This is a genomic window from Faecalibacter rhinopitheci, from assembly GCF_015234135.1.
Lineage (GTDB): Bacteria > Bacteroidota > Bacteroidia > Flavobacteriales > Weeksellaceae > Empedobacter > Empedobacter rhinopitheci.
This window is the reverse complement of sequence record NZ_JADGIK010000003.1, coordinates 230,687-288,357: the sequence shown is the minus strand read 5'-3', so window position 1 is coordinate 288,357 and position 57,671 is coordinate 230,687. Positions and strand designations below refer to the sequence as shown.

General features: G+C 32.2%; 51 protein-coding genes (2 of these 51 running past the window's edge). 23 read left to right on the top strand and 28 right to left on the bottom strand.

All coding sequences use genetic code 11. The annotated features are described in order from the left end of the window. Nucleotides 1-262, top strand: partial view of a 4,5-DOPA-extradiol-dioxygenase gene (ygiD, locus tag IM532_RS06320; protein WP_194182652.1) — the 3' portion only. Its footprint begins 572 nt before the window's first position; only the last 262 of its 834 coding nucleotides appear in the window; its start codon lies beyond the left edge, outside the window; the stop codon is at nt 260-262. A 109-nt stretch (nt 263-371) separates the two neighbouring features. Here the strand turns inward: ygiD and ggt are convergent, their stop codons facing one another. The 5 genes from ggt to IM532_RS06295 all read right to left on the bottom strand — a co-directional run bounded on the left by ggt (nt 372) and on the right by IM532_RS06295 (nt 7,623). After that, entirely contained in the window at nt 372-2,039 is a 1,668-nt protein-coding gene (gene ggt, locus IM532_RS06315) for a gamma-glutamyltransferase (RefSeq protein WP_194182607.1), read from the bottom strand. Nucleotides 2,040-2,135: 96 nt separating this feature from the next. Further along, nucleotides 2,136-5,222, bottom strand: coding sequence for a translation initiation factor IF-2 (gene infB, locus IM532_RS06310; protein WP_194182606.1), 3,087 nt, complete (start codon nt 5,220-5,222; stop codon nt 2,136-2,138). Between the two features lie 60 nt (nt 5,223-5,282). Beyond that, nucleotides 5,283-6,518, bottom strand: coding sequence for a transcription termination factor NusA (nusA, locus tag IM532_RS06305; RefSeq protein ID WP_194182605.1), 1,236 nt, complete (start codon nt 6,516-6,518; stop codon nt 5,283-5,285). Between the two features lie 15 nt (nt 6,519-6,533). After that, nucleotides 6,534-6,995, bottom strand: coding sequence for a ribosome assembly cofactor RimP (rimP, locus tag IM532_RS06300; RefSeq protein ID WP_194182604.1), 462 nt, complete (start codon nt 6,993-6,995; stop codon nt 6,534-6,536). Nucleotides 6,996-7,134: 139 nt separating this feature from the next. Then, nucleotides 7,135-7,623 (bottom strand): DUF456 domain-containing protein, encoded by a 489-nt coding sequence (locus IM532_RS06295; protein WP_194182603.1) that lies wholly within the window; start codon nt 7,621-7,623, stop codon nt 7,135-7,137. Nucleotides 7,624-7,707: 84 nt separating this feature from the next. Here IM532_RS06295 and IM532_RS06290 point away from each other — a divergent pair, with 84 nt between their 5' ends. Genes IM532_RS06290 through IM532_RS06280 form a run of 3 tightly spaced genes read left to right on the top strand, consistent with a single transcriptional unit; the run spans nt 7,708 to nt 10,481 of the window. After that, nucleotides 7,708-8,967, top strand: coding sequence for a mechanosensitive ion channel family protein (locus IM532_RS06290; protein ID WP_194182602.1), 1,260 nt, complete (start codon nt 7,708-7,710; stop codon nt 8,965-8,967). A gap of 10 nt (nt 8,968-8,977) precedes the next feature. Beyond that, nucleotides 8,978-9,706 carry a pyridoxine 5'-phosphate synthase gene (locus IM532_RS06285; RefSeq protein WP_194182601.1) on the top strand — a complete coding sequence of 243 codons (729 nt, stop codon included), beginning with the start codon at nt 8,978-8,980 and terminating at the stop codon, nt 9,704-9,706. Nucleotide 9,707: 1 nt separating this feature from the next. After that, nucleotides 9,708-10,481, top strand: coding sequence for an alpha/beta fold hydrolase (locus IM532_RS06280; protein ID WP_194182600.1), 774 nt, complete (start codon nt 9,708-9,710; stop codon nt 10,479-10,481). A gap of 47 nt (nt 10,482-10,528) precedes the next feature. Here IM532_RS06280 and IM532_RS06275 read toward each other — a convergent pair whose 3' ends face one another. Beyond that, entirely contained in the window at nt 10,529-11,515 is a 987-nt protein-coding gene (locus IM532_RS06275) for an ABC transporter ATP-binding protein (protein ID WP_194182599.1), read from the bottom strand. A gap of 139 nt (nt 11,516-11,654) precedes the next feature. On the opposite strand from IM532_RS06275, the gene IM532_RS06270 reads away from it, so the two are divergent. Next, nucleotides 11,655-12,314 carry a YceI family protein gene (locus tag IM532_RS06270; protein ID WP_194182598.1) on the top strand — a complete coding sequence of 220 codons (660 nt, stop codon included), beginning with the start codon at nt 11,655-11,657 and terminating at the stop codon, nt 12,312-12,314. A gap of 175 nt (nt 12,315-12,489) precedes the next feature. After that, on the top strand, nt 12,490-12,990 hold the full coding sequence (locus IM532_RS06265) for a hypothetical protein (protein ID WP_194182597.1): 501 nt from the start codon (nt 12,490-12,492) through the stop codon (nt 12,988-12,990). 85 nt (nt 12,991-13,075) lie between these two features. On the opposite strand, the gene IM532_RS06260 is transcribed toward IM532_RS06265, so the two are convergent. From IM532_RS06260 to gldB, 5 genes are all read right to left on the bottom strand, one after another. Continuing rightward, on the bottom strand, nt 13,076-13,465 hold the full coding sequence (locus IM532_RS06260; RefSeq protein WP_194182596.1) for a DUF423 domain-containing protein: 390 nt from the start codon (nt 13,463-13,465) through the stop codon (nt 13,076-13,078). Between the two features lie 6 nt (nt 13,466-13,471). Next, nucleotides 13,472-14,146, bottom strand: a complete 675-nt coding sequence (tsaB, locus tag IM532_RS06255; RefSeq protein WP_194182595.1) for a tRNA (adenosine(37)-N6)-threonylcarbamoyltransferase complex dimerization subunit type 1 TsaB — start codon at nt 14,144-14,146, stop codon at nt 13,472-13,474. Between the two features lie 50 nt (nt 14,147-14,196). Next, nucleotides 14,197-15,513, bottom strand: coding sequence for a TolC family protein (locus IM532_RS06250; RefSeq protein WP_194182594.1), 1,317 nt, complete (start codon nt 15,511-15,513; stop codon nt 14,197-14,199). Nucleotides 15,514-15,604: 91 nt separating this feature from the next. After that, on the bottom strand, nt 15,605-15,931 hold the full coding sequence (gldC, locus tag IM532_RS06245; protein WP_194182593.1) for a gliding motility protein GldC: 327 nt from the start codon (nt 15,929-15,931) through the stop codon (nt 15,605-15,607). Nucleotides 15,932-15,948: 17 nt separating this feature from the next. Beyond that, nucleotides 15,949-17,001: a gliding motility lipoprotein GldB gene (gene gldB / locus IM532_RS06240; protein ID WP_194182592.1), complete on the bottom strand. Its 1,053-nt coding sequence runs from the start codon at nt 16,999-17,001 to the stop codon at nt 15,949-15,951. A 110-nt stretch (nt 17,002-17,111) separates the two neighbouring features. Between gldB and nadE the strand changes: the two genes are divergently transcribed. Beyond that, nucleotides 17,112-17,906, top strand: a complete 795-nt coding sequence (gene nadE, locus IM532_RS06235) for an NAD(+) synthase (protein WP_194182591.1) — start codon at nt 17,112-17,114, stop codon at nt 17,904-17,906. A 15-nt stretch (nt 17,907-17,921) separates the two neighbouring features. Here nadE and IM532_RS06230 read toward each other — a convergent pair whose 3' ends face one another. The 12 genes from IM532_RS06230 to IM532_RS06175 all read right to left on the bottom strand — a co-directional run bounded on the left by IM532_RS06230 (nt 17,922) and on the right by IM532_RS06175 (nt 35,363). Next, nucleotides 17,922-18,254, bottom strand: a complete 333-nt coding sequence (locus IM532_RS06230) for a VanZ family protein (protein ID WP_194182590.1) — start codon at nt 18,252-18,254, stop codon at nt 17,922-17,924. Nucleotides 18,255-18,285: 31 nt separating this feature from the next. Further along, nucleotides 18,286-18,666 (bottom strand): glycine cleavage system protein GcvH, encoded by a 381-nt coding sequence (gene gcvH, locus IM532_RS06225; RefSeq protein WP_194182589.1) that lies wholly within the window; start codon nt 18,664-18,666, stop codon nt 18,286-18,288. Nucleotides 18,667-18,687: 21 nt separating this feature from the next. Beyond that, nucleotides 18,688-25,890 (bottom strand): T9SS outer membrane translocon Sov/SprA, encoded by a 7,203-nt coding sequence (gene sov / locus IM532_RS06220; protein ID WP_194182588.1) that lies wholly within the window; start codon nt 25,888-25,890, stop codon nt 18,688-18,690. Further along, nucleotides 25,890-26,471, bottom strand: a complete 582-nt coding sequence (gene ruvA, locus IM532_RS06215) for a Holliday junction branch migration protein RuvA (protein WP_194182587.1) — start codon at nt 26,469-26,471, stop codon at nt 25,890-25,892. Before ruvA ends, sov begins: the two co-directional genes overlap by 1 nt. 95 nt (nt 26,472-26,566) lie before the next feature. Next, nucleotides 26,567-27,283, bottom strand: coding sequence for a sulfite exporter TauE/SafE family protein (locus tag IM532_RS06210; RefSeq protein ID WP_194182586.1), 717 nt, complete (start codon nt 27,281-27,283; stop codon nt 26,567-26,569). Then, nucleotides 27,268-27,711, bottom strand: a complete 444-nt coding sequence (locus tag IM532_RS06205; protein ID WP_194182585.1) for a FixH family protein — start codon at nt 27,709-27,711, stop codon at nt 27,268-27,270. Before IM532_RS06205 ends, IM532_RS06210 begins: the two co-directional genes overlap by 16 nt. A 3-nt stretch (nt 27,712-27,714) precedes the next feature. After that, complete coding sequence (gene ccoG, locus IM532_RS06200) at nt 27,715-29,127, bottom strand: cytochrome c oxidase accessory protein CcoG (protein WP_394368347.1); 1,413 nt, start codon at nt 29,125-29,127, stop codon at nt 27,715-27,717. 168 nt (nt 29,128-29,295) lie between these two features. Next, nucleotides 29,296-30,246: a cbb3-type cytochrome c oxidase N-terminal domain-containing protein gene (locus IM532_RS06195; protein WP_194182583.1), complete on the bottom strand. Its 951-nt coding sequence runs from the start codon at nt 30,244-30,246 to the stop codon at nt 29,296-29,298. Beyond that, a complete protein-coding gene (locus tag IM532_RS06190) occupies nt 30,243-30,449 on the bottom strand; it encodes a cbb3-type cytochrome c oxidase subunit 3 (protein ID WP_194182582.1) in 207 nt (68 codons plus the stop codon). Before IM532_RS06190 ends, IM532_RS06195 begins: the two co-directional genes overlap by 4 nt. Continuing rightward, entirely contained in the window at nt 30,449-32,725 is a 2,277-nt protein-coding gene (gene ccoO / locus IM532_RS06185) for a cytochrome-c oxidase, cbb3-type subunit II (RefSeq protein WP_194182581.1), read from the bottom strand. Before ccoO ends, IM532_RS06190 begins: the two co-directional genes overlap by 1 nt. Next, nucleotides 32,725-32,889: a cbb3-type cytochrome oxidase assembly protein CcoS gene (ccoS, locus tag IM532_RS06180; RefSeq protein ID WP_194182580.1), complete on the bottom strand. Its 165-nt coding sequence runs from the start codon at nt 32,887-32,889 to the stop codon at nt 32,725-32,727. Before ccoS ends, ccoO begins: the two co-directional genes overlap by 1 nt. Before the next feature lie 80 nt (nt 32,890-32,969). After that, nucleotides 32,970-35,363, bottom strand: coding sequence for a heavy metal translocating P-type ATPase (locus IM532_RS06175; protein ID WP_194182579.1), 2,394 nt, complete (start codon nt 35,361-35,363; stop codon nt 32,970-32,972). A gap of 75 nt (nt 35,364-35,438) precedes the next feature. Here IM532_RS06175 and IM532_RS06170 point away from each other — a divergent pair, with 75 nt between their 5' ends. Beyond that, nucleotides 35,439-36,146 carry a Crp/Fnr family transcriptional regulator gene (locus tag IM532_RS06170; RefSeq protein ID WP_194182578.1) on the top strand — a complete coding sequence of 236 codons (708 nt, stop codon included), beginning with the start codon at nt 35,439-35,441 and terminating at the stop codon, nt 36,144-36,146. A 114-nt stretch (nt 36,147-36,260) separates the two neighbouring features. Here the strand turns inward: IM532_RS06170 and IM532_RS06165 are convergent, their stop codons facing one another. Beyond that, the gene (locus IM532_RS06165) at nt 36,261-37,658 is read right to left on the bottom strand and encodes a leucyl aminopeptidase family protein (protein ID WP_194182577.1); all 1,398 of its coding nucleotides are present in this window, start codon (nt 37,656-37,658) and stop codon (nt 36,261-36,263) included. Nucleotides 37,659-37,761: 103 nt separating this feature from the next. On the opposite strand from IM532_RS06165, the gene IM532_RS06160 reads away from it, so the two are divergent. Further along, the gene (locus IM532_RS06160) at nt 37,762-38,511 is read left to right on the top strand and encodes an alpha/beta fold hydrolase (RefSeq protein WP_194182576.1); all 750 of its coding nucleotides are present in this window, start codon (nt 37,762-37,764) and stop codon (nt 38,509-38,511) included. A 107-nt stretch (nt 38,512-38,618) separates the two neighbouring features. Here the strand turns inward: IM532_RS06160 and hflX are convergent, their stop codons facing one another. Beyond that, entirely contained in the window at nt 38,619-39,854 is a 1,236-nt protein-coding gene (hflX, locus tag IM532_RS06155) for a GTPase HflX (protein ID WP_194182575.1), read from the bottom strand. A gap of 163 nt (nt 39,855-40,017) precedes the next feature. Here hflX and IM532_RS06150 point away from each other — a divergent pair, with 163 nt between their 5' ends. The 10 genes from IM532_RS06150 (at nt 40,018) to hisIE (ending at nt 49,105) form a co-directional block, all read left to right on the top strand. Then, nucleotides 40,018-40,908, top strand: coding sequence for a T9SS type A sorting domain-containing protein (locus IM532_RS06150; RefSeq protein ID WP_194182574.1), 891 nt, complete (start codon nt 40,018-40,020; stop codon nt 40,906-40,908). 343 nt (nt 40,909-41,251) lie between these two features. Further along, nucleotides 41,252-42,109, top strand: coding sequence for an ATP phosphoribosyltransferase (gene hisG, locus IM532_RS06145; protein ID WP_194182573.1), 858 nt, complete (start codon nt 41,252-41,254; stop codon nt 42,107-42,109). Between the two features lie 33 nt (nt 42,110-42,142). Further along, nucleotides 42,143-43,426, top strand: a complete 1,284-nt coding sequence (gene hisD, locus IM532_RS06140) for a histidinol dehydrogenase (RefSeq protein WP_194182572.1) — start codon at nt 42,143-42,145, stop codon at nt 43,424-43,426. Further along, nucleotides 43,426-44,475, top strand: a complete 1,050-nt coding sequence (gene hisC, locus IM532_RS06135; protein WP_194182571.1) for a histidinol-phosphate transaminase — start codon at nt 43,426-43,428, stop codon at nt 44,473-44,475. The genes hisD and hisC overlap by 1 nt, the downstream gene beginning before the upstream one ends. A gap of 189 nt (nt 44,476-44,664) precedes the next feature. Continuing rightward, nucleotides 44,665-45,021, top strand: coding sequence for a four helix bundle protein (locus IM532_RS06130; protein WP_194182570.1), 357 nt, complete (start codon nt 44,665-44,667; stop codon nt 45,019-45,021). A 40-nt stretch (nt 45,022-45,061) separates the two neighbouring features. Beyond that, nucleotides 45,062-46,195, top strand: coding sequence for a bifunctional histidinol-phosphatase/imidazoleglycerol-phosphate dehydratase HisB (hisB, locus tag IM532_RS06125; RefSeq protein WP_194182569.1), 1,134 nt, complete (start codon nt 45,062-45,064; stop codon nt 46,193-46,195). Further along, nucleotides 46,195-46,773, top strand: coding sequence for an imidazole glycerol phosphate synthase subunit HisH (hisH, locus tag IM532_RS06120; RefSeq protein ID WP_194182568.1), 579 nt, complete (start codon nt 46,195-46,197; stop codon nt 46,771-46,773). The genes hisB and hisH overlap by 1 nt, the downstream gene beginning before the upstream one ends. 104 nt (nt 46,774-46,877) lie before the next feature. Then, the gene (hisA, locus tag IM532_RS06115; RefSeq protein ID WP_194182567.1) at nt 46,878-47,594 is read left to right on the top strand and encodes a 1-(5-phosphoribosyl)-5-[(5-phosphoribosylamino)methylideneamino]imidazole-4-carboxamide isomerase; all 717 of its coding nucleotides are present in this window, start codon (nt 46,878-46,880) and stop codon (nt 47,592-47,594) included. Nucleotides 47,595-47,744: 150 nt separating this feature from the next. Further along, nucleotides 47,745-48,497 (top strand): imidazole glycerol phosphate synthase subunit HisF, encoded by a 753-nt coding sequence (gene hisF / locus IM532_RS06110; RefSeq protein WP_194182566.1) that lies wholly within the window; start codon nt 47,745-47,747, stop codon nt 48,495-48,497. Continuing rightward, a complete protein-coding gene (gene hisIE / locus IM532_RS06105) occupies nt 48,494-49,105 on the top strand; it encodes a bifunctional phosphoribosyl-AMP cyclohydrolase/phosphoribosyl-ATP diphosphatase HisIE (RefSeq protein WP_194182565.1) in 612 nt (203 codons plus the stop codon). Before hisF ends, hisIE begins: the two co-directional genes overlap by 4 nt. A 40-nt stretch (nt 49,106-49,145) precedes the next feature. Here hisIE and IM532_RS06100 read toward each other — a convergent pair whose 3' ends face one another. Next, a complete protein-coding gene (locus IM532_RS06100) occupies nt 49,146-49,922 on the bottom strand; it encodes a DUF2490 domain-containing protein (RefSeq protein WP_194182564.1) in 777 nt (258 codons plus the stop codon). 383 nt (nt 49,923-50,305) lie between these two features. Between IM532_RS06100 and IM532_RS06095 the strand changes: the two genes are divergently transcribed. The 4 genes from IM532_RS06095 (at nt 50,306) to IM532_RS06080 (ending at nt 55,589) form a co-directional block, all read left to right on the top strand. Further along, nucleotides 50,306-51,769, top strand: a complete 1,464-nt coding sequence (locus tag IM532_RS06095) for an ankyrin repeat domain-containing protein (RefSeq protein WP_194182563.1) — start codon at nt 50,306-50,308, stop codon at nt 51,767-51,769. 56 nt (nt 51,770-51,825) lie between these two features. Further along, a complete protein-coding gene (locus tag IM532_RS06090) occupies nt 51,826-52,269 on the top strand; it encodes a DUF2271 domain-containing protein (RefSeq protein WP_394368346.1) in 444 nt (147 codons plus the stop codon). Between the two features lie 2 nt (nt 52,270-52,271). After that, on the top strand, nt 52,272-54,464 hold the full coding sequence (locus tag IM532_RS06085) for a PepSY domain-containing protein (protein ID WP_194182561.1): 2,193 nt from the start codon (nt 52,272-52,274) through the stop codon (nt 54,462-54,464). Nucleotides 54,465-54,584: 120 nt separating this feature from the next. Then, a complete protein-coding gene (locus IM532_RS06080; protein WP_194182560.1) occupies nt 54,585-55,589 on the top strand; it encodes an FAD:protein FMN transferase in 1,005 nt (334 codons plus the stop codon). 12 nt (nt 55,590-55,601) lie between these two features. Here IM532_RS06080 and IM532_RS06075 read toward each other — a convergent pair whose 3' ends face one another. Together IM532_RS06075 and IM532_RS06070 are read right to left on the bottom strand one after the other, a co-directional pair. Beyond that, nucleotides 55,602-56,654, bottom strand: a complete 1,053-nt coding sequence (locus tag IM532_RS06075; protein ID WP_194182559.1) for a DUF6630 family protein — start codon at nt 56,652-56,654, stop codon at nt 55,602-55,604. Further along, a protein-coding gene (locus tag IM532_RS06070) for a S41 family peptidase (protein ID WP_194182558.1) crosses the window boundary here: on the bottom strand, nt 56,654-57,671 show its 3' portion. Its footprint extends 584 nt past the window's final position; the window shows 1,018 of its 1,602 coding nt (coding positions 585-1,602); its start codon lies beyond the right edge, outside the window; it ends in the stop codon at nt 56,654-56,656. Before IM532_RS06070 ends, IM532_RS06075 begins: the two co-directional genes overlap by 1 nt.

The following is a 57,671-nucleotide window of genomic DNA, read 5'->3' as shown; positions in this document are numbered from 1 at the left end:
TGATACCTTTGGATTTGATTGGGCGCTTGAAGCAAACAATGTGGTTAAAACTGCGATTATGGAACGTAATCATCAATTGTTGATGAATCCATTCGAGCAAGGACAAGCATTTCAATTGGCTATTCCAACACCTGAACATTATTTGCCTTTATTATACGCCTTAGCTTTACAAGGAAACAAAGACGAAATCGCATTTTTCAACGACGAGCCAGTTGCTGGTTCATTATCGATGACATCGGTCTATATCGGAAAAAATATATGATTCTTTTAATCCATTAATTGATGTTAACTTAAAAGTCGAATAGCTAAAGCTATTCGACTTTTTTAAATTATTTTTTAAATTTTAAAGTATATATTACCTTATAAACAAGTTAATATCCTTCAGCTTTGTCATCTCCACGTGGATCAGCTCCAGATTGATATGTTCCATCAGCATTAACTAAAATTCCTTCTACACGACCATAAGGTTTACGCTCTTTCAATTCATATCCTTTATTTATCAAAGAAGTTCTAACATCAGTAGAAATAGCATTTGGTTCGATATCGATGCGATCTGGTAACCATTGGTGATGGAATCTTGGTGCAGCAACTGCTTCTTGCATGGTCATTCCAAATTCTATCACATTTAAGATAGTTTGAAAAACAGATGTAATAATCGTTGAACCTCCAGGCGTCCCGACTACCATGTATAATTCTCCATCTTTTTCTAAAATTGATGGCGACATTGAACTTAACATACGTTTAGAAGGTGCAATCGCATTCGCTTTTCCTCCTACTAATCCATATAAATTTGGCGTTCCTGGTTTTACAGAGAAATCATCCATTTCGTTATTCAATAAGAATCCAGCACCATCAACTACAACCAATGATCCATAAGAACCGTTCAATGTGGTTGTCACTGAAACAGCATTTCCTTCTTTATCCACAATTGAATAATGCGTAGTTTCCATTGATTCTTTTCCAATCATTTCACCAGCTTTAATTTCGGAACTTTTAGATGCACGATCAAATGAGAAATCATTCATTCGATTTACATTATAGGCTTTATTCAATAATTGCGTTTGAGGCACTTTGATAAAATCAGGATCACCTAGATGCTCGGCACGATCGGCATAAACACGACGCTCTGCTTCTACCATCACCTGAATAGACTTCTCTGATTGAAATCCCCATTCTTTTAATGGATATTTTTCTACCGATTGAAATAATGAAACTAACGCAATTCCTCCACTTGATGGTGGTGGCATTGAAATCACTTTAAATCCTTTGTATGTTCCTGAAACTGGCGTTCTCCACGCTGATTGATATTCTTTTAAATCTTTTTTAGAAATAATACCATTACCTCGTTTCATTTCTTTCACAATCAAATCTGCTACTTTTCCTTCATAAAAACCTTTTCGTCCTTTTTGTTGAACTAATTTTAGGGTATTGGCTAAATCTTTTTGAACAAACAAATCGCCATTTACCCAAATATTTTTAGTTGTAAAAGGGTTCTTAGATTGATTATACTTTTTAAATTCTGAAAATTTCTCATTCAATTCATCCGCTTGCATTTGGGTAATTGGAAAACCTTTTTCAGCTAAATCAATTGCTGGTTGAATTAATTCATTCCAACTTAATTTCCCATATTTCTGATAGGCTTTTACCATCCCATCTACTGTACCTGGAACTCCAGCTGCTAATTGACCATATAAACTAAGCTCAGTAATAGCATTTCCATCTGATCCCCAATACATATCTTCCTTGGCAGCTAAAGGTGCTTTTTCACGATAATCTAATGCGTCTACATTTCCTTTCGCATCGCGATAGACTAAAAATCCACCTCCACCAATGTTTCCTGCATTAGGATAAACTACGGCTAAGGCAAATTGTACGGCAACAGAAGCATCAATTGCATTTCCTCCTTTTTTAAGAATATCCACACCAACCTTTGATGCTTCGGGGTGAGCAGATACCACCACTCCGTTTTTAAAATTTTGTTGTGCAATACTTTGGATTGCTGTCAGAATAAATAATAGTAGAAAGTTTACTCTTTTCATTTCATGTGTATTTATCACAAATGTAAACTATTCCAATTTTTAAACATAAAAAAAGGCGATTCTAAATGAATCGCCTTTTAAATTATTATGTTGAAATTATTTTAATTTCTTTTTAACCTCTACAGTTTCGTAAGCTTCGATAATATCGTTTACTTGAATATCGTTGTAGTTTTTAATATTTAAACCACACTCATATCCTTTAGCAACTTCTTTTACATCGTCTTTGAAACGTTTTAATGAAGCTAATTCACCTTCGTGAACAACAACACCATCACGGATAATACGGATTTTAGAAGTTCTGAAAACTTTACCATCGATTACCATACAACCTGCAATTGTACCAACTTTAGATACTTTGAAAGTTTCACGAATCTCAATGTTACCAGTTACTTGCTCTTTCAACTCTGGAGATAACATACCTTCCATTGCTTCTTTGATGTCATTAATTGCATCATAGATGATAGAGTAAGCACGGATTTCGATTTCTTCTTTTACTGCTAAATCACGAGCGTTTGTACCAGGACGAACGTTGAATCCTAAGATAACCGCATCAGAAGCAGAAGCTAATAATACGTCAGATTCTGTAATTTGTCCAACACCTTTATGTAAGATATTAACGATGATTTCGTCAGTTGATAATTTTTGTAATGAATCTGTTAAAGCTTCTACAGAACCATCCACATCTCCTTTTAAGATAATATTTAACTCTTTGAAGTCTCCTAAAGCTAAACGACGACCAATCTCGTCTAATGTAATGTGTTTCTGCGTACGAATAGTTTGCTCACGTTGTAATTGTTCTCTACGAGATGCAATTTGTTTTGCTTCACGCTCGTCTTCGTAAACTTTGAATTTATCCCCTGCTGTTGGAGCACCGTCTAAACCTAATACTGTAACTGGAGTAGATGGACCTGCTTTCTTCACTGGCTTACCACGTTCGTCTAACATTGCACGAACTTTACCATGGTGAGATCCTGCTAAGATATAATCTCCAATTTCTAAAGTACCATTCTGAACTAAAACTGTAGAAACATATCCACGTCCTTTATCTAAAGCAGCTTCAACAACTGTACCTACAGATTTACGATTTGGATTAGCTTTTAAGTCTAATACTTCAGCTTCTAATAATACTTTTTCTAATAATAAGTCAACATTTAACCCAGATTTAGCTGCAATTTCTTGAGATTGATAAGTACCACCCCAGTCTTCAACTAAGATATTCATTTGAGCTAATTGCTCTTTTACTTTTTCTGGATTAGCACCTGGCTTATCAATTTTATTAATTGCAAAGATCATTTTTACATCAGCCGCTTGTGCGTGAGAAATTGCTTCACGAGTTTGTGGCATGATTTGGTCATCCGCTGCAATTACGATAATAGCTATATCAGTTACCTGAGCACCACGAGCACGCATTGCTGTAAAGGCTTCGTGACCAGGAGTATCTAAGAATGCTACACGTTTACCATTAGCTAACGTTACATTGTATGCACCGATATGTTGAGTAATTCCTCCAGATTCACCTGCAATTACGTTTGCTTTACGGATATAATCTAATAACGAAGTTTTACCGTGATCCACGTGTCCCATTACTGTTACAATTGGAGCTCTTTCTAATAAATCTTCTTCGCTATCAACTTCTTCAATTTCTGTAGATTCATCTTCAGCTGAAGAGAATTGTACTTCATATCCAAAATCATCTGCTACTAATTGAATTGTATCTGCTTCTAAACGTTGGTTCATTGTTACCATGATACCTAACGACATACAAGCTGAAATAACTTCTGTTACAGAAACATCCATTAATGACGCTAACTCATTTACTGTAACGAATTCCGTTACTTGTAAAGTTTTGTCTTGATCCATAGCCTCTTGTTCCATTTCGGCTTGGTATCTACGCTCATTACGTTTGTCTTTTCTGTGTTTCGCAGATTTTTTATTTTGACCTTTAGAAGTTAATTTATCTAAAGTATCTTTAATTTGTTTCTTAACGTCATCGTCGCTTAATTCAGCTTGAGGAACTCTCGGTCCACGATTATTGTTATTTCCAAAACGATTACCGCCTTGTCCACCTGGACGATATTGACCTGGACCTCCTGGACGGTTTTGTCCTCCTTGTCCACCTGGACGGTTTTGACCACCTTGTCCTCCTGGACGATTTTGTCCTCCAGTTCCTGTTGGACGGTTTTGACCACCTGTTCCTGTTGGACGGTTTTGACCACCTGTTCCTGTTGGACGGTTATTATTCGAGTTATTCGAATTATTGTCACCTGGTTTTACGTCTTCAGGTTTTACCCCTTTATGAATACGTTTACGTTTTTTCTTATCTGCTGGATTGTTTGATCCTTTCTTGTCGTCCGCTTTTTTAGGTGCTTTAGCAAATTTCGATAAATCGATTTTTGCACCTGTAAAATTTGGTCCATCCAATTTTGTATAAACAGTCTCAATTTTCTGAGGAGCTGCTGCTACTTCTTTTTCTTCTTTCTTCACTTCAGGCTTCGCTTCCGATTTTATTTCAGGTTTACTAACCACTGCTTCTTGTTTCGGCTCATCTTTGGTCACTACAGCCTTAGGTGCTTTGGCAGCAGGCTGCTCTTTAACCACATTTTCTTTTTTGGGTTTAGGAGCTTCCTCTTTCTTAGTTTTACCTGTATTATTTAATTTATCTAGATCGATTTTACCAATTACTCTTGGATGAGATTGTTCATCCTTCACTGGAGCTTCAACTTCTTTTTTAGGTTCTTCCTTCACAGGTTGAACTTTAGGAGCTTCTACCTCGATTACTTTTTCTTCTTGTTTTTCAACAACTTTTTCTTCCTTCTTTGCTGGCTTCAACGTATCTAAATCTATCTTACCTGATATTTTAGGACCTTGTAACTCAACTCTAGTCGTAGTGACAACTTCGGGTTTTTCCACAACTGGTTTAGCTGTAGCAGCTTTTGCTTCAGCTTCTTTTTTCTCAGCAGCTTTAATTCCTGATAATTTGTTAATGACTATTTCTCCGGAAGCTTGCTTTTGTTTAGCATCTGAACGGAACTCATTAACTAAAATATCATAAGTAGGCATATCAATTTTAGCGTTAGGGTTCTTGTCTACTGCAGTACCCTTATTTTCTAAAAAATCAACAGCACGATCTATAGATATGTTTAACTCCTTTAATACTTTACTTAATCTAATTGTTTCCGGCATATATGCTAATCGTTTATATTATTTTTGCAAATTTACAAATTGTTTATGATTTAAAGACTATTAATCTTCAAACTCTGACTTTAAGATGTTAATTACGTCTTGAATCGTTTCCTCTTCAAGATCCGTTCTCTTCACTAAATCATCCATATCTTGCTCTAAAATACTTTTTGCAGTATCTAGTCCAATTGCTTTGAATGCTTCAATAACCCAGTCATCAATTTCGTCTGTAAATTCAGTTAACTCAACATCTTCGTCTTGTACTCCTTCTCTGAAAATATCAATTTCCATTCCAACTAATTTAGAAGCTAAACGAACGTTATATCCTCCTTTACCAATTGCTTTAGAAACTTCTTCAGCGGCTACATAAACTAGTGCTTTATTTTTTTCTTCGTCAATTTCAATATTTGAAATTTTCGCTGGATTTAAAGCTCTTGTAATTAATAAACTCATGTTGTTTGTGTAGTTAATTACATCAATATTTTCATTGCGTAATTCGCGTACAATTGAATGGATACGAGATCCTTTCATTCCTACACAAGCTCCTACAGGATCGATACGATCATCGTAAGACTCTACTGTTACTTTTGCTTTGTCTCCTGGCATACGTACAACGTTTTTAATCGTAATTAAACCGTCATAAATTTCAGGAATTTCTTGTTCAAATAATTTCTCTAAGAACTTTGGAGAAGTACGAGATAAAATAATTTGAGGTTTAGAACCTCTTAATTTTACGTCTTCTACAATTGCACGTAATGTGTCTCCCTTACGGAAGAAATCAGCTGGAATTTGATTTTCTTTTGGTAAAATCATTTCATTTTGCTCATCATCCATGATAATTACATGTTTGTGACGTACATGGTGAATTTCACCTGAAACAATATCTCCAATAATTCCTTTGAATTTCTCGTATAAGTTAGAGTTATCGTGCTCCATTACTTTAGCCAATAAAGTTTGACGTAAAGTTAGAATTGCACGACGTCCTAATGCTTCGATTGGAATTTTCTCAGATACTTCTTCTCCAATTTCAAAATCAGGCTCAATTTTACGAGCTTCTGCTAATTCAATTTCTAAGGCATCGTCTTCAGAAAATCCATCAGCAACAACGATACGGTTGTGCCAAATTTCTAAATCTCCTTTATCAGGATTTACGATAATGTCGAAATTATCATCTGATCCGTATTTTTTTCTCAATACACTTTGAAGAGTTTCTTCCAAAATCTTCATTAGCGTAATACGGTCAATATTTTTATCTTCTTTAAAATCTCCGAAAGATTCAATTAATGCAAGATTGTCCATTTTACATTTATTTTTTTAAAAGGTAATTTTGATGATCGCTTTTTTGATCTCAGTGTAATTTACTTTTTCTTCTTTTTCTACAGTAACTTTCCCTTTACCTAGTTGTTTTGGTTCTCTAGTTTCCCACCATAAGGTAACACCTTCGTCATCAGCTTCTACAATTTCACCCTCTAAGACAGTGTTATCTAATGTAACTTCTAATATTCTTCCGATATTTTTCTTATATTGACGTGGCATAACTAATGGAATTCCAACTCCAGGAGAAGAGACCTCTAATGCAAAATCACATTCCTCACGATCGAGGTTATGTTCTACATATCGACTGATACGAACAATTTCTTCTACTGATAAACCTTCATCTCCATCTGCTAGGATTGAAATTTTGTCATCTGATGAAATTTTCCAGTCTACAAGAAACAATGCTGGATTTGCAGCGATCGCTTCTTCTACTATTTGTTTTACTTTATCTGAATCCATATACAACGAAAAAGAGAGCTATGACCAGCCCTCCCCCATTTAGATATTCTAAAATTCTATGCAAATTTAATCATTATTTTTTAAAAACACTATAAGAAATGTATTTATCTGAACAAAAGATTTTAATTTATGTAATTATTTAACTGATAAATACATCGTAGATTAATATTCCTGCGAAGATTAAACATAATATAAAATCATATCCTGTGGTTAACAAAAAACCAACGAACGAACCGAAGGCCGATTTAATTGCTGATTTTACATCTTTAGAAGCAAATATTAATTCTGCTAAGAAAGCTCCGATAAATGGTCCTATAATAAATCCAAAAGGTGGAATAAAAAGCCCTATGATTAGTCCTACGATTGATCCCCAGATTCCGTATTTAGATCCTCCAAATTTTTTGGTTAATGCCACTGGAAGTAAATAATCTAAAATGGAGCCTATGATAACAAAAATTCCTCCAATAATGATAACCTCCCACCCAAATCCTGCATCTCCACTAAAAAGTTTAAAAACTAATAGTCCTGCTAATGCCAATGGAGCGCCAGGAATTGCAGGCAATACAGTTCCTATTATCCCTACAAATATTAATATAGCTGCAATTATATTGATGATAAAATCTTCCATATTTATAATTTATTTATCTTTAAGCTAAACTACAAAATGTACCTTTGTGCTACGGTTATAAAATCTCAATAAACAAAGTTTACAATGCAAGATAAATCATTTTACCAAGAATTTGCTGACGGCGTAAAAATATTTTTTAATGAACAGTTAAAAATTGATATCTCTGGAAATCTTTTTACAGCTTTGGAAGTTATTTCCTGGATTTCTATTCTTTTTATAATTGATTTTGTAATCCGAAAAGTGTTGATTTCAATAATCAGAAAAATTGTAAACCGAACAAATATTATTTGGTTAAAGAGTTTTTATAGAAATGATGCTTTTGTAGCCATTATACATATACTGCCACTAAGTTTTGCTTCAAAAATGAATCCTATCCTTTTTAAAGGTGAAGGACCTATCTATTACTTAATTCAACGTTCAACGGAATTAGCTTTGTTAATTGTATTGACACAATTGGTCTTTCGGATCATTAATACAATTATAGATGTTTACAATGAAGAGAATAGTTACACGACTGTTGGAGTAAGAACCTTTGGACAAATGATGAAATTTGTAATAACATTTTTTGCTATATTGTCTGGAGTAATGATTTTGTTCACTGTAAATCCTGCTACAATTATTACGGTTTTAGGAGCCATGACAGCTGCTGTTTTATTAATATTTAGAGATGCTATTTTTGGATTTGTATCAGGATTACAAATTGCCTATTCTAAGGTTATTAAAATAGGAGATTGGGTAACTTTATCAAAGGGAAATGTTGAAGGAATTGTAAGGGAAATTAACATCAATTTAGTGCGAATAGAAAAGTTTGATAAAACTATTGCAACAATCCCTACAGTAGATGTTGTTACTTCACAAGTAACGAATCATATGCCTATGATGGCTAGTGGAACCCGACAAATAAAAAGAGCAATATCATTTAATGTAAATTCTTTTCAATTCTGTTCTGAAGAAATGCTGAATAAATATGAAAATTATAATTTAATCCAAAATTATATTATCAATAAAAGGAAACAAATAAATGATTACAATAAAAATATTGCACATGCTGATATTGATATAAATGGACAACAATTAACAAATATTGGTGTTTTTAGAATTTATGTAGAAAGTTATTTAAAGAAGATTTCTACTATATCAACATACGATCCTATTATTGTAAAACAGCTTCCTGTTACAATGGAAGGTATGCCAATCGAAATTAACTGTTTTGCAAAATCAAGTAATAATTCAGAATTTGAACGTATTCAATCGGATATATTTGACCATTTACTGACTGCTAGTCGTAAATTTGATTTACAAATTATGCAGTCCATTACTATAACAGATTTAAAAGAAAAATAATATTATAAAGATGACTAAATTAAGTGTTAATATAAATAAAATTGCAACTATTCGTAATGCACGTGGAGGAAACACTCCAAACCTTGTAGAAGCTGCAATTAAAATTGAACAATTTGGAGCGCAAGGAATTACTATTCACCCACGTCCAGACGAACGTCATATACGCTACCAAGATGTATACGATTTAAAGCCTGTAGTTAAAACAGAATTTAACATCGAGGGGAAACCTGTAGAGAGCTTTATGGAATTAGTGCTTGCTAATAAACCGGAGCAAGTGACATTAGTACCGGATGCTGAAAATGCAATTACATCTAATGCAGGTTGGGATACGGTAAAGCATTTTGATTATTTAACAGACGTAATTAAAATCTTTAAAGAAGCTGGAATTAGAACTTCTATTTTTTTAGATCCAAATCCTGCTTTAGTAGAAGCTGCAGCAAAGACTGGTGCTGATCGTATTGAATTATATACTGAAGAATTTGCTACCCAATACGGATTAGGGAATTTAGCTGCCATTAAACCTTATAAAGAAACAGCATTATTAGCCATAGAAAATGGATTAGGAGTAAATGCTGGACACGATCTAAGCTTAGATAATATCCAATATTTTATTGAAGAAATTCCTCAAATTGCAGAAGTTTCGATTGGTCACGCTTTAATTTCTGAAGCATTGTACATGGGATTAGAAAATACAATTCAATCTTATTTAAGAAAAATTGAAGTTGCTAATCTAAAATAATATGGAACAAGATATTATACATAGTAAAATTATTGGATCGGGAACAGAACATCTGATTATTTTACATGGACTTTTCGGGCAGCTAGATAATTGGAATACACATGCACGCCAATTTGGAGAAATTTATACTACTCATATTGTAGATTTAAGAAATCATGGGCGCAGTTTCCATTCGGATTTTTCTACAATTAGAGTAATGGCAGAAGATGTACTAAATTATATGAATTTTCATCAAATTGATAAAGCGCATTTAATTGGACACTCATTAGGCGGGCGAATTGTAATGGATTTCGCCATGTTATATCCAGATAAATTAAATCATTTGGTCGTAGCCGATATGGCGCCAAAAGCATATGAACCTCATCATAATGCAATATTCAAAGCTTTATCTTCTGTTGATTTTTCCCAAGTAACTTCACGTAAAGATGTGGAAGAAATTTTAGCACAATACATCCCTGAAATTGGTGTACGCCAGTTTTTATTAAAAAATGTATACCATGCCGAGGACGGACAATATGCTTTCCGATTTAATTTACCCGTTTTACATCAAAGTTATTCTGATTTGGTGGGACAAAATTTATTAGATGGCATATTTAATGGCCCTACGCTTTTCCTAAAAGGTGAAAAATCTAATTACATTATGCCAGAAGATGAATTCATAATAAAGAAACGTTTTCCAAATTCTGCAATAAAAACAATTGCAAATGCTGGACATTGGCTACATGCAGAAAATCCAAAAGATTTTATAAGTACTATTCTAACATTTCTTATTTAATAAATCATAAAAAAATCCGAACGTACAGTTCGGATTTTTTTATGATTTTATGATTTTATAATTCTATTATTAGGAATAGAGAATTTAATTTGGAGTCCTTTTTTCAACTTGTATGGATAGTAGGTAAAAAGCTCAAAATCCAGATATTTTAATTTAATTAAATAATCTCTTCCTTGAAAACTAGAATTTATTATTTCGCCTATAAACTCCCCATCATCATTCAACCAAAGTTCCTCTGGATAAACTAATTGATAATAGTTATAATGATCTATATCGCTTAATTTCATTTTATTAAACACTCCTACTTCTACTAAATTGATATAGCCAAATAATTTTGCTACATAACTATTTGTAGGGCTTTCTCTTACTCTTTCTACATCTCCATACTGAAGTATTTCACCTTTTTGTAATACCAGAATTCGATCAGAGGTATAGAATGCATCATTTAAATCGTGCGTTGTGAAGATTACTGTAATCTGGTTTTCTTTGCACCAATCTATAATTTTTTCTCGGATAGATAATTTAAGCGATTGATCTAAATTAGAAAATGGTTCATCTAACAATAGTATTTCTGGCTTTTGTGCCAAAGCTCGTGCAATTGCAACACGTTGCCTTTGACCTCCACTTAGCTTATTAGGAAAATAATCTTTTAAATCTAAAAGATCAACAATTTTCAAAGCTTCATCAATTTGTTTTTGCTTTGTTTTAAGGTCAAAGTTGCTTAAGAATTTACCTACATTTTCTCCAACAGTCACAAAGTCTAATAAATCATAATCTTGCGCTACATATTTCATCATTTTGTGACCTGGAATAATATTAAACGATGGACCTTTTAATTTTTTATTATTCCATTCAATTTCACCCTCATCGTAATCTTCTAAACCATATAATAAACGGAGTAATGTCGATTTACCACTTCCACTTTCGCCTATCACACTTATTACCTCCCCTTTTTTTACTTGGAACGAAATATTTTGAAGAGCAAAGGCATTTGCTGGTTCATATTTAAAATTAAGATTGGCTATTTGTAACATTGGTCTAATTTAGATTATAAATTTGATGATTTAATTTAGAATTATTAAATTTAACAGCAAATTTATAATCAATATTGATATATATCAATGTAAATTATAAATGAATCCAATAATTTCGTAAAAATTTAAATCAATCAACATGAAAAAATTATTATTAAGCTTAACATTAGTTTCAGCTGTTGCATTAACTTCTTGTGGAGGAAATACAGATACTGTTGCAACTTCGGATGCTCAAGAGACAGCAAATTCTACTGAAGGTGCAGTGTCTTATGTAGCAGACTCTACAGCTGTAATAAACTGGAAAGGAGGAAAAACTTTTGATGATATCACTAAGCCAGAGGAAGGACACTGGGGAGTAGTAAAGTTAAAAGAAGGTAATGTTACTGCTAATAATGGAGTGTTAGAGTCAGGGAAATTTGTAGCTGATTTTGCAACTTTTGAATCTAAAGATTTAGACGCAGATCCTGAAACAAAAGCAAAATTAGATGGTCATTTAAAATCTGCTGATTTTTTAGACGTTGAAAAATTCTCAACAGCTAGTTTTGAAATTACAGGAGTTAAAGCATTAGAAGGCGGTGATTACAATACAGAAATCTCTGGAAACTTCGATTTCCGTGGTGTTCCTAAAAATATCACTTTTAAAGCTAATGTAGCTGTAGCAGATGATGTTATTACTATTAAATCTGAAGAATTCGGAATTAATCGTAAAGATTTCGGAATCACTTTCACAGGTGGTGGTGGATCTATCATTAAAGATGAAGTATTATTACAAGTAGATTTTTCTGCAAAAGCGAACTAATCTATTTTTAAAATAATTAAAACAAAAAAAAGAGCTTCTTATTAAATTAAGTAGCTCTTTTTTTATAATTATCTGAACATCAAATATAAGCTAAAAAAAAATACCTAAAGATGAATTATTTGTGTTTGATAATTAATATCTTCGTACCATAAATTTTATTTCAGAAATATTAACAATGAAAACGATTAAATTCTTCCATCAAGAAGAAACATTTAATTATCACATCGAAAAAAGCCTTTGTAAGGTTGTTTATCAAGGAGACAAACAAGTTCTTTTAATTGAGATCCACTCTAATGACGATCTTGAACATGTTGAAGTAGACTCACTTCAAAATGAATTTCCTCAGTTATCTTTATTTATTGATGATTTTCCTATTGATGTTACCTCTGCTAAAGAGTTGCATGGTAAAACTGTTTCTATACCTCATGGATTTGTAGAAATTGAAGATGAAGATGGTGACTTACATGAAGTGTACTACACCTCTCTTACTACAGCTAATGAGGATTATGAAACAGTAGATAATACGCTTAATTTTTCTATGACAGATGCAGGTGTTCTTTCTTTAACTTGGCAAGGAAAAGTACAAGATTTTACAGAAGAATCATCTGATGATCTACCTTTTGAAATAAAATGTACTTTCGAAGAGTTTGAATTTACCGATGATGATTTCGAATAATTAATTGAGAAGGATTTAATTCTCCACATATAAAAAAAGGTCTTGTGTAGCACAAGACCTTTTTTTATATAATTATAATATTATTTTAACTGAATTTTGTTTTCATAAAGTACACCATTAATACTCCCCAACCGGCTAGCATTAATAAACCTCCTAGCGGTGTAATAGGACCTAAGAATTTAAGATTTACTCCCCAATAATCAGCAAAAGAGAGTAAATAAATACTTACAGAAAATACAAGTGTTCCTGCCATTAATAACCATGCGGCAGAACGTTCCATCCCATTAGAGAACTGAAAGAACATCCCAATTACTAACAAAGCAAGTGCATGATACATTTGGTAACGAACTCCAACTTCAAAGCTTGATAACTTTTCTACTGCCAAAATCTTTTTAAAGGCATGCGCTCCGAAAGCTCCTAAAATTACAGCTGTCATACCATAAAAAGCAGCAACTGTTAATACAATATTTTTCATTTTGACTTATTTTTCAGTTTTGTTTTTCCCTGCAATAAAATCTTTTAAATAAAAGGGTTCAAAATATGCAACATCTTCAAATTGTAATGTACTAAATTTTTCATTAGATATATGAATCATATCTTTTGAAGATGGAAAAATTTGAATAAAATCAGCATCTAAAAAAGATAAAATTTCTGCACATTTTTCTGCACCATCCCCTACGAAAACAATTTTTTTACCTTTTAATTCTTCAAATGAAGTTTCATCAATTACCTTAGCTTCAGTTTCAGTTAATTTATTTCCAGCACCATCATATAAAGCTGTATATACTTCCATACGACGCGCATCTATCATTGGAATTATTAAATCGTATCCTTTATTTAACTGAGTTTGGACTAAAATTTCTAATGAGTTAATAGATAATAATTTTTTATCTAATCCGTAAGCCAACCCTTTGGCAGATGAAACACCAATTCGTAAACCTGTATAAGATCCTGGGCCTTTGGATACACATATTGCATCTACATTAGCTAACTGGATTCCTGCTCCTTCTACACACCAATCAATAAATTGATGCAGTTTTTCACCATGTTCAAACCCTTCATTTGCTTCTTCTACTACGCATAAAAGCTTACCGTCTTTAGCAATGGAAACTGAACAATTTTTTGTCGAAGTTTCTAAATTTAAAATTGTTGCCATAGTGCAAAGATAAAATAAAGATTGTTAGATCTTAAAGATCTTATCTATGATTATTGTAAGATTATTGGAATACCAGCGTAGAAATCTAAAACTTTCGTTTTAAATATAAAATTATATTTTGCTTGCAACATTTGAGATCTTGCAATCAATAAATCATTTCTAGATCTGTTAAAGTCATATAAATTAATAATACCTGCATTATATGATTTTTGTGCAAAATCAAATGAAATCTCCGCATAACGAACTGCTTCTCTCGCCGACTCGAAAGATGCAAAAGATGAGTTTACTTCGAAATATGCAGACTGTACATTTTGTAAAACTTGTTGCTTTTGAATAGAGAAATTATTAAGGGCTATATCTTCATTAATTAATGATTTTTGGATATTGATTCTGTTAGAATATTGATTCCAAATCGGAAATGAGATAGAAACACCAATTACGTTGACAATATTTTCTCTCCATTGGCTTAACCAAGCAACTTGATTTAGCCCTTTATTAAAATAATCCATGTAATTTGTTCCTAAACTATAGTTCCCAGTAACCCTTGGTTTGAGATATGTTTCAGAAATTTTAGTAGCTTTTTTGGCTGATTCTATATTTACTTCTGCTAATTTTATGACAGGTTGTGTAGCATATGCATTATTTAAGATATCCTCTAAGTTGTACAAATCTTTCTCTATGGTATCTGGTAAACTTACATTTTTAATATTAAAATCACGGTAATCTTGCAATTGTAATAACATTGCTAAATTAAATAAAGAGCGATCTATTTCAATCTGTGCATCGGTAATGTTTTTTATATTAGATGCTACTTCTGCTTCTGCTTGAACTAATTCGGCTCTCGCTATAGTCCCAGCATTAAATTTTTTCCGAGCTTGGTCTAACAATTGTTTTGCAATATCTAAATTTCCTTCCGCTACACTTTTTAGTTCTCTATTAAGAAGAATAGCCAAATAGTAATTAGCTACTTGTAGAGAGATATCATTTAGAGTTGTTAGCGTTTCTATTTTTGAAGCTTCTAAATCTAAAGTCGATTTTTCTTTTTGTAATTTTACGATTCCTCCACTATATAAGTTGACTTGGGATTGCACACCAAAGGAATTAGAAAATTGATAATAACCTTTCTCTATAACGGGATGATATGAACCTATATTAATATTATTATCAAAATATCCCGAAACTGTAGGTAACCAATTATTATTAGCTTGTTCAAGATTCTTTTCAGCTAATTTTACATTTAACTCATTTTGTTGAATGGTTAGATTATTCTTTGCAGCATACTCAATACACTCCATAATACTCCAACTTTGTTGAGCTGATAAAAATGAACTAAATCCTATGGTAATTGCAAGAATAATTTTCTTCATATTTCTGATTATAATTTAAATGTAAAAAATAAGTCGAACTTCTAACACATTTGTTACGAAATTCGACTTTATTTTTGAAAAAGATTATTTCTTATCCTTTAATTTTAGCTGCATATGCAAATTCTTCTGCAAAAGCTGCAATTTTTTGTGCAACTTCTTCTTCGTCTGTTGCTCTTTGATAAGAAGATGACATTGAAATAAAGATTTGGTGAAAGAAACGTTTCATATCATCCTGCGTCATATCTTTTGTCCATAAATCAATTCTTAAGGCTTCTTTCGCTTTATCATCCCATACAGAAAGTAACATTGCCTTAGTTTCCTCATTATTAACACCTCCATCTGGAGCATTCCAATTCATTTTTTCTGGAACGTGATTTTCGTCTAATTCAATCTCGATTGCAATATTTGTTTTTCTCATAATTATTTGTATCTATATTATTCTGCGTAGTGATACAACTCATCTACACCTTCTTTTTTCTTTTTCTGATATTTTGTTGTAGAATTTCCATTAACTTCCGGCTTGTATTTAGAAGCTTGCAAAATTTTCTGACTATCCATATCTAATAGTAAGTCTTGTAACTTAACATCAGGATTTTCTTGTATATATTTTCGTATTATTTGCCATCCAATCCAAGCACCAATTTTACCTGGTGATTGTTGTTCTACTTCATTATTAAATTTTGAGAAAGGAGCAACTATTAAGAAGCGTTTTTCTAACGTGCGATCGTCACTAAAAACGTAATTTTGTTCTACAAAAAAGTTCCAAATATTTCCTTCATTTTCAACACACCATGCCATTTGTTCTGGTGTATAGCCAATCTTATATTCATCTGGTGTATCAGTTAACAAAGCATCTTGCAAAATTAGCTTTTTCCCTTCGTATAAAACTAAATCTAAGAATTTTTGTTGTCTTGGTGAATAAGTTACAATATTTTCAGCAATTGCGCTAACCACTTGAGCAGGAACTCTTTCTACATACATATTTCTACGTAAATAATTCTCTACACGCATACTATCATAAAATTTATTCTTTTCCCCTAAAAAAGCATCCATCGCAATAAACATCAATTTATCTTGTGCGCTGTATATTACTGGATAATCTAAACTCTGCAAACCAGAAGAGTATAAGAACACTGTAGGCGTTTCATGTTCAGGAAAATAATATTTATATTTTTGAAAAATAGGAATCAATTCATTATCTAATTTCTTAAAATCTCCAAATTGCTTTAGCGATTCATTATAAATCAATTTTTCTTTAGGATCTAAGCGTTGTGCGTCCCATATACTATCAGAAGAGTTGTCAAAAAAGAAAGGATAATCAGTCTTTAGTTTACTTAATGGAATACTATCATTAAAGAAATTTTTACTAATATCATGTATTACTAAATTAACATCAATCCCTGAAGAATCAACATCCCATGTATGCTCTTTTTTGCAAGAACTTAGCATCAATATAAAAATAATTGCAATGCTATAAAATATCCTCATTGTGTTTCTTGTTTAGCTAACAAAAATAATAATTAATACTGAAATGAAATCTTAATTCTATAAGATTACACACTTTCATTTCTTATATTTGATTATTAAACTATTTTGAAATGCAAACTGAAAAAATAATTCAACATATTGTTTCATGGCTTAAAGACTATATTGAAACTTCTCATCAAAAAGGTTTTGTCATTGGGATTTCTGGAGGGATTGATTCTGCGGTAACTTCTACTCTATGTGCAATGACTGGTTATCCTTTATTAAATCTTGAGATGCCCATTCATCAGGAAGCAAACCAAGCTGACCGTGCTAAAAAGCATATTGAGTGGTTAAAGGATAATTTTAATTCACCTATAGATTCAATTGAAGTGGATTTAACCTCAACTTTTGATGATTTAGTAAGTGCTTTGCCAACAATCGAAAAAACAGATAAAGTTAACTTAGCTTTAGCAAATACGCGTGCAAGATTACGAATGACTACTTTATACTATTTTGCTGGATTAAACAATTATTTGGTTGCTGGTACAGGAAATAAAGTAGAAGATTTTGGAGTAGGGTTTTATACAAAATATGGTGATGGTGGGGTAGATTTAAGTCCTATTGCCGATTTAATGAAATCAGAAGTATATACTATTGCTAAATACTTAGGTATAAATACAGCTATACAAAAAGCTAAACCTACAGATGGTTTATTTGGTGATGATCGTTCAGACGAAGATCAATTAGGCGCATCGTATGATGAACTTGAATGGGCTATGCAAATGAAAGAAGAAGGTCATGATTTAGACGAATTTGAAGGAAGACAAAAAGTAGTTTTTGAAATTTATAGTCGACTGAATCGAATCAACCAGCATAAGATGATTCCTATTCCCCTGTGTAAAATTCCTGAAGAATATAAAGATTAAAAAAAAAGCGAAGAGTTAACTCTTCGCTTTTTTTATGGATTGTACCAATCCAGTTGCCAGTAAAATTCCAAAAGTATTAGCGAGCAAATCGTACCAATCAAATGTTCTTCCATAAGGCATAATTCCTTGTAAAATCTCAATCATAAAACTGATCAAAAATGGAATTAAAATGTATTTCTTAATTGATAATTTAAATGTGGATTGAATTAGAAAAGCTAATCCAAAAAACATACAAGCATGTACTACTTTATCTGAATTATCAAACTTAAGCAAATTACTAAAACCAATATGATCCATTGATTTTAGATTGCTACCAGGCATCAGTGTTGCATATAAAACTGATGCCAAATAGCTATAAAAAATTATTTTTTTAAAAGTATTATGCACCGATTAAATCTGCATATACTGAAGAATCTAATAAAGAATCTAATTCAGCAATGTTTTCAATCTTCACTTTAATAATCCATCCTGCTCCATAAGGATCAGTATTGATTAATTCTGGTTGAGATTCTAATTCTGCATTGAATTCTGTGATTTCACCTGAAATTGGCATGAATAAGTCAGAAACTGTTTTTACAGCTTCCACAGTTCCAAAAACCTCTTCTTGTCCAAGAGTTTCTCCTTCTGTTTCTACATCAACATAAACGATGTCTCCTAATTCTCCTTGCGCAAAAGCAGTAATCCCGATCGTTGCAACATCTCCTTCTACTGAAATCCACTCGTGATCTTTGCTGTACTTTAAATTGTTTGGAATGCTCATAATTGTCTGTTTATTGTTTTATTAATTTCCGAATGTAAATGTAGCACTAAATCCGGCACGAATTTGAGAAATTGGGAATGCTGTAGAAATTTTATATTCACTCATCATTTGATCCCAATAAAATCTTAAATTCAGACTTTGGCTAATATTATAATCTGCTGATAATTTGAATGACATTATTCTTTGTCCTCCAGTAATTTGTGAATAATCCTCTGTAATATTAGGATCTATTGTACTAGAAGCGAACATCTCACCATATCTTCTGATTCTTGTTTCATTATCACGAACAGATAAATCTCCACGAATATTTAAATCTCCTTTTACCGTTTTTTGTTGACCTTGGTAACGTAATTTCACTTTAAAATCTTTGAAAATATACCCAAATCCTACAATAAACTCAGACCCATAATCTTCTGATAAAGTATAGTTACTTAAGCTTAAAGACAACATACGGTCTCTGTTGTATTGTGCACGAACTTGCATACTATTACGGAACGTAACATCTACTCCTACTAATGGAGAAAATGACTCAATCATTGCTACAGTACCAAATAGGTTTTGAGAATAATAATTTCCTGTAATATCTTTCCCTATTACGTTAGGATTATCTCTAAAATAATAATTAGGGTTTGATTGTATATTACTTACTGTATAACTAGAATTATAAGCATGCGAAACTTCAATCTGGTCTACATATTTATTAATAATAGGTATACTTTTTAGTCCATTATACGCCACTCGCCAGTTTGGTAAAGGAATTTTCTTATTGTATCCTAAGTTTGCACCACTTGCATCTTTTCCTTCAACCGCAGAGACAAAAGCTGGTAATGCTACATCTGGGTTGGTAATGCTATATCCATCTACAAAGTCACCTTGACTTGCTAATTGACCACCTAGTCGTTGTGAAATTACTTTCGCATTTGTTAAGAATTGAGAAAATATTTGATCACGATCAGAAAAAGCCGTTGCAATATTAATGTTAGAAACATTTAAGTTTCCTAATTGATCTATGTATGGATTTGGACGATAATTTCCTCTTACAGATTCTCCTGTAATTGGATCCTCAATCCACTCAAAAGTATTAAATCCGGTATGATATAATCTATTATCTTTTGTACGTTTTGCATTTAAATCAATTCTCAAATTTGGAATTGGTTCAATTAATGCATTTGCATTAAAGTTACTTCCTTTATTAATTTGATATGGATCTGTCATTAAATCACTATCCGAAACTAATCCTCTTTCTACTAAACGAGCTTTGATATCGAACTGTGATCCATAAATGAATCCTAATGTTGGCGCACCTTTACTATTTGTTCCGAAGAATCCTGGCTCCGAAAATAATCCTGGAATTACAGCTCCGTTCGTCTGGTTATAGTTAAAGTTAATTCGTTTGATAGAAGACAACACCATCCATCCGTAATCTTTTCCTCTAAATTTATTTTTGAATTTATAATCGTTTTTAGACTTACGTTTATTTTTCTTCAAAGCAAATTCAGAGTATACAGTATTTAAAGAATCTATTTCTGCACGACGCCCTTTTAAGATTGAATCAAACTTTTTATATCCTTTAAATTCTGGATAAAAACGCGAGAAATCCATATCTCCAATTAAACTAATTGAATTAGAATTCTGAGCAAATCCATCTCCTAAATTATGCGTTCTAATAATAGTTCCATTGTTATCATATTCTTTATAACTACGAGTTGCTAATGAATTTGCTTGCCAGTTATAATTAGCTGTATAAGCAAGTTCCATATTTACCCAATTAAGATATGGAAAGAACTTTAATGGTAATTTATAATTTAATTGTACTTGCTGATCATAATTTACTGGACGACCAACTTTTAATAAATTTTGCCAAATTAAAGATTGATCTGCTTTATAAAACATTTCTCCATCATTTAGCGTAGTTGTAGATGCTGTTAAATCTAAACGTAATGATTTCGTTAAATCAAATCCTAAATTATATTGCCACGAAAACAAGAAATTATTACTGAAATATGGCGCCATATATGCACTAGACCCTCCTAAATATTGATTAAGATCGCGGTATTGTCTTTCGCTATATGTACGCGCAACTTCTGTTCTGAAAGAAAATCTTGTCGGAATCGGATTTATATTAAATTCTTTAGCGAATTGTAAATATTTTCCAGACGGTTCTGACTGTTGAGCTGCTTTCCATTTTTTGAAAGGCTCAAAAGGTTTATTTTTAAATTGATAATTATAGTTAAGTGATGCGCGCAATTGCTGATCTACCATATATTCTGTATATATATCACGGTAGTAATTGTTGGCATACATCATAGACAATGAGAAATTAGACACATCATAAAAACGAGGTGTTTTCTTTGATGCTCTTATCTTACGAATATTATTAAAGGCAAAACTTTTATATTGCGTGTATGTTCTAACAATTTCTTTTAATTCTTCTTTGTTAGGAGCTTCATCAAACTCAATATCGTTGTCCAACGGATTGTATTTTGGATCTACAAAACGTTCTTGCATTGTGAAATTAAATGGAATTTCTACTCCCCATTTTTTTGGTAAAAATTTATCTAATTTAACTTCCGCATTCAGTGCATATTCTGTTGTCTCATCTTGGTTACGGTTTGCTGGCCCTTGATCTATTGCACCAAAACCTACCGAACTTGTGCTACCAGATAATTGTACGTTTGCAAAATCACCTAAGTTAAATTGTAAACTTGCAGCACCAGCATATCCACCTTCATTATCAATTTCACTTAAGCGTAATTCATTTACCCAAAGTAAAACTTCTTTATCTGATGATCCACCTGTGTTACGAATACCGATCATTAAAGAAGAAACATTCCCTAACGTTGGACGACCTTTTACATATACAGACTTCAACGGGTTTGCTTCATCAATAGGAAATGCAAAACGATTTCTTGTACTGAAATTTTCTGAATCTCTTAGCTTTTTCGCATCCGTGAATAAATCTGTGTTTAATTCTATTTTATTTTCTTGTGGCCAAATATCATTTTCACTCATTGCTGAGATTGCTGTATATTTTAATGGCATTTCATATTCATAGTAATTATCTGTATAATCACTACCTACACGAATAAATAACTTTGTATCTGGGTCTAAATTTGCATTTGCACGATTAATTAAATCTTGTGCAGAGACAAACATTTCTAATTTTTTATAACGGCGTAAATCTAAATTAACATTTTTGAAAATTGCTTTAGATGTACTTCCTCCTTTAAATTTTGCCTTTAATGTTAAAGATGACTCATTCTGACTTTGGTAACCTGTTGCTCCTTGTGTTTGCTCACGGTAAACTCCAGGAGGAATTTTGTAAGGAGGTCTATTTGTTGAATTTTGTTCAATATTAACTTCTCCAATTTCTAAATCTCCAATGTTACGATCTTCTTGCGCCCCTTCTTCATTATTAATAATATAAGGGAAAATATTTTTTGGATAACGTCTCCATTCTGATCGAACTAAGTCGAACGAACCTAAACGTATCGTAGTTTGCTCGTCGAATCCACGCATTACCATACGCATAAAACGTGCAGATGATAATACACTTTCTGCCTGAGCAATAGATTGTTCATTGTTTAATTCTTCTACTCCATCTCCATCAATATCTAAATCATAACCATCTACTGGGATACGTACTTGGTACCATTTTACAGTTGACTTTTGTCCATTTGCAAATTCTACAGGAGATTCTTTTCTCGCAACTATAAATTTGTTTTCGGTATTTTCTAAATCTTGACGAGTAATTTTTAAGGAATATTGATTATAATTTTCAGTTTGGTCTAAATTATAATCTCCATTTATATCCTCAACATCAGGAATTAAACTTGATGCTGCTAATGGGTCTTCAGTTGAACTATTTCCTTGTGGATTTCTAAAAAATCTATATCTATCAGGGATGTTATCTCCTAAAGGATGTGAGTTGTAACGTTGATCCAGATAAAAAAGATAATTATCATTAGCAGGGTCTAAATCTCCTGTAATAGTATTATTAGAAGTAAATCCATATTTAACGGCCTCTTCTTCATCATTTATACCATTAAATCCTAAATCTTGTTGTTTTCTATTTTCACCTTCAGTTCCAAAAGCATATAAAACAGGATTAATAGCGGGTTGTTTCCCCCAATTAGTTTCTGTTGTTTGTGTTTCGCTTCCTGCATATGGCAATCCATTCTCGTAAGACATTTCACCATCCTTTAGGATATCTTCAGATACGTTACCTAAATGGATTAATAATTCACCTTCACCACCATTTCCATCAGCATAAGGATCCATCATCCAAAATTCAATATATTCCACATTAGAATCACGGAAGTTAGAAACATTAATTGGTCGCATCATAGCTGCCCATGATTTTGTATCATTGGCATTTGGATTTACGTTATAAGCACCTCTTTCTTCTGGATAAAATGTAATATCCATTGTATTAATATAAGAGTTGGTACCTGCCATAACATCACGCTGATCAAAAAGTTCACGTAATAATACTCGACGAGATTTATGGTTAGAAATTGCAGCATCAGAAACTGGAGAACTTCCTCCTAATCCATAGAATCTAGGATCTATCGAATACCACGACATCATTTTACGTCCATTATTGTACGTTAAACTATTGTCTGCAGTTCCGTTCGGGAAATAAGGGTGGAAACTTTGCTGGTTATAACCTGCAGGACGTCCTGGAGTAGAACCAAATTTCCATGAGGCTACATCTAATAAATTGATTCGAGATTGTGCATCTTCAAAATCATCTATGTAAGAAAATCCACTTGTTGTTTTATTAATTCCTGGTAATAAATAAGCCCCTTCTGCTTGGAAATTGATATTCGAAACTTCGTCTGTTTTAATTCCAGGAATTTTATTTGTAATACGAGTTAAGAATTCTGATTGTGAATTATATTGCGTATTAACACCAAAAACTGTATTGTTTACAGGCTCAGAGCCAAATTGAGTTTTTTGAGTAATCGGTCTTTCTTGGTAATTAATTATTGTACCACCAACCATAAATTTATCAGAAAATCTATGTTCCACATTAACTCCCATGAAACGTTTTTTCTGAAGATTAAATGTAGATTGATTTTCTAGGCTTATATTAATTGGTGTTCCAGAATTTTTTAATTGTTCATTTAATATTTTTACACGTCCTAATTGATAATCTACCGTATAGTCTGCTCCTTCAACTAATGTGACCCCATTTGCAGTAACCTTTACCGAACCTTGTGGAACATTAAATGCGCCTAGTGAAATTCCATCTCCTACAGTACCTTTGTAACGACCTTCTAAATGGTAACGATTAGCTAACTTCTCTGCAGTTAATACATTCGGAAGCTTACGGTAAATTTCATTAAATACATATTCTGGATTTTGACCTTGTAATTTTCTGTTCAAATAAGAACCAAAAGGTTCTACTGACGTGAAAATAATTGATCCTCGCTGAGTGTCAATTGTAATACCAGGCACAAAATCGAAAATACCATCTCCTGTATTTCCATTTGGATCCTCACTTGGTTGACCATTCTGATTTAATCTATCCATATTCAGAACCTGAATTAATGGACGATTATCTGTTGGTGTATTAGGTAAATAGTTTATAGTTCCTGAAGAATTTTCTGAATTATCCTTGAAGGTTACATTCATTGTAAAATCTTGTGGATCTACTCCATAAGCTTCTAATGAATAAATATTCTTCATCATCAAATCCCACATTGGAGACGCTAAATTTACCGCTGAATTTGGCTTTACTAATTTTGTAATTAATGTCTTATCATATTCATCCGACATTTCCCCAACTTTATACACCTTAGTTGGATTATCACTTAAAGTATACTGAAAAGATACAGCTAGTAAATCTTCCCCATCTACTAAGGGAGAATTTAATGTAATATATCCCAATTGAGCATCAAATGAAAATTCAGAAGGATCTAATTTTCTAACATTTTCATTAACTAAATAATGCTCTCCATCTCTGAAAGTTTCATTACCACTAGCATATCCATTTAATACAGTTCTAGCTGTACTAAGATTACGAATATTCCCGATACTATTAATCGAGTTATATAATTGATCATTATCACGATCTGGGTAGGTATTTCCATTTTCACCAACGTCACGAATGGCAATAATAGAACGTCTATTTTCCTGATTTCCTCCTGATCTATCCACTTTCCAAACCTCCATTCTAGTAATATTAATTTTACTATTTATGGTTGGATAGTTGGCTAATGCACGATCATATTGGTCACGAAAATAATGACCTACAAAAAAGTGTCGATTGTATTCATATTTTTCTGCAGGAATCTTAAAATTGGACATCACTCCTCCTCCTTGCACACTAATATTTCTCGCTTCAGAACGTTGTTCAGAAAATACAGTTGTTACATTTGTACGCCCAAAACGCATGTCTGCACGCACTCCAAAAAGAGATTGTGCTCCACTAATTAATGAAGTACTTAGGGGCATACTTATATTACCAACTTCGATGTTTTGAAGAATATCATCTTCTCCACCGAATGGATCTAACTTATTCCCTAGTGCTTTTCTCCACTGTAATTTCATTTGGTTTTCAAAACCAAAACCAGCTTGAGTATCGTAGTTAACTTTTAATTGTAAATTTTCCCCGACTTTACCCAAAACACTCATTTGCATACGCTGTTGCAAATCCATAGTTAGGGTTTGTCTATTTTGGGGTAATAATAATGGGTTGTCGATCTTTTGAAGATAAACGCCTAAATCTAAATTTGCATATCCTTGAGGAATTAATTTTATTTCTGACCCACCAAATATTGTTTCAAAAGCTTTTGATTTTACTTTGAAACTAGGTAAAATACTACCTTCTTTGTCTTTTACTTTATCTCCGAATTGTTGTTCTCGATAATATTGATCATTCGTTCTTGACTTTGTACGATAATATGAATTCATATCCTCGTTCTGAACCAATTCTAAATATTCTTTTCGAGACAAAATAATTGGATCACCAGCTAATGTATTTCCAATTTTAGGTACAATACTGTATTGCATAAAAATAGGATCATACGTTATCTCATAAGTAATTTGGTTGTCTAAAAATAATCCTCCGGTTTGGTTGCGAATAGGAAATTTGATGGTATCAGTAGCGTCTTGTGCAATTGCAGTTGTAGATGCCCCTATCGCAAATAATAGGCACAACGATGCAATCGTAGATTTACGATACTGATTAGACTTTTTCTTTCGATCTAACTTCATTAAATTTTCTTCAAGGTTTCTTTAACTAAAAATTCCACATCAGCATCTGGAAAAGTAGAAAGAATCTTATCCATTACTTTTTCTGCTGATTTTTTAGGAATTCCTAAAACTTCTAAAGCAGATAACGCTTCATTTTTAGATTTATTTTTGTCTGGCCCTGAATTAACATTAAGAATTAAAGTTGGATCTAATTTATCTTTCAAATCAATGATGATTCTTTGTGCAGTTTTAGCTCCAATACCTTTTACACTTTGTAGTACTCCAACTTGATCATTTGCAATTGCATTTGCAATTTCTTGCGCAGATAATGTTGATATCATCATCATACCAGAAGCTGGACCAACGCCATTAACGCTGATTAATTTTAAGAAAATTTCGCGTTCAGATTTTGTAGCAAAACCATAAAGTATATGCGCATCTTCTCTAACAATTAACTGTGTGTAAAGTGTGATTAATTCTTCTAACTCTAAGGCTGAATATGTATTTAAAGAAATATTAACCCAATATCCAACTCCATTACAATCTATTACAGCATTAGTAGGATTAACTTCTACTAACTTTCCTCTTAATTGTGTTATCATTTCTATGTATTATATTCTTATTAAGTTTTTTACAACAAAGTCAAAAATACAATTTATTTAAACATATTAACTTTTTTTTAGTTAATGTTTAAGATTTACATAGAGTGATCTTCCATCCCGTTTAATTGAAGAGCTTCGGATGATGGTGATATAAATGGAATATTCAATTCAAGACCTCTTAGAATAAATAAGACGCCTAATATTAGAGTAATAATTGGTAAAATTTTAAGGATATTTTGTCTCTGTTTGGCAGATAAGAAGTTACCAAACAATAGTGTTGCAAACATTAATGGTAATGTCCCCAACCCGAAGAAAAACATAAATGTTGCACTTTTAAATATAGATCCCATAGCTACAGCAGCAGTTAATGTTGCATAAACAGCTCCACATGGTAAAAGTCCATTTAAGATTCCTATTATGTAAAGAGACGAAGAATCTTTTTTTATAAGGTGTTTTCCTAACATCATTTTTACTCTTATCATAATAAAATTGATAGGCTTTAATGAAGTTGCACCATTTTCGTAGAATTTAGGAATCATGACCATAACAATCATTAAAATTCCGATTCCTATACTCAAAAAGTTTTGTAAACCAGCGAATGAAAATGATTCGCCTATAATTCCTAAAAACGCCCCGAGTATTGTATAAGTCGTTACACGACCTAGTTGATAGGTAAGATTACGTATTGAAAACTTAAGTCTATTTTCAGCATTCAAACCTAATGATAAAGCAATAGGACCACACATCCCTACACAGTGTAGAGATGAAGTAAGTCCTATTGTTAAAGCTAATATTATTATTGTGAAATCCATTTAATGGATTTTTTAATCAGATAATCTTGATCTTGATTTTTAAATTTTAGAAACAATTCATACTCTCCTTCTACTAACTTAGCAGATGAGATAAGCATTCTTCCTTTACTATCAATTTTTAGCGGTAAACGAACATCTTGTAATTCATTATTATTTCGCATCAAATATACTTCACCTTTAGAATCCTTTAAGGCCTCTGGAAAAGTTAAAACAAAACCATTAGCTTGTATATTAATTTCAGGCTTTTCAGCTAACGCATTGGCATTTTTTTCAGAATTAATTTCATCTTGAAAGTATAGTTCCTTTTCGTAATAATCTTCTGTTACCATTGCATGACCAGAATCTCCTGAAGAAAACAACAGTGATAAGATAAAAATCATAAAACATCCTAATGCTATGGCAATATAATGCCCCCAATTTAATTTCATAATTTAATATTTATATGGTGAAGAGAAACTTGTTTTATATTTATCAATTACTTTTCCTTTTTCGTTTACTAACCCTACAACAATTAATTCTTTGTAAGATTTCACTTCATTTTTAGGAATTTTGATATAGAATTTTCCTTGAATAATTTCACCTTTATTTAACGCTAAATTATTATCCCCAGCAAACATTTCAATTTTAGTATTCTTATGAGATAATAATTTGATTTTCACGAATTGATCTTCTGTCGTTTTATTATACAATGTATATTCAAACTGATTAACATAGTATTCTCCTTGTGTTGTAAATCCAGACCCTGGTACTTTTAAAAATTTAGATTCAACATCTGATCGATTAAACATAAAGGCTGACATTACACCAATAAGAGCAACTAAAGCAAAAGTAAAAAAGCCAAGACGCTTAGTGAATTTAAATTTCTCACCATTTTTAATATTATCTTCAGAAGCATAGCGTATAAGTCCTGTAGGTAAACCAACTTTTAGCATTACTTCATCACAAGCATCTATACAAGCAGTACAGTTCACACATTCTAGTTGTATACCATTTCTAATATCAATACCTGTAGGACATACTGCAACACATTGTCCACACTCTATACAATCTCCTTTACCTACGGCTTTACGATCTTCATTCTTCTTGAAAGGAGCACGACCAGCAGTTCTTTCTCCTCTTTTATAATCATAACTTACACTTATGGTTTGTGAATCTATTAATACCCCTTGCATTCTACCGTAAGGACATACCAATGTACATGCTTGTTCACGAAACCAAGCAAATATAAAATAGAAGACAAGTGTAAATAAAATAAGTGTAAAAAATGTACTGAAATTTTCGATTGGCCCATTTTTCACTAATTCGATCAAAGTTTCTTTACCAACTATATAAGCTAAAAAAACGTTTGAAATAAAAAATGATATAAGTGCAAAAATTGACCATTTAAGTAATTTCTTTCTTATTTTTTCTTCATCCCATTCTTGTCTATCTAAACGCATCTGTTTAGCTCTATCACCTTCAATAGCATATTCTATCCTTCTAAATACCATTTCTAAGAAAATAGTTTGCGGACATACCCATCCACAAAATAACCTTCCGTAGGCCATTGTAAAAAGAATAATAAATATAAATGTTGCTATACCTCCTATGGCTAGTAAGAAAAAATCTGATGTGAAAAAGGGATAACCTAGAATAATAAATTCTCTACTTAAAACATCAAACTTTAAAATTGGATTACCATTTGGTAAAGTAATAAAGGGTGTGATAAATAAAATAGCTAATAAAATATAACTAACATACGTTCGTTTTGTAGTATAATTTCCTTTTGGCTTTCTAGGATAAATCCATTTTCTTTTTCCGGATTTCTCCATTGTTCCAATAGAATTACGTACATCTTCAGTCATCAAATCTTGAGGATCGGAATATACGTCTAATTGAATTTCATCTTTATTATCTTGTTCTGATGTACTCATTTTTCAAACTATTGTGTTTATAACAAATTTACGATAAAAAAACAAAGAGAGCTTATAATAAGCTCTCTTTGTTAATGATATTTATTTGTTTAGCAACATCTATTTTTGTTTCCATTTTTCAACTAAGTCTCCTTGAGGAGCAGCAGCTCCATCTGCCTCAGTTAAAGATTTCTCAACTTGATTGATGTGATATACGTAAGATGCAACTTTCTCAATCGCTAATCCAGATAATTCTTTACGTTGTCCAAAAGGTCTCATCTGAGGATTGTGAGGAGCACCATTGTAAACGATATCATAGATATTCAAGAATAAGCTATCGTTTTGCTCATGATTGATCCAGTAATCATCTGTTAAGTTTGGTCCAATACCACCACGTCCACCTTCTAAGTGACATTGTACACAATTTTGTTTGAAGATTTTTCCACCTTCTTCCACAATTGCAGGATCGTTAGACTTATTAACAGCACCTTCGATAGTAATATCGTTAGCTTCTGCCCACTTCATATCTCTTTCATCTAAGTAAGCCATTTCAGCTTCAAATTCAGAAACTGGATGAGCGAAATCTGTAAATGCATAAGATAATACGTAAGTGATACAAAAAACTACACCAAAGTAGAATAATGATAACCACCATTGTGGTAAAGCGTTATCTAACTCTTTAATTCCATCGAATCCGTGATCAATAATAATAGCTTCTTCTTCTTCAGCAGTTTGCTTTTTAGAAGCACTACTAAATAGACGATTAAAAAATCCAATTTTAGAATCTTCTAAATATTGTTGTTTTTCTTCTTCACTTAATTGTTTGAACTTTTGTGCTTCTACTACTCTGTTTAATGCATTAATGATTAATAACATTACTAAAGCAATAGCAATAACAGCCCAAACTATTCCTTGTTGAATTACATGTGACAGATGAGTAATTAAGTTGTTAACCATTCCATTGAATCCTGGTTCAGCAACTACATCAACTGGCGTTACCATTGTGAACGCTAAAATAACAGCGATCATTGTTAATGGGATAAATATATAAGCCGGGGTACGTTGTCTCATTTTATAGTATTTTTTTCATTTTCCTCCTCTTCTACGTCAATGTCTAGAGCAGCACTTTCCTGCTCTTTATAATACCCTTTTGGTTTCTTCCATACAATGTAGAATAATGCTACAAAAAATATGATGAAAGCCAAAAGGATTAAAGTTTGTATTAAACTTGCATTTTCATAATTAGAGAAAAAATCTTTGTAATATTTTAACATTAATTACTTGCTGTTTCTACTTGATCTGCTTTGATATCCGTTCCTAAGCGCTGTAAATAAGCAATTAGGGCTGTAATTTCACGTTTACGTAAAGGCGCAAATTCTTTACCTTCAGCTTTTGCCTCTGCTTCTTTAGCAGTCCAGAATTCTTTTAAATCTGGTGCATCTTTAAAGATACTAGTTTCAATTGCTAAGGCTTGACGATCCATAGAAACTCTCATACTATCAAAATCTTCTTGTTCGTAAGGAACACCTAAAGAAACCATAGCTTTCATTTTATCCTTTGTTAGCTCATCTTTTAATGTGTTTTCTGCTAACCAAGGGTAACGTGGCATGATAGATCCATCTGATGTTTCACGTGGATTCCACATATGTTTATAATGCCAAGCATCTGGGTTTTTACCTCCTTCACGGTGTAAATCTGGACCTGTACGTTTAGATCCCCATAAGAATGGGTGATCATATACAAATTCTCCAGCTTTAGAGTATTCACCGTAACGTTTTACTTCATCACGGAATGGACGAACCATTTGCGTGTGACAAGCATTACATCCTTCACGGATATATAAGTCACGTCCTTCTAATTCTAAAGGAGTGTAAGGTTTTACACTAGAAATAGTAGGGATATTTGATTTTACAGTTAATGTAGGTACAATTTCTACTAAACCACCAATTGCTAATGTTAAGAAAGCTCCAATTGTTAATACGATTGGCATACGCTCAATCCAAGTATGAACAGTTTCACCTTCAGCACGAGCAGATGTTTTAGGTGCTAATGCAGGCGCAGATACTTCTTCGTTTGCAATAAAATAACCTTGTTTAACTGTTTTAATTACGTTAATAATCATTAAGATAGCTCCTATTAAATAGAAAGTTCCTCCTAATGCACGTAATGGGTATAAGTATTGTTTTAAAATTGTAACTGTTTGTAAGAAGTTACCATATGCTAAAGTTCCGTCTTCTGCAAATTGTTTCCACATTAAACCTTGTGTCCAACCAGCAACGTACATTGGAATTACCCAAAATAAAATACCAAATGTACCAATCCAGAAGTGTGCATTTGCAAGCTTGTTAGATGCTAATTTTGTATTAAATAATTTAGGTACTAAATAATAAACAACACCAAACGCCATAAATCCGTTCCATCCTAACGTACCAACGTGTACGTGAGCAGGAACCCAGTCAGTAAAGTGACCAATTTTATTTAATGTTTTTGTTGCTAATAAAGGCCCTTCGAAAGTTGCCATACCGTAACATGTTAATGCTACAACGAAGAATTTTAATACTGGATTTTCTCTAACTTTATCCCATGATCCACGTAATGTTAATAAACCATTTAACATACCTCCCCAAGATGGAGCGATCAACATAATTGAGAAACCTGTCCCTACAGCTTGCGCCCAACCTGGTAACGCTGTGTATAGTAAGTGGTGAGGTCCTGCCCAAATATAAATAAAGATTAAAGACCAAAAGTGGATAATTGATAACTTGTATGAGAATACAGGTCTATTAGCAGCTTTAGGTACGTAGTAATACATTAAACCTAGAATTGGTGTTGTTAAGAAGAATGCTACTGCATTGTGTCCATACCACCATTGTACTAAGGCATCTTGTACTCCTGAATAAACTGAATAAGATTTTGGCGATGATAAGCTGAATGTTACAGGTAACTCTAAGTTATTAAAGATGTGTAACATTGTGATACCAGCCCAAGTACCAATAAAAAACCAAATCGCTACGTATAAGTGACGTACACGACGGTTTGCAATAGTTAAGAACATCTGTGTTCCAAATAGAACCCAAACTACTGCGATTAGTATGTCAATTGGCCATTCATGTTCAGCATACTCTTTAGAAGTATTAAAACCTAAAATGAATGTTACAAATGACGATACAATAAATAATTGCCATCCCCAGAAAATTGTCCAGCTTAAAACATCGCTGTACATTCTAGTTTTTAACAATCTTTGAATTGAATAGTACGCTCCCATGAAGAAACTATTACCAACGAATGCGAAAATCGCAAAAGTGGTATGTATCATACGTAGCCTACCATAACCTAGCACCCCTTGAGAATTAACAAGACCTTGAATTCCTGCTCCTGATCCACCTACTGTTGCATCATCACTACCAAAAATCATCTCTGGTAATGTTGGAAAGAAAAGCAATGTCGCCACTAAAACTCCAAAGAAAAATGCCATAACTGCCCAAAATAATGTGGCATAAACGAAATACTTTACGATCTTATTGTCGTAACTAAAAGTCTGCATTTGCATTATGAGTCGATTTTATCCTTAGTTTTTTTATCTTCTTTTAACATTCTTACTGCTGGTGATTCATCATCATCAAATTGTCCTTTCTTATACCCTACAAAAAAGAATATAAGAAACATTATACCTAGCGATACACTAACCATAATCATTAATAATAATATCCCCATATCATTTACAAAATTACGAAGCCTCAACTTCTTATCACAATGATTTTGGTCAGAGGCCAATGTAGTTACTTAATTTAAACTCATTCTAAATTCCATTTATGTATATAATCTGATATTCGAGTTGTAGCCGTAGCAAATAACAACACAGATACCGAACTTATTGGCATCAAAATAGCCGCTACTACAGGTTCTAAATATCCTGTCACTGCAAAAGCTAATCCAATAATATTATATCCAAAACTAATGATAAATGCCATGATTATTAGACGCATAGATGTTTTTGATAAACTTAAAAAATCTGGAATTAATTTAAAATTCCTTGCATCTAAAATCCCATCGCATGAGGGTGAAAAACTATTCATATCATCCGAAATAGAAATTCCGACTGTACTTTGTTTTAAAGCTCCTGCATCATTTAAACCATCACCTAACATCAAAACTTTTTTGCCATCAGCCTCCATATTCTTAATATAATCTAGTTTATCTGCCGGAGATTGATTAAATTTTAGCGTGGCATTCTCTGGAAATATAGATAAAAGGAAATCACGTTCTGAATCATTATCTCCAGATAAAATATGTAATTTATAATTTGATAACTGATTGATCAATTCATTCAGGCCTTTTCTATATCTATTTTTGTATACGTATTTTCCGTACACTACATTATCAATTGAAATATAAACTTCAGTCTGATTAATAGAACTTTTTCCTTCCGCATTTACAAAACTTCGTGACCCAACTTTTACAAGTTTACCTTCCACAAATCCTTGCTGACCTTTACCTATAATTTCTTTATAATCATCCACATGTAATTGGTCATTCACATTTAATTTTCTATGTAATGTCCTACTCAACGGATGGTTCGAATTACGTAATAAACTTCTTACAACAACTTGATTTTCTGAAGATAATACTTTTCCTTCATATGATATGTTTGAATCATCACTTTCTGTAATAGTTCCTGTTTTATCAAAAACAACATCTGTTATTTTTGCCAAATTTTCAATTGTAGAAGTATTTTTGATGTAAAATCTCTTATTTCCAAAAACACGCATAATATTTCCTAAAATAAAAGGTGAGGATAACCCTAAGGCACAAGGACAAGCAATAATTAATATGGAAGTTACTACTTTAAGAATTAATGATGGGTCAATTATCCACCAAGTAATTGCAGAAATTAAAGTTATCCCTAAAATAATAATTGTAAAATAATGACTAATGTGATTAGTTAAAGCATTCAATTCAGACTCTTGTTTACTAAATGCATCATTATTCCATAATTGCGTTAAATAACTTTGATTTACTTCAGAAATAATCTCTAGTTCAATAGCATGGCCAGATTGTTTCCCTCCTGCAAAAATCTTATCACCTGATTTCTTTGGAATTAAGCGAGATTCACCCGTTACAAATGAATTATCTATCATAGCTTCACCTTTGATTAAAATCGCGTCAGCTGGGATAATTTCTTCGTTACGAACCAAAATACGATCTCCTTTTTTTAACTCTGAAAGTAATATTGGAGTTTCAATTTCCTTTTCCAGACGAGCAACTGCAACAGGATAAAAAGATTTATAATCTCTATCAAACGCTAAAGATTTAACTGTCTGTTGCTGAAACCATTTTCCTGTTAACATAAGAAATAATAAAGCAGCTAACGTATCGAAATAACCTGGTGAAATATCTAAAATAATATCATAGGTAGATTTAAAGAAAATCACAATAATTCCTAAGGCAATAGGTATATCAAGATTAATGTATTTATTTTTTAAACCTTGCCACGCAGATTGGAAGTAATCTGTGGAAGAGTAGAAAAATACTGGCAATGATAGGAAAAACATTGCCCATCGAAAGAACCCTTTATTCTCCTCAAGCCATTGTTCTTTAACTTCTCCAAAAACTTCTACGTATTCTGGAAAAGATAAAAGCATGATATTTCCGAAACAAAATCCTGCAATTACAAGTTTACTAACTAATGCACGATCTGCTTTTGGTTTCTCTTTTTTATCAATAGATTTAAGACTAATTGCTGGCTTATAACCAAGATTAGTCATTAATCTAGCTACATCTCCTAATGTAATTTCTTCATCACGAAATGTAATTTGAACCGTTTTTTTAGTGAAATTTACATTTGAAGAAATAACAGATTGATTAATCGTTTCTAAACTTTCTAATAACCAGATACACGATGTACAATGTATAACTGGCACCTCAAATGTAACCACAGTAATCCCATCATCAGAGAAATCCACTACTTTATCGAAGATTTCTTTGGTGTTAAGAAAATCAAATTGATGATCTCCTCTCGCATCTGGACGTACGCCAGCATTATGATTTAAGTTATAATATTCACTTAAATTATTAACGTTTAAGACTTCATAGACAGTCTTACAACCTTGGCAACAAAATTCTTTTTGATCGAATTGAATTCTCTCTTCTTCAATTTCTTGCCCACAATGAAAACAATTATCTGCCATATTCTTTTGCAAAATTACTTTCCTTTTATCAGAATTAACCTTAACTTTGTATGAGATAAGTCATAACGAATAGCAATGTCAGAATTTAATGAAAACGTAGAAACTATCAAAAGATTATTTGATAACCCAAGTAGTTTTGATAATTTTACTAAAGAGGAATTAATAGAGTTTGAACAAGAAAAAAAAGTTCTAACATTGAAAAAGGGTGACGAGATCATCCAAGAAGGGGCCACACCAAAAGGGATTTACTGTTTAGTTAAAGGTACAGCTAAATTATTTAAAATTGGATTTAATGGAAAAGAGCAAATTTTAAGATTTGCAAATGCTGGAGATATTATCGGGTATAGATCAATTTTGAGTCAAGAAGTTTTTGGAGCTTCTTCAACTGCAATGACTCCTATTGAGATTTATTACATTCCAGAAAAATTCTTTTTAAGATTACTTGAACATAATCCTAAATTAGCATTTGATATTTTACAACGTATTGCTAAGGATTTAGGAGAATACGCACGTACAATTACTTATTTGGCTCAAAAAACAGTTCGTGAGCGTCTTGCAGAAGTATTATTACTTTTAGAAGGTAAATTAGGAACTGACAAGGATGATTTCATTAATATCTCTTTAACGAGAGAAGAAATGGCAAATTTAATCGGAACTGCAACAGAATCAGCTATCCGATTAATATCAGAATTTAAGACCGATGGATTAATTGAAGTGGAAGGACGTAAAATCAAAATTTTAGATCACCATAAATTAACAAAATTAGGCCACGTGATTTTATAACTATAAAATTCATAATATTCTAAATAGCCTCTTAATTGTGAGGCTATTTCTTTTTATAAAAAAAACGCCTTGGTAAATCCAAGGCGTTTTTATTTTATGTTTTTTTTTACCGAATTATGCTTTATAATTTTTAAAAAATTGATTTAGTAATCGGATTCCAACTCCAGTTCCTCCTAATCCTTTGTAATTTTCTACTGCTGTCGTAAAGGCTGGTCCCGCAATATCTAAGTGAACAAAAGGATAAGTTGTAAAATGTTCTAAGAATTTACCTGCTGTAATTGTACCTGCATAACTTCCCCCTATATTTTTTAAATCTGCGATAGATGACTTAATTTGCTCTTTATAATCATCCCACAAAGGCAACTCAACTAAACGTTCATACACTTCATTACCTGCATTTTTTAGTTGGTTATTAACTTCTTCTCCCGCATTACTCATCATACAAGAAGCTCTTACCCCTGCTGCTACTAAAGCTGCACCTGTTAAAGTAGCTGCATCAATGATTAATGATGGTTCGTACTGATTTGCATACGCTATTGCATCTGCCAAAATCATTCTACCTTCTGCATCTGTATTTAAAACTTCTACTGTAGTACCATCATACATAGTAACTACATCACCTGGTGCATAAGCATCACCTCCCGGACGATTATCAGTTGCAGGAATTAAGGTTATAATATGTAAATCTAATTTATTTAATGCCGCAGCATAAATTGTTCCTGCCATACAAGCCGCACCTCCCATGTCAGATTTCATAAGATCCATTGAGTTTGGAGTTGGTTTTAAACTTAGACCTCCCGTATCGTATACAACTCCTTTACCTACTAAAACAATAGGTTTTTGGTTACGCGCGTTATCTGGTTTATATTCTAAAATAGTAAATGTAGGTGGCTGAACAGATCCTTTGTTTACAGCTAATAAACCTCCCATCTTTAATTCTTCAATTTCATTTTTATGAAAAACTTTTACCTTTAAAGATGATTCTAAACCTATTTGTTGTAATTCTGTAGCTAATTGAGAAGCTGTAAGAAAAGAATTTGGCTCATTTACAATGTCTCTCCCCCAACAAACTGCTTTGTTTATATTATTTAATTGTTCAATGTCTTTTATAAGCACATTTCCTAAGATTACAATCGTTTTTAATGCATTTTGTTTATCCTTAGAATCTTTAAAATATTTTAAAAATTGATAATTAGAAAGTTCTAATCCTTCTGCTAAAGCTAAAACTTTGTCGCCACTACCTATTAATGTAATTGCTTCAGCATTTTTATTTAGTTGCTGACGAACATTGAACCCATTTACACGTAATGATTCTAAATCTTGATTATCGTCCACTAAAGCAATAATTTGCTTTCCTAATTTAATATAATCAAATTTTAAATCTCCTTGCTTAAATTCTTCAATTAAGTTTTGAATTAATTCATTATTCTCTATTTTAAAATCAGATTTTTTATCTAACAAAAAGACAACATTATCTTGATTTAAATTATAGGATTGTATTGTAGTAATCATTTTTTTCTAAAATTTATGATTTCAAAAATACAAAAATTGAAGAGGTGAAATTGAAGTTTCCTTTTAAGTTTTTTGAATGTATTTTTATCTCAAACTTTCAAGTATGTTATATCATCAAGTTATAGGACAAGGAAAAGCAATTGTTTTACTCCATGGATTTATGGAAAATAGTAGAATTTGGAATGATTTTGTTTTACATTTTTCGAAGACACATCAACTTATTATGATTGATTTGCCTGGACATGGAAAAAGTAGACAAATTGATGAAATTAACTATATGGAAAGTTTAGCTGATAATATAGTTGGAATACTTCGTTTTCTAGAGATAAAAAAAGCTTCTTTCATTGGACATTCTATGGGTGGTTATGTAAGTTTAGCTATTGGAGAAATATATCCTCAGTTAGTAGAAAAAATAATTTTAGTAAACTCAACTTCCTTACCAGATTCTTATGAAAAGAGAGAACAACGCCTAAAAGTTATTCCTACTGTGCAACGTAATTTTCCTTTGTTTGTAAGGTTAAGTATACCGATGCTTTTTAATGATGAAGAAAAAAGCAATTTGCAAGAGGAAATGAATTATTTAAAGGAAATAGCTCTAGAAACTTCTATTGAAGGAATTGAAGCTTCACTAAAAGGAATGCGCGATCGCCCAGATCGGACTTTTGTTTTGTATGATTTAGACATTCCAATTCTTGTAATTAATGGAACTAAAGATAGAACGATTAACGTGGATTTATTTGAAACTGTGATTCCAGAAAAAGCCAATATAAAAATAGTACGTTTAGATTGTGGTCATGTTGCATTTCTAGAAAAGAAAAAACAATTTATAGATACTGTCGCAATGTTTATCTAGTCATGAGAAAATAATCTTTTATATAAAAGATTATCTATATTTAATGATAATCATTAAATATAGATCCAAAAAAAAGAGTTCATAAAATGAACTCTTTTTTTTAATTATTAATCTTCAGATTCTTCAGATTCATTTATTTCTTCCTCTTCATAATATTGAAACAAGAAATTATTGTACGGAAAACGTTCCATATGAATCGATTTTACTGTTTCATAAATCGTTTTTCTTAATTCTTCTAAATTATCTTTTTCTGTAGCAGAAATAAATAAAGTCTGATTTTCATTTTTTGACATCCATGTACGTTTCCAATCATCTAAAGAATAATTTTCAAAAGTCATTTCAGTTAAATCATCTTCATCCTTTTTGACATAAGAAAAATTATCGATTTTGTTGAAAACCATAATTGTTGGTTTATCCTTAGATCCTATATCAGACAAAATTTCATTCACAGAGTTTACGTGATCTTCAAAACTTGAATGAGAAATATCTACCACATGAACCAATAAATCAGCCTCTCTAACTTCGTCTAAAGTAGATTTGAATGACTCAATTAATTGGGTCGGTAACTTACGAATAAACCCAACTGTATCAGTTAATAAAAATGGTAAATTACTAATTACAACTTTACGTACAGTTGTATCTAATGTTGCAAACAATTTATCTTCTGCAAAAACATCTGATTTTGATAAAACATTCATCAACGTAGACTTACCAACATTGGTGTAACCCACTAACGCAACACGAACTAATTGTCCACGATTTTTACGTTGAGTTGCCATTTGTCTGTCAACTGTTTTCAGTTTTTCTCTTAATAAAGTAATTCGGTCACGTATAATACGTCTATCCGTTTCAATTTCAGTTTCACCAGGACCTCTCATTCCGATTCCACCTCGCTGACGCTCTAAGTGAGTCCACATACGAGTTAATCGTGGTAATAAATAAACATATTGTGCCAATTCTACCTGAGTGCGAGCGTAAGAGGATTGCGCTCTTTGTGCAAAAATATCTAAGATTAATTGTGTACGATCAATAACCTTTCTTTCTACAACTTTCTCTATATTTTTTAATTGTGATGGTGTTAATTCATCATCAAAGATTAATGTATCGATGTTATTTTCAACAACATAATCTAAGATTTCATTTAATTTTCCACTTCCCACAAATGTTTTAGGATCTGGTTTATCGACCTTTTGAGTGAATCGAGCAGAAACTTCAGCACCTGCTGTAAAAGTTAAAAACTCTAATTCATCCATATATTCAGTTAGCTTCTCTTCAGATTGCTTTTGTGTAACCAACCCAATCAAAACTACTTTTTCGTAATTTATTTCTTTTTTCTCTAACATTAAAAATTATAGATTTCTAAATTTTTATACAAAGTAAAAGTATTCTACTTAAATAACATAATCTTACCAATTATTATACCCTAAATAAAAAAAATACATAAAATGTGTATTAAATAAAATTAGCGTTATAGATTTATAGCAATAATACTATGAATTAACATTGATGAGAAAAAAATTATTTACATTATCCCTATTTGCATTAATTTTCAATCAAGTAAGTGCACAAGAAAAAAATATTTCTTTTGAAGAAACAGAAGGATATTCAACAGGATATTTAGTTGGTCAGAATACATGGGAAAGTTATGGATACATAACGGAAGGTTATGCAAATGTTTCAAATAATAAATATTCTGATGGAAATTTATCTGCCCAGCTTATTGCAGACCCAGCAAATGAAGGGAATTGGGGCGGAATTGTATATAAATTACCTGAAGCAAAAAAGTTTATTATTTCTGCAGATGTTAATATGGAAGAATTGTATGGATCAGATCATGATTTATTAAGCATTTATGACAACACAAATGGAGAATATGAATACATTAGTGGTTTCTACTTCGATTTTTTAGGTGATATAATCATTGGAGATGAAACAACATCTCAATCATCTGGGAACTGGGAACCAAACACTTGGTATAATCTAAAAGCTGATTATGACTTTAATACACGAAAAATTGATTTATATTTAAACAATAATCACATTCGTACAGTTGCTATTCCTTCTCAAATTCAAAAAGTAACCGAAGTTGATTTTGAGTTTGATAATTATTCAGGTTTTAATGTAGATAATATAAAAATTGTCAATTTAGATCATTTATCAAACAATGAAGTTTCTATTAATACTATATCTATTTACCCAAATCCTACATCAGATTGGTTAAAAGTAAATTCTATAACAAATATTAAATCTCTAGAAATTATTGATTTTAATGGAAACAGCATTTTAAGAAAAGAAAATACAACAGAAATGAATGTTAAAGAATTATCTAATGGAATCTATTTTATAAAAGTACACACTGATAAAGATAGTAACACTTATAAGTTTATAAAAAGATAACTTTACAAGGATAATATACTATTCATGATTTGAATAACCGAATAAAATTCTATAGAATAGATTTAATCTTTATTATTTACATATTTTATAAAATAATTTATCCGAAACAATAATTTCTGATATATCCTTTATAACTTTGCACAAGCAAAAAAAAGAAAATGTTTTTCAATCAAACACATCATATCCATCATCATCATAGCTCCCATCAGGCGGCCTGATATGTTGTATTCTGTATTGAACTAAAATATAATATAAAACCGTCTGAGTAAATCAGTCGGTTTTTTTGTTTAATAACTTTTCACTTTCCGCTTTTTACTCAGACTTCATTAATAAAAAATATAAAATGAGTAAATTAAAAATTGCCATTCAGAAAAGCGGAAGATTAAGTGAAAAATCCTTAGAACTATTAAAGGATTGCGGGATTAAAATTTCTGCTAGTGGTAGAAAATTAAGAACCGAATCATCTAACTTTCCAATCGAAGTATTATTCTTACGCGATGACGATATCCCACAATATGTAGAACAAGGTGTAGCTGATATCGGAATCTTAGGTGAAAATGAAGTTTGGGAAAAAAATAAAGACATCAATATTGTTCGTCAATTAGGTTTTGCAGGATGTAAATTATGTTTAGCTATTCCTAAAGATGAAGTTTATACTGATTTATCATTCTTCAAAAACAAAAAAATTGCCACTTCTTATCCTCGTATTTTAGGCAACTTCTTCCAAGAAAAAGGTATTAACGTAAAAATCGAAGAAATCGGTGGAAGTGTAGAAATTGCACCAAGCATTGGTTTGGCTAATGCTATTTTTGATATTGTTTCTACAGGTTCTACATTATTAACAAACGGTTTAAAACAAGTGGAAACAGTTGTAGAATCTCAAGCTGTTTTAATTGCAAATAAAAACTTAGAAGCTGAAAAGCAAGCAATCGTAGACCGTTTATTATTCAGAATCGAAGCCGTAAAACAATCTTCAGAAAACAAATACATCTTATTAAACGCTCCAAATGAAAAGTTAGAAGAAATCATTGCTTTATTGCCAGGAATGAAATCTCCTACAATATTACCATTAGCGCAAGAAGGTTGGTCATCTATTCATACAGTAATTAAAGAAGATACTTTTTGGGATATCATCGAGCAATTAAAAGCTTTTGGTGCCGAAGGAATTTTAGTATTAGAAATTGAAAAAATGATTTTGTAAGACGTAAGTCTTAGAATTTAAAACTAACAATAGATGCAAACCTATATAAACCCACAACTTTCAGATTGGTCAGATTTAACTTCTCGTCCAACCAAAGAAGCGCAAGATTTACAAAAAATTGTTTTAGATGTTTTTGGTAAAATCCAAACGGAGAAAGATCAAGCTTTAATCAACTTTACAGAACAATTTGATAAAGTTCGATTAACTTCTTTAGAAGTTTCTGCGGAAGAAATTGAAGAAGCAAAAGCATTAATCTTTGAAGATTTAAAACAAGCGATCAAATTAGCAGCTTCTAATATTGAAAAATTCCACGCGGTACAACGTGAGGAAGTAAAAGTCATTGAAACAACAAAAGGTGTGAATTGTTGGAGAGAATCGCGCGGAATTGAAAATGTCGGAATCTATATTCCTGGCGGAACTGCACCTTTATTTTCAACAACATTAATGTTAGGAATTCCTGCAAAATTAGCCGGATGTCAAAATATTATTTTATGTACACCTCCAAATAAAGAAGGAAAAATTCACCCAGCAATTTTATATACAGCAAACTTAATCGGAATCGAAAAAATCTACAAAGTTGGAGGAATCCAAGCGATCGGCGCTTTAACGTTTGGAACAGAAACGATTCAGAAAGTCGATAAAATTTTTGGCCCAGGAAACCAATATGTAACGGCTGCAAAACAAGTAGCTCAAAATTTTGGAGTGGCGATTGATATGCCTGCTGGTCCTAGTGAAGTTTTAGTGATTGCAGATGAAACTTCCGTTCCGAAATATGTAGCTGCCGACTTATTGTCACAAGCAGAACACGGAATTGATTCTCAAGTGATTTTATTAACAACGAACAAGCAAACGTTAAACGAAACAATTGCCGAAATCAACGCGCAATTAGAAGTTTTACCACGAAAAGAATTAGCAGCTAAAGCATTAGAAAATTCGAGAGGAATTGTTTTAAATTCGATTGAAGAATGTGTTGCTTTCTCTAATATTTATGCGCCAGAGCATTTAATTTTCGCTTGCGAAACTGCGGAAGATTTTATTCCAAAAATCATTAATGCAGGTTCTGTTTTCTTAGGAAACTATTCGTGTGAATCGGCTGGAGATTATGCTTCAGGTACAAATCATACCTTACCTACAAACGGATATGCAAAAAATTATTCGGGCGTTTCTTTAGATAGTTTTATCAAGAAAATTACCTTCCAAAAATTATCAGCAGAAGGAATTCAAAACATCGGTCCTGCTATCGAATTTATGGCAGAAGCTGAAGAATTATTTGCGCACAAAAATGCGGTTACTTTACGCTTAAACGATTTAAAATAATGAACAATTTCAACTTAGATACAATCATTCGTCCAAACGTAAAAGCAATGAAAGCGTATTCATCTGCTCGCGACGAATTTCAAGATATCAATAACGATTTCGTTTTCTTAGATGCCAACGAAAATCCGTTTAACAATGGATTAAATCGTTATCCAGATCCTTTACAACGAAATGTAAAATCGATTTTAAGCGAAATTAAGAACTTCCCTGCCAATCAGATTTTATTAGGAAACGGAAGTGATGAAGTTTTGGATTTAATTTTCCGTGCGTTTTGCGAACCAAATAAAGATAATGTCATCGCCATTTCGCCATCTTACGGAATGTACGGTGTTTTAGCTAATTTAAATGCTGTTGAATACCGTAAATCATTATTAAACGAATCCTATTTTCAACCCAACATCGAAGATATTTTCTCGAAAGTGGATGAAAACACGAAAATGATTTTCTTATGTTCGCCTAACAATCCGACGGGAGAAATCATCAAAAGAGAAGCGATTTTAGAAATTGTCAATCGTTTCAACGGATTAGTAATTATCGACGAAGCCTATATTGATTTCGCAACTGAACCATCTTGGATCGAAGAAATTAACAATTATCCAAATGTAATCGTTACCCAAACGTTATCAAAAGCTGTTGGTTTAGCCGGCATTCGTTTAGGAATTTTATATGCTTCACAAGAAATTGTAGCTGTTTTAAATAAAATTAAACCGCCTTATAACATCAATCAATTAACACAGTTAAAAGCAATTGAAATTTTAAGCGATTACGAAAAAGTGGTAGCTGCAACAAATACGATTATTCAACAAAAAGAAGTTTTAGAAAATGCCTTAACTGAAGTTTCTTTTGTAGAAAAAATCTATTCAAGCGATGCGAATTTTATCTTAATCAAAGTGGATAATGCCAACGAGCGTTATAACCAATTAGTTGAAAAAGGAATCGTAATTCGTAACCGTAACAACGATGATTTATGTGAAAATTGTTTACGTATTACAGTTGGAACGGAAGAGGAAAATGGGAAGTTGATGGAAATGCTTAAGGGGTTAAGTTAGTAAGTTAGTAAGTGATTAAGTTTTTATGTGGTTAAGTGTTTAAGTGTCTAAGTGATTAAGTTTTTAAGTTTATGATATTTCACTTGATTAAATTTTTCAACTTATAAACTGAACAACATACTAACATAAAAACTGTCCAACTTAAACATTTTTCATAACTTAATATACTAACCTTTAAACCAAATTATTATGGGCCTAGTTTATGATTTAAATTTATGGAAAGAAGCGCATCAACTTGTTTTGGAAGTGTATAAAACGGTAGATAAATTTCCTAAATCAGAAATATTTGCATTATCGAGTCAAATGAAACGATGTGCAGTTTCTGTTCCTGCCAATATTGTTGAAGAATATAAGAAGCAAACGAAAGCTCATCAAATCCATTTTTATAACATTTCAGATACATCTTTAGAAGAACTGAAGTATTACTTTTTACTTTCTAAGGATTTGAATTATATAACAGAAAAAGAACACAAAATATTGATGAGTAAAAGTGAAGAAGTAGGAAAAATGATTGCCGGTTTTATAAAACATATAGGCGCGAAATAACTTAAAAACTTCATCACCTAATCACTTACAAACATACAAGATGAAAAAAATACTTTTTATAGATAGAGATGGAACAATGATTTTAGAGCCGACTGACTATCAAGTAGACAGCTTTTCTAAATTAGAATTCTATCCAGAAGCATTTACTTATTTAGGTAAAATTGCAAAAGAATTGGATTATGAATTAGCGATGGTAACGAACCAAGACGGTTTAGGAACGCCTGCTAATCCAGATGAATTATTCTGGCCAATTCAAAATTTCGTAGTGAAAGCATTCGAAAATGAAGGAGTTAAATTTGAAGATATCTTCATCGATAAAACGTTTGCACACGAAAATGCTCTAACTCGTAAACCTGGAACGGCGATGTTAACCAAATACATCAACAATCCGGAATATGATTTAGCGAATTCTTTTGTAATTGGAGATCGTATTACCGATGTTAAATTAGCGCAGAATTTAGGGGCAAAAGGAATTTTCATTGCCAATGATGAAGCCTTAGGAGCAGACGAAATCCAAGATAACGAAGGCTTAAATGATGCTATTGCATTAAAAACAACTTCGTGGAAACAAATTTACGAGTTCTTAAAATTACAGAATCGTACAGCTTCAATTGTTCGTAATACCAACGAAACAAAAATCAAAATCGATTTAAATTTAGACGGAACAGGAAAATCAGATATTTCTACGGGTATCCACTTTTTCGATCACATGTTAGATCAAATTGCGCGTCACGGGCAAATGGATTTAGTGATTAAAGTGGACGGCGATTTAGAAGTAGACGAACACCACACGATTGAAGATACTGCAATTGCTTTAGGAGAAGTTTTCGCTCAAGCGTTAGGAAATAAATTAGGCATCGAACGTTACGGTTTCACTTTACCAATGGACGATTGTTTAGCGCAAGCAGCGATTGATTTTGGTGGAAGAAACTGGTTAGTTTGGGAAGCAGATTTTAAACGTGAAATGATTGGTCAAATGCCAACAGAAATGTTTTATCACTTCTTTAAATCGTTTACAGACGGAGCAAAAGCCAACTTGAATATCAAAGCGGAAGGAACAAATGAGCATCACAAAATCGAAGCGATTTTTAAAGCGTTTGCAAAAGCAATTAAAGTAGCGGTAAAACGCGATCCAGAAAAAATGATTTTACCTTCAACAAAAGGAATGCTATAATGATTGCGATTGTAAAATATAACGCAGGAAATGTAAAATCGGTTTACAATGCCGTAACTCGTTTAGGTTACGAAGCGGTAATTACAGACGATTTTGAAACTTTGCAAAATGCAGATAAAGTAATTTTTCCAGGTGTGGGAGAGGCGAGTTCTGCAATGACTTATCTCAAAGAAAAAGGTTTAGATGAAGTCATCAAAAACTTAAAACAACCAACCTTAGGAATTTGTTTAGGTCAGCAATTGATGTGTGCTTTTTCGGAAGAAGGAAACACGGATTGTTTAGGAATTTTTCCAATTCAAGTAAAGTTATTTCCATCAACGGAGATTGTTCCACATATGGGGTGGAATACCATTTACGATTTAAAAACCACTTTATATAAAGGAATTGAAGAAAACTCGGACATTTATTATGTACACAGTTTTTACTGCGAACTTTCAGAATATACGATTGCGAAAACCAATTATATTCTAGAATATTCAGCTTCTTTAAATAAAGATAATTTTTATGCAACTCAATTTCACCCAGAGAAATCAGCTGGAATTGGAGAGCAGATATTGAAGAACTTTTTATCGCTATAAGTGATTAAGTTGTGAAGTTTTTATGTGCTAAAGTTAAACTAGACGAACTTAAACACTTACAAACCTAATAACTTAAAAACTTGAACACTTAAAAACTAAAAAATATGAGAATCATCCCAGCAATAGATCTAATCGACGGAAAATGCGTTCGTTTATCTCAAGGCGATTACGATACAAAAAAAATATACAACGAAAATCCATTAGAAGTTGCGAAAGAATTCGAAGATTACGGAATCGAATTTTTACACTTAGTGGATTTAGATGGTGCGAAATCAAAGCAAATCATCAATTATAAAACATTAGAATTAATCGCATCGAAAACCAATTTAAAAGTGGATTTCGGTGGTGGAATTAAGGCAAATGATGATATTCGAATTGCTTTTGAATGTGGTGCGAATCAAATTACAGGTGGAAGTATTGCTGTTCAAAATCCTACTTTATTTCAAGAATGGATTTCTCAATACGGAAGCGAAAAAATCATTTTAGGAGCAGATGCTAAATACCGTAAAATTGCAACACACGGTTGGTTAGAAACTTCTGAATTAGATGTGATTGATTTTATCCAAGAATACAAAGCCAAAGGGATTGATTATGTGATTTGTACTGATATCGCGAAAGATGGAATGTTACAAGGAACATCGAACGAATTGTATGCAGAAATTTTAGCTTCTGCAGACGTAAAATTAATTGCTTCTGGAGGAGTTGCTTCTATCGACGATTTAATTAAAGTTAAAGAATTAGGTTGCGAAGGTGCTATTTTAGGAAAGGCGATTTACGAGGGACGTATTCAGTTGAAGGATTTAGTAGAGTTTATCAGTTAGTAAGTGGTAAAGTGTTTCAGTTGGTAAGTTGTACAGTGTTTCACTTCTAAAACTGGATTATGTCTAAATTATAAGATTTAAAAACAACAACAACTTAAACACATTAAAACATACTCACAGAACAACGTCAACACATAAAAACTTTAGAAGGTGTTAAAAAAAAGAATCATTCCCTGTCTCGACATCAAAGATGGAAGAACAGTAAAAGGAGTTAATTTTGTTGGATTACGCGATGCCGGAGATCCAGTGGAATTAGCAAAGAAATATGTAGAAGAAGGCGCTGATGAATTGGTGTTTTTAGATATTACAGCGACGATTGAAAAACGTAAAACCTTAGCTGAAATGGTCGAAAAAATTGCGGCGGCAATTAATATTCCATTTACAGTGGGTGGCGGAATCAATTCGGTAGAAGATGCTTCGGTTGTAATTCAAGCAGGTGCGGATAAAGTCTCTGTAAATTCATCTGCAGTAAAAAATCCTCAATTGGTGGCTGATTTAGCAGCTCGTTTTGGATCTCAATGTGTGGTTGTTGCTGTGGATACACGCGATGTAAACGGTACACAAAAAGTTTTTGTCAGTGGTGGAAAAATTGAAACCGAATGGGAAACGCTAGATTGGGTAAAGAAAGTGGAAGAATTAGGAGCTGGAGAAATTCTATTAACATCGATGGATGGAGATGGAACAAAAGCTGGCTTTAAAATTGATATTACGAAATCCGTAGCAGAAGCTGTAAATATTCCGGTAATTGCGTCTGGTGGCGCAGGAAAAATGGAACATTTTACCGAAGTGTTTACCCAAACAAAAGCAAGTGGAGGTTTAGCGGCAAGTATTTTTCACTTTGGTGAAATTCCGATTCCGACACTTAAAAATTATTTAAAAGAACAAAACATTCCGATACGATGAAAATCGATTTCACAAAAAGTAACGACGGATTAGTTCCTGTCATTATTCAGAATTACCTAAATAATCAAGTATTGATGTTAGGCTATATGAACGAAGAAGCATTTGCTAAAACTGAAGAGTTAGGAAAAGTAACTTTCTATTCTCGTTCAAAAAATAGATTATGGACAAAAGGGGAAGAATCAGGAAACTTTTTAGAAGTAAAATCAATTGCAATTGATTGTGATAACGATACAATTTTAATCAAGGCAAAACCATTTGGACCAACGTGTCATACAGGTTCTACAACTTGTTTCAACGAAGTATCAAATCGTGGATTTGTTTACGAATTGGAGCAAACCATTAACGACCGTATCGACTTAGCAGAAGATAAAGATTCATACACGTATAAGTTATACAATAAAGGAATCAATAAAATTGCACAGAAAGTTGGTGAAGAAGCGGTTGAAATTGTCATCGAAGCAAAAGATAACAATGATGATTTATTCTTAGGTGAAGCAGCAGATTTGATGTATCACTATTTGATTTTACTTAAAGCAAAAGGATTTAAATTAGAAGACGTAGAAAACGTTTTAAAATCGAGAGAAAATGGTCCAAGACGACCGGAATAATATAACAAAAACCTCATCCTAAGGATGAGGTTTTTGTTTATTAAAAAATATGGAAAGGATTTTCCCAAGTGATATCTACCGAAGCATAATGTGCACTATGCGTAGAATTCTTTTCGATTAAATTATTCATATAACCTACGCTTATTGCAATTGGAGTTTCTTGAGGTCGATAGGTATAAAACATAGTAAAACGCGCTTCTTGGTACTTAAAATCGCTCCATTCTTTTGTAATATTATCTTTACTTGTAGAAAATAACACTTCTGCTCCAGCTGTTAAACTATGTTTATCATTCTCATCTAAAGAAATTGAAGCTTGAGATTTTAAACGTGATCGTAATTGCAATGGTTCATCAGTATTTTTCCAATCTTGATCCATAAATTTTCTTACTTCCTGACGAGCAGTTTGAGTCAATTTCACTTTTCCTATTTTCGTAGAATATGCCATACGAGCATATAGTCTTAATTCTTGCTGAGTTGCAATATTTTCAGACATATTTACTACATCCATAGAATAATCCATCTGTTTACGGTAACTTATTGCATAGGATACTTTCCAATTTTTATCCAATTCATTATAAAATTCTTGGTTCAATACTACAATTGCAGGCTTTGAAATTAAATTATAATTATCTTCATCACTTTTAAGCCCCACTCCAATATATGTCATTGATTCAAAAGTCTTATCTTCATTCAAATCTTGTCGTAATCCCATCGCATACCAACTTGCAGAATTAGTATCCCCTAAACCTGGTGGAGATACTTGTGCTTCTAAAAAAGTTGATAATAATAGAATGATAATTATATTGAAAAATTTCATAAAAGTAGTTTAGTCTTTATTTGAAAACAAAGCTAGTTACGAAATCTGTAACAAATTAGGATTTAAAAAATTTATCCTAAGATTATAAATTAAAAGTTACTTTAATTTATAGAAATTTTATTATTCGATTAGAATATCACAAATTACATATAGAAATTTATTAAATCACATTTTGATTCAAGAAGTCTTGTTATGATTTTATCAATTATAATATCGGTTTAACCAATTCAAAAATAAGTGTGTAAATGAAATCCTAATATTTATGAGTTTAATCATTAATTAGTTTTTTATACTTAATGTTTAGAATAATTATAAATAATGTATTATTTTTGATATCAAATTAAAATTGGTCTAAATAACAATTAAACAAAATAACTCTATATATGAAGAAATTATTCATTACTGTTGCGGTATTAGTAGCATCGTTTTTACAAGCGCAAACAAATACTTTAATGGATGCTAGTTTTTGGAAGAATAATCCAACATTAGAAAACATCAAAGCTGAAATTGCAAATGGGAATAATCCGTCTTTTCAAAATGGAGGTTTTTTTGATCCTGTTGTTATAGCAATTAATAATAAAGCAAATACCGAGATAATTAAATTTTTAATTGAACAAGAAGGAAATAGTGTTGATAAAAAAACACACCACTCCAGAATATATTTACAGTGGGCTGCAGCTGCAGGAAATCTAGAATTAGTAAATTATTTAATTTCTAAAGGTTCAGATGTACATTATAAAGACAGCCACGGTGATGATGTGATAACATATGCAGCAAGTGCAGGGAACAAGAATTTAGCGGTATTTGATGCGCTAATTAAAGCAGGTGCAAATCCAAAAGTAAAAAACGAAGAAGGTACAAATTTAATTATGGCTGCTATTGCTAACGATTCAGATTTAAGTGTAACCAATTACTTGATTTCAAAAGGTGTTTCTTTAACAGAAAAAGATCAATTTGGTCGAACAGTAGCAGATTATTCAATCAAACTAGGAGATTTAAAAATTGTAGATCAATTAATCGCTAAAGGAGTCAAACCTACAGATCAAGCTTTATTTTTTGCGACGCAAGGGTCAAGAACAAAAGAAAATGGAATCGAAGTTTTCAAATCTTTAATTGAAAAATATAAATTAAATCCAAAAACTTTAAATCTTCAAGGTCAATCCTTAGTACATGCGTTATCTCGTAGAGGAAATCTAGAAATTATTAATTACGTATTAGCTAAAGGTGCTGATGCAAAAGTCGTAGATAAAGAAGGTAACACCGCTCTAATGGTAGCTTCCGCTGGAAAAAACACGGATTTAATCAACATCTTATTAGCTAAATCGAATAACATTAATGCAGTTAATTCAATAGGCGAATCGGCTTTAACTAAGGCGGTGGCTTCTGGTTCTTCAGAAATTGTGACTTTGTTAATCGATAAAGGTGCTAAATCAGAAATTGTGGATAAAGAAGGAAATAATTTAGCCGTTCATTGGTTCAATTCATACAAACCAAAAGATGAAACTTTTGCTCAAAAACAACAAATTTTAACCAACGCGAAAGTTAATTTTAAAGCAACTCAACACAAAGGTGCTACTTTATTGCATTTAGCAGTTGATAAAGGAGATGTGGAATTGGTCAAAAAAGCAATTGAATTAGGTGTTGATATCAACGCTCAAGATGAAGATGGTAACACAGCTTTACACAAAGCAGCTTTAATTGCGAAAGATGATCAAGTTTTAAAAAATCTAGTAGCTGCTGGTACGAAAAAAGATTTAAAAACAGAATTCGAAGAAACTGCATATGAATTAGCAGAACAAAACGAATTTTTAAAGAAAAATAATGTATCGATTGACTTCTTAAAATAATATAGGAAATGAAATTTAATATCATAAAAAAAATATTTAGTGTTGTTGTCATCTTAATGGCTACAGCCACTTTTGCTCAAACAACAAAGTATAAAACAATGATTCAGATGGAAAATTACACAGGTAAGGAAGCTTACATTGTAATTTCTTTAATCAATCCAAAAGGTCAATACGAAAAAACATTAGGAATTTTAGGTCCTGATAACGAATGGTACAATACGCTAAAAGAATGGCACAAATTCAACAGTAAAAAGAAAGAAAAACTAAACGGCATCACAGGTGCCTCTGTTGCAGGTGGAGCAAGAGCAACACGTGTCATCGAGTTTGATACAGCTAAGTTAAATAAAGGCTACAAATTACGTTTCGAATCAGCAGTTGAAACTCAAAAATACGTAGTAAAAGATGCTGAAATTGTATTAACTAATGCGGCTTTAGACAACAAAGCAGGTATCAAAGGAACACAATACATCAAAGCCGTACGTTTTATTAAAGTACAATAAGAATGACATTATCGATTTGGAGATATGCTCATTTAGCGTTGGCATTTATTTCTTCAGCCTTTTTAATTATTCTTTCAATTACTGGAGTAATTTTAGCAGTTGATGCCATCAATGAGAAATCTCCGACCTACAAAGTAGAGAATTTTGAAAATATTACACTCGCGCAAGTCTTACCCATTTTGCGCGAGAATTATTTTGAAATATTAGAAGTTAAGATTGATCACAATGATTTTGTGACGATTGATGCGATGGACGAAGATGGAAATCAGATCCAAGGGTACATCGATCCAAACACCGGTAAAAAAATTGGAGAAATCGCTCAAAAAAGCGAATTCATCAATTGGACAACTGCTCTTCACCGTTCTTTATTTTTAAAAGAAACTGGACGGGCAATTGTTGGTGTCGTTTCTTTCTTATTGTTATTAATTTCCCTTAGTGGATTAATCTTACTGATTAAACGTCAGCAGGGAATTATAAACTTTTTTACCAAGGTCAATAAAGATTCTTTTGCTCAATATTTTCACGTCGTTACAGGACGTTGGTTGTTAATTCCAATCTTAATTGTCGCCTTAACTGGAACATTGATTTTCTTGGCGCGATTAGAACCTTTGGTTGGTCAGCCTACAGAAATTAAACATCAAGTCGCTGAAGATTTATCAGCAAAAGATTTAAAAGACATCGAAATCTTTCAAAACACGAAATTAAGTAGCGTCGAAAAAATTGAATTTCCTTTTATTCCGGATGACGAAGACGAACCTTTTATTATTCATTTAAGAAAGAAAGCGATTTCGGTTAATCAAGTCAATGGATCAATTATTTCTGAATCACTGAGTCCTTATTCAGCCATTGTTGAAAAATTCAATATTGATTTACATACAGGTCGTACTAATGTAATTTGGGCAGCTGTTTTAGGAATTGCTTCTTTAAATATTCTATTCTTTATTTGGTCTGGGTTTGTAATTACTTATAAACGCACCAAAACGAAGCTAGGTAAAAATAAATTTAAATCTTCTGAAGCTGAAATTATTCTCTTAGTAGGTTCTGACAATGGTTCGACAGTTGGATTTGCAAATAAAATTCATCAACAATTTTTAGCGAACGGAAAGAAATCATTTATGGTTCAAATGAATCAATATGAATCGTATCCAAAAGCGGAACATATCGTGGTTTTTACTTCAACTTACGGGATTGGTGATGCGCCAGCTAATGCCAAGAAATTTGAAGAATTAATCGATAAATATCCGCAACAACAAAAGGTAAAATTCTCTGTCGTTGGATTTGGTTCAAGAGCTTACTCCGATTATTGTGGTTATGCGGTTAAAGTAGATCAATGGTTCGAAAAACAATCGTGGGCAACGCGTTTATTAGATTTAAAAACCATCAACGATAAATCTCCAGAAGAATTCACCAATTGGGTCATTGCTTACAAAGAAGCAACGGATATTCCGTTAGCGACAACTCCAGCAATCTATGTTGGAAAAGCACCTAAATTAAAAGATTTAAAGGTGATTTCGACGACACAAGTTACCGAAGACGATGCCACTTTTATTGTTATTTTAGATTCGAATCAGAAGTTTAAATCGGGTGATTTATTGGCTATTTATCCTGCCAGCGATCATCGTGAACGTTTGTATTCGATTTGTAAAGTCGAGAAAAAATTGCAGTTGATTGTGAAGTTGCACGAATTTGGTTTAGGCTCTCAATATTTACACCATCTAAAAGCTGGTGAATCCATCAAAGCACACATCGTAAAAAACAAAGCGTTTCATTTTCCAAAACAAGCATCAAAAGTGATAATGATTGCCAATGGAACCGGAATTGCGCCATTTTTAGGAATGGTAGATGAGAATAAAAAGAAGGTGGAAACACATTTATATACAGGTTTTAGATTTGATAATTACATCACAAAAGGGTATCAACAATTTGCGAAAGAACAGATCGAAAAGAATCAATTAACGCAGTTTCATATTGCATTTTCTCGTGAAGAAAATAAACAATATGTGATGGATCTAGTTCGAAGAGATGCGAAATTCTTTGCAGAAATATTACAACAAAATGGTGTCATCATGATTTGTGGTGCTTTAGTGATGCAACATGATGTCGAAAAAGTATTGGAAGAAATTTGTCAAACCCATCTCAACCAATCATTCGATCATTTTAAATCAAACGGACAGTTTTTAACGGATTGTTACTAGATTAAAGTTGATATTAGAATTAATATATTATGTGATCCTGAAACAAGTTCAGGATGACTTAACATGTCAAGCTGAATTCATTTCAGCTTCTCATCCATTGTGTTAAACCACAGATAAACAATGAAATCCTCATTTTTTAAATACATATTCATTTTTATACTATTTGTATCACTAATTCCGGCAAATGCACAAACGGTCGGAATTAGGGATACTGTTTTAATGGGAAGCCGATTTAAAATTACCTTGGTTGATATCGATGCCATTTCGGTTGAAAAAAACATCAACAAAGCCATTGACGAGATGGTACGAATTGAAAATTTAATTTCGGATTGGAAACCAACTTCACAAGTTTCTCGAATCAATCAAAATGCAGGAATTCAACCAGTAAAAGTGGATCAAGAAGTTATCGACTTAACCAAACGCGCTCTTTACTTCTCCAACATAACAGAAGGAGCTTTTGATATCAGCTTTGCGGCGATGGATAAGATTTGGAAATTCGATGGTTCTATGGAAGAAATTCCGACCTCATTAGCAATTCAAAAAGCCATTGAAAAGATCGGTTATCAACATATCATCATCAACGAAGAAGCTTCAACTATTTTCTTAGAAAAACCAGGAATGAAAATTGGCTTTGGTTCAACAGGAAAAGGATATGCGGCAGATAAAGCCCGTGAATTAATGCTTCAATTGGGAATAAATGCTGGAATTATTGATGCTTCTGGCGATATAACCACTTGGGGAAATCAACCCAATGGTGAACCGTGGAAAATTGGGATTACTCATCCTTTTCGAAAATATAAATATGCCGAAATTTTAACTTTTAAGAATGCTGCTGTAACCACTTCAGGCGATTATGAGAAATTTGTCATGATTGATGGAGAACGTTATTCCCACATCATCAATCCCAAAACAGGAATGCCTTCGACAGGTTTAACAGGTGTAACAGTTATTGGACCAAATGCTGAAATGTGCAACGGTTTTTCAACTTCCATAATGGTTTTAGGTGAAGAAAAAGGATTAGCATTCATCAATCAGCAAGAAGAGTATGCAGCACTTTTAATTACTGATAAAGGAAAAATCATCCGTTCAAAACGCTACAAAAAGATTAAAAAGAAACTTAAATAATCGATAGAATTTCTACCCTACAACTTCAAGATATATTCCTGCAAAATAAGATTGGTTGATCACCTCATCGGCATCTTTTAAATCAATAATAAAGAAAAAATAGCTATCTCCAAACGAATTATAATTCATCAAGATTTTACCATTTTGCTTTAGAAACAATTGAATGTAAGGAAACAAATCGGCTGAATAAGTATCTTCTGGAATTTCTATTTGTAACGGTTGATCGACTGCTGAAGCAATAAAATCTTCAAGATCTTCAAACTCAAATTTCCAATCCGATTGCCAATAGAATTCTAAAAGTAAATCGGCATTATCGCCCTCGTCTTCCATTTCATCCACTACCAATTTTTGATGTAATTTTTTTGCGCGATGCAAGACTTCTGATTCATCGGTCAACGGATTAATCAATTTCAATAAATTAGCATACAATTGTGCATTGACTTCATAATACACTTCTTTTGTAGCGTCTTTGAACATTTTATCCAAATGAGGTATGCCCATCGTTTTACACAATCCTAACAACACATCTTCTATCTTTTCAAGCGCTTCCGCGTGATCGGAATTTATGGGTAAAATCAAACTACACGGTTCGGCTTTTTGCCAAAAATCAATAAAATCTGTATCAAATTGTGACGAATAAAGCACCTCATACACATTGATTTCATCGGAATCTTGATATCCACAAAAGATTAAAAAATCGTGATTAATCCATTGAAATTTATTTTCTGGATGGGAAGTTTTAAAAAACAGATGTAAGAAGTTCACAGAGTTTTCATTAAAGTATCCTGCTTCTACGGTTGAAAAATTAATTTTAGGAGCGATGATCGCATATAAATCTTCATAGGTAGAAATGCCGTTTGGAATTAATTGATTTTCCAAATCAAATGCATTCGGTATCAAATAATAATTCAATTCACAAAATCCCTCCGTACCGATCACTTTTGTACGATAATTGAATTCATCATCCTGTTCATAAAACTCAAAAATAGATTTAAAAATTTTAAGAAAATCTGTAGCTCCTTGTGAGTTGGATTCTTGCTTGGGATTAAAAAATTTTGAGAACATTATGGGGTAGTATGAGGTATAATTTGACGTAAGGCTTTATTGTTCTGTTTCACATCTGTAATGATCCATCGCAATTGCGGATCAATATTTTTTATACGATCTTCTAAAGTCGTTTTAATTTCTTTATTTGGAAATATACCGTGGCCCTTTACTTCCGTTTGATAGTATTTAGGCTCTAAAAATACGGTACCAATATGCAGCTTTAGTTTCGAATGAGGCAATTCATATTTCGGCATTAGTCCCGCCACACTTCCATTGGCATCGCCCCCCGTTTCTTCACCCACAAAGTAAGCGCGGTTAAAACCTTTTAAATTAGATGAAATCAAAGATGACGCAGAAAACGAACCTCCATTAATAATTACGTACAGATTTCCGGTGTAAGGATGATCAGGTTGATTATTTCTAATGCGACTTAATTGTGGCTTAATATAATATCCCGTGTCGTCCTTTCGGGTGATCAAATGAGACAACAATGATATTGGATACACTATTGGCCGAGACCATTTAGAGAAAAGGGATACAATAGCATGCTGAAATGCTGAAGGTTTTACGATGGATTGTTTGGCTAAAAATTCTTCTTGATCAGGTACAAAATAAGAAAACAATTGAAAAGCATCAGCTAATCGTCCACCACCATTATTTCTTAAATCCAACACCAGATTTTTTACCTTGTGTGTTTTTATCAATTCAAAAATCTTTTGATAATCCTTTGTATAATCGCCATAACTAAAAGTACTTACACGGAGCACGGCAAAGGTGCTATCATTAGTAGGAAACGATAATACTCTGGCGTAAGTCTTATTGCTTTTAATGAATGAAAACTCATACGATTTCAACGGATTAACTTTTGCTACTTTCTTTGGCATTTGAACCCGAATCGTATCTTTTTTATCGGCTATTTTTTTATTTTCTTCTCCTTTTTTAAACGTACGTTTTGCCCAATACGGATATTTTTTTCCCTGATAGGATAATTCGAATAAAACAGAATCCTTGATGGGATGTTCTAAATTATAATAG

Coding starts and splice junctions, on each gene's coding strand:
- ggt (WP_194182607.1), bottom strand. CDS start 2,039: ATGAAAAGAGTAAACTTTCTACTATTATTTATTCTGACAGCAATCCAA.
- infB (WP_194182606.1), bottom strand. CDS start 5,222: ATGCCGGAAACAATTAGATTAAGTAAAGTATTAAAGGAGTTAAACATA.
- nusA (WP_194182605.1), bottom strand. CDS start 6,518: ATGGACAATCTTGCATTAATTGAATCTTTCGGAGATTTTAAAGAAGAT.
- rimP (WP_194182604.1), bottom strand. CDS start 6,995: ATGGATTCAGATAAAGTAAAACAAATAGTAGAAGAAGCGATCGCTGCA.
- IM532_RS06295 (WP_194182603.1), bottom strand. CDS start 7,623: ATGGAAGATTTTATCATCAATATAATTGCAGCTATATTAATATTTGTA.
- IM532_RS06290 (WP_194182602.1), top strand. CDS start 7,708: ATGCAAGATAAATCATTTTACCAAGAATTTGCTGACGGCGTAAAAATA.
- IM532_RS06285 (WP_194182601.1), top strand. CDS start 8,978: ATGACTAAATTAAGTGTTAATATAAATAAAATTGCAACTATTCGTAAT.
- IM532_RS06280 (WP_194182600.1), top strand. CDS start 9,708: ATGGAACAAGATATTATACATAGTAAAATTATTGGATCGGGAACAGAA.
- IM532_RS06275 (WP_194182599.1), bottom strand. CDS start 11,515: ATGTTACAAATAGCCAATCTTAATTTTAAATATGAACCAGCAAATGCC.
- IM532_RS06270 (WP_194182598.1), top strand. CDS start 11,655: ATGAAAAAATTATTATTAAGCTTAACATTAGTTTCAGCTGTTGCATTA.
- IM532_RS06265 (WP_194182597.1), top strand. CDS start 12,490: ATGAAAACGATTAAATTCTTCCATCAAGAAGAAACATTTAATTATCAC.
- IM532_RS06260 (WP_194182596.1), bottom strand. CDS start 13,465: ATGAAAAATATTGTATTAACAGTTGCTGCTTTTTATGGTATGACAGCT.
- tsaB (WP_194182595.1), bottom strand. CDS start 14,146: ATGGCAACAATTTTAAATTTAGAAACTTCGACAAAAAATTGTTCAGTT.
- IM532_RS06250 (WP_194182594.1), bottom strand. CDS start 15,513: ATGAAGAAAATTATTCTTGCAATTACCATAGGATTTAGTTCATTTTTA.
- gldC (WP_194182593.1), bottom strand. CDS start 15,931: ATGAGAAAAACAAATATTGCAATCGAGATTGAATTAGACGAAAATCAC.
- gldB (WP_194182592.1), bottom strand. CDS start 17,001: ATGAGGATATTTTATAGCATTGCAATTATTTTTATATTGATGCTAAGT.
- nadE (WP_194182591.1), top strand. CDS start 17,112: ATGCAAACTGAAAAAATAATTCAACATATTGTTTCATGGCTTAAAGAC.
- gcvH (WP_194182589.1), bottom strand. CDS start 18,666: ATGAGCATTCCAAACAATTTAAAGTACAGCAAAGATCACGAGTGGATT.
- sov (WP_194182588.1), bottom strand. CDS start 25,890: ATGAAGTTAGATCGAAAGAAAAAGTCTAATCAGTATCGTAAATCTACG.
- ruvA (WP_194182587.1), bottom strand. CDS start 26,471: ATGATAACACAATTAAGAGGAAAGTTAGTAGAAGTTAATCCTACTAAT.
- IM532_RS06210 (WP_194182586.1), bottom strand. CDS start 27,283: ATGGATTTCACAATAATAATATTAGCTTTAACAATAGGACTTACTTCA.
- IM532_RS06205 (WP_194182585.1), bottom strand. CDS start 27,711: ATGAAATTAAATTGGGGGCATTATATTGCCATAGCATTAGGATGTTTT.
- ccoG (WP_394368347.1), bottom strand. CDS start 29,127: ATGACTGAAGATGTACGTAATTCTATTGGAACAATGGAGAAATCCGGA.
- IM532_RS06195 (WP_194182583.1), bottom strand. CDS start 30,246: ATGAGACAACGTACCCCGGCTTATATATTTATCCCATTAACAATGATC.
- IM532_RS06190 (WP_194182582.1), bottom strand. CDS start 30,449: ATGTTAAAATATTACAAAGATTTTTTCTCTAATTATGAAAATGCAAGT.
- ccoO (WP_194182581.1), bottom strand. CDS start 32,725: ATGCAAATGCAGACTTTTAGTTACGACAATAAGATCGTAAAGTATTTC.
- ccoS (WP_194182580.1), bottom strand. CDS start 32,889: ATGGGGATATTATTATTAATGATTATGGTTAGTGTATCGCTAGGTATA.
- IM532_RS06175 (WP_194182579.1), bottom strand. CDS start 35,363: ATGGCAGATAATTGTTTTCATTGTGGGCAAGAAATTGAAGAAGAGAGA.
- IM532_RS06170 (WP_194182578.1), top strand. CDS start 35,439: ATGTCAGAATTTAATGAAAACGTAGAAACTATCAAAAGATTATTTGAT.
- IM532_RS06165 (WP_194182577.1), bottom strand. CDS start 37,658: ATGATTACTACAATACAATCCTATAATTTAAATCAAGATAATGTTGTC.
- IM532_RS06160 (WP_194182576.1), top strand. CDS start 37,762: ATGTTATATCATCAAGTTATAGGACAAGGAAAAGCAATTGTTTTACTC.
- hflX (WP_194182575.1), bottom strand. CDS start 39,854: ATGTTAGAGAAAAAAGAAATAAATTACGAAAAAGTAGTTTTGATTGGG.
- IM532_RS06150 (WP_194182574.1), top strand. CDS start 40,018: ATGAGAAAAAAATTATTTACATTATCCCTATTTGCATTAATTTTCAAT.
- hisG (WP_194182573.1), top strand. CDS start 41,252: ATGAGTAAATTAAAAATTGCCATTCAGAAAAGCGGAAGATTAAGTGAA.
- hisD (WP_194182572.1), top strand. CDS start 42,143: ATGCAAACCTATATAAACCCACAACTTTCAGATTGGTCAGATTTAACT.
- hisC (WP_194182571.1), top strand. CDS start 43,426: ATGAACAATTTCAACTTAGATACAATCATTCGTCCAAACGTAAAAGCA.
- IM532_RS06130 (WP_194182570.1), top strand. CDS start 44,665: ATGGGCCTAGTTTATGATTTAAATTTATGGAAAGAAGCGCATCAACTT.
- hisB (WP_194182569.1), top strand. CDS start 45,062: ATGAAAAAAATACTTTTTATAGATAGAGATGGAACAATGATTTTAGAG.
- hisH (WP_194182568.1), top strand. CDS start 46,195: ATGATTGCGATTGTAAAATATAACGCAGGAAATGTAAAATCGGTTTAC.
- hisA (WP_194182567.1), top strand. CDS start 46,878: ATGAGAATCATCCCAGCAATAGATCTAATCGACGGAAAATGCGTTCGT.
- hisIE (WP_194182565.1), top strand. CDS start 48,494: ATGAAAATCGATTTCACAAAAAGTAACGACGGATTAGTTCCTGTCATT.
- IM532_RS06100 (WP_194182564.1), bottom strand. CDS start 49,922: ATGAAATTTTTCAATATAATTATCATTCTATTATTATCAACTTTTTTA.
- IM532_RS06095 (WP_194182563.1), top strand. CDS start 50,306: ATGAAGAAATTATTCATTACTGTTGCGGTATTAGTAGCATCGTTTTTA.
- IM532_RS06090 (WP_394368346.1), top strand. CDS start 51,826: ATGGCTACAGCCACTTTTGCTCAAACAACAAAGTATAAAACAATGATT.
- IM532_RS06085 (WP_194182561.1), top strand. CDS start 52,272: ATGACATTATCGATTTGGAGATATGCTCATTTAGCGTTGGCATTTATT.
- IM532_RS06080 (WP_194182560.1), top strand. CDS start 54,585: ATGAAATCCTCATTTTTTAAATACATATTCATTTTTATACTATTTGTA.
- IM532_RS06075 (WP_194182559.1), bottom strand. CDS start 56,654: ATGTTCTCAAAATTTTTTAATCCCAAGCAAGAATCCAACTCACAAGGA.